Below are 57,671 nucleotides of genomic sequence, written 5' to 3'. Positions count from 1 at the left end.
AGTTTTATAGTCGAATAAATTATTAATTCCTGCATTGAGAGTAAATCTATATGGCAAAGGCTGCGCATAAGTTAAACGCCAGACAGAATATCCATCGTAATGAATTTTATACTCATCGGTGGTTATACTCGTCATTCCGGTATTCTCGTCTATTTCAGAAATATCTTCGTTGCCGTATGTATCCATTGAACTAAAATATTTACCACTGAAACTTAATGTAGGATTATATTTTCTGAAGAACCGAGACGTATAATCAACACGGAATGTGGCTGTATGAGGTCTTTCCGTTGATTTCTTACCCAAATCATCATGAACATAAGTATAAGAAGCTTTCAACAAAATATTACTGCGCAACTGGTGAGATATACCTAATTCTACTCCCAATATTTTCGCTTTGCCCAAATTTCGATAATAGATGGTGTCGTTATTCAGCCAAATCGAGCTGATCTTATTGTCCATCAGCGAATATTGACCCATTGCGGTTATTACAGTTTTTCCCAAAGAGACTTCAGTCGAGAGATTAAAGTTATTGCTTTTCTCCGGTTTGAGGTCTTTACTTCCGACGATCTGGAAACCTCCTCCATATGGATGGAACCAGTCGGTATATAGTTCTTTCAGGGTTGGAGAACGAAAGCCTCCGGAATATCCTCCACGCAATGTTACGCGGGACATCGGCTTATACATTGCCGATAAATGGGGGGTCAAACGTCCTTTAAACTTAGAATGATAATCATACCTCAAGCCTGTTACCAATGTCAATTTGTTATTCAAAACCCATTCCTGCTGAGTATAGCCCGAATAAGTATAAGCATCACGTTTGGCATTGCTTCCATCACTTTCAAACATAAATGTCATCAGATCATCCGAAAAGACCTCAAATCCTGCAACAAAGGAATGCCGACGACCTATTTTCTGATCATATATCCCTCCGACGTACCATTGAGTGTTTTCATAATTTTTCTCTTCTTCTTTAAGCAAACGGTAATAGTCGTATTTATTATACTTATCATAATTTCCGGATAGAGATAAATGCCTGTCTTCCGAAAATGTATATTCGGCTTTTAAACCTCCCGAATAATCATAATAACGATCTCTCACTTTTTTACCGTCTAATCCTCCGGGGTTCCGTTCTTTAAAGTAGTATCCGCCTTTAGCTTCTATCTGCAACTTATCAGAGGCATTAATACCAACTTTTCCTGATAAACTATAATCCTTATAGCCAGCAATAATAGTTTCACTCAGGTCTCTTTCTTCTTTTGTTCCATCTTCGAATTCCTGAGTAAGGGGAGAACGGTCTTTCAATGTATAAGGATCTCGTTGTTTCATTGATCCGGTTATGGAGGCATATCCCCATTTTTGTCGGGAACCTACGGTTAATCCGTAATTCTGTTCACCTTCACTGGCAAATCTACTGTTTGCGGTTATTTCGATAGGTTTCTCCGGCTTTCTGCCTATAATATTGATTACGCCACCCACTGCATTCGATCCGTATAGAGACGAAGCCGCACCCTTCATGATCTCTATTCGCTCCACATTATCCATGTCTACACGATTGTAATCTATATTGTCGAAAGTTTCTCCTGCAATCCGTTCTCCATCCATTAAGAACAGGACGTATTTACCTCCGAAACCTAACATATTAATATTTGCATGTCCGCCATTATTTGTAAAATTGATACCGGGAAGCTCGTATTCCAATAATTCTCTAAAATTGGCAACCTGTGCTTTCTCTAAAACCTTCGACGATATAATCTGAACGGCTATAGGTACATTTTTCAACAGCCGTTCGGTACGGGTAGCTGATACTACAACCTGATCTAAATCGACTGATTTTTTACATAACGGGATATTTATATCTTGATCACCTGCTGACAAATCAACTGATATTTTTTGTTCTTCATAACCTAATGCCGACACATGTAATATTACTCTTTCATTTTTCAAACCCGGCAATTTGAATATACCATCGGACTCGGACAAAATGGCTTTGTTGTATCCGGGCAAACTGATTGTCGCTCCATGTAACACCTCATAGGAGCCGCAATCCACAACTTTTCCTCTGATAATACGATTTTGAGTATAAACCGTAAGGGTTGTAAATAATAATACTAAAGATATGAGAAATCTCATGATTTATGATTGATTAAGGACATAGACCACTTCTATCCGAATATATTCGGGCAGAAAGGTTATGCTATTATAATTAGGCAAGGATTAAAAAAACATAGAGTTAAAGGAAAATGCCAGACAGAATTTTTTCTCTGGCATTTTCCTTTAAGGTCTCAGACCTTCTTATCGACTTTGGCCGTATTTAGACAACGGTCAGTCATTGTATATCTAATGTACAATTAGATACTTTCGGTTACTTACAAAGCCTCTAACTTAGATCTTATTCTTAAAATTTGGTAGAGCCATCAGCATTATACTGATATTTAAAACTCACATATCCGGCAGCGTTCTTTTCGTTCTTATTATCATATAATGATAATTTCACATAGTTGCCATCTGCAGCTTTAACGACATAAATCGAACCATTGATGGTATACTTGGGAGGAGGATTACTTGTATCAACAGTCAGCCATCCGGTCAAAGTCTGAGAAAAAGGCTGGTCTTCTGTAGTTATTCCTGTTCCTGTAAATGAAGTTGTGATCGTTCCGATCTCATCGGTTTTATAACCTGAAGACGGAGCCTCTTTTATATCATCCCAATTAGTAGAAGTAGTCTGAACTACTGCACCTTTACCTTTACCCGATTTACCGCCGTTCAGCCTTATATCTCCTCTATGGAAAGCTATATCCCAAGAAAGATCATTTGCAAAGTCAGTAACTGTTACAACCGCATTTTTCGAGAAAGAGAAATATACCCAATCGGTATATGATTTAACATCAAGAAACTCTACTGTTTTAACAGTACCGGGAGTCCCCCCGTTATTTTTTCCGCTATCGTCATCGTCATCGCTGCATGCAGAAAATGCAAAAAACACACATAAAAATAATGCTAAAAACTTAAATTGATTTTTCATTGTTTATGAAGGTTGATTAGTGTACAATTATGTTTACAAAGATATAATCATAAGAAAACCAATACAATCCCTAAAAACCATGAATATTCAGCTGCCCAATACCTAATTATAGTTATAGATAAATCCGGCCTATAATAGACAAGATCTATCAACTGTAAATATTTTACCAAGTACAGGATTTATCCTTTCACCACCATACACAAACTGTCCTCGAGAGCTGTTACTGAATGAATAATATTGACCGGAATATTCACTTCGTCATACTGATTCATCATCACAGTTTTATCTCCTTCTTTATAAATTACTTTTCCTTCGAGGACAACCAAACGCGCAGGAATATCTGTCTTATGATCATCCAAAATCATCTTATCTTTAAAGCCTATTATTATAACTTTAAAGTTATCACCGCTTTTTAAAACTCTTGGAACCGGACGTTTTGCCGACTCCACATCTTTCTTAATATCTTTTATTGTCATAGATTTTACATTAAGGTCTAAGACCTATTTATTAAACACTTATATATGTCTCGATTTTATCTTTATTTTTACAACTCCAACATCTATATCCCTTTCCTCTCAACAGACCAATTATCGGAGCCGGAACAAACGGAGTCAACAACTTTAAAATCTCGCCCTCCGATAACGCATTTGCCTTTGATAAAATATCCTGCATCGGAGTCCCCCCGCCATTGATAACAGGGCAAGCATCAAAAACCACCGTCACAGCCTCATTCTTTGCCCAAATAGGACGTTCCTCTTTCAAAATCTCCGAATCGGAAGAATCTTCGCCTGAGACGGATAAGCCTGCTGCATTCCTCAGAGTGGTTATTAAAACAGACAGATCTAAATTTCCGACTTCGGCTACTTGTTTCAATGAAGCTACTTTCGCTACGGTTTTTCGTAGGATCGGATTTTTCAATTTCGCAAAAGCAGGAGACATGTTCAAGAGTACCTCTTCCAATTCGGGATAGTATTCGAGTATCTCCCCCACTTTTGTTTGTATTGTGATATCGGGCTTTTCCATATCAGCGGGATGTATATGAAAGCAGACGCTGCTCTCCTTCGAGTTTTCTTAAGTTAGTCAGATCCTGAGTACATTCGACTACCCCCAGATATTCGCCGTTTTCGCCCCGCATGGCAATGTATTCGATATAAATAAACTGCCCTTTAAAGTTGATCCAGAATGCTGCATTCGATTCTTTTCCGCTTTTAAAATCATCGAGAATCTGATCTACAACATGTACACTTCCGGGGGGGTGGCAAAGCTGTACTTTGCGTCCGATTATAGCTCTGTTGCGGTCGAATATACGATGTGGCCCGAGAGAAAAGAATTTCACCTTGTCATCCTTGTCAACAAATGTGATATCCATCGGCAGCAGATTAAAGAAAGCAGTCAATTCATCTATCGAAAAGCTTCCTGTTGGCAACTGTACATTACCGTTTTGCGAGTAAGAGACATCACTAACTTCTATATCTTCCGGATGCCATTTATCAGATGGATCATATAAACAGAAACCAAACTCAAGGGTCTGTTGGTATATCTGATACCACTCTATATCGGTCAGAGTATCCATACACATCGGAAGAAGTATCTCTTCTTCTTTCATAATCATGCCTTCAACAGATACCAGTACAGGCTCTAAAGTATAAGCTATGATTGTATAAAGATCTTCAACTGACATATCGTCCTGTACATCCAATACTTCATGAGCGGATTTTAACAACTCCCTTGTTTCGTCATGTTTGCCCCACATTACTTTAGGAGGTCCTGTTATTTCATGCTTTTCCATAAAAGGAAACAACAGGTATTCTTTTCTCCGGTAATGCTTATCCACGTCTGACAAAGCATTATATAATGCTTTCAGTTTTAATAAATAGCCCTTTATATCTGTATCTTTTAGTTGAGATGCTTGATTAAACAAAGCCCTCACCTGCACTATTACTTTTTCGAGTTCCTTGTTTTCTTTTTTGAAAGTATCCACAGGATGTCCTGCGGGAACTTCTTTCGCAAAAGTCTGATCGATATGTCCATCCAATACCGCTGTATGAATATCACAGAAACGGAGAACTTCTTCTTCAGGCAATCCTTCGGAAATCAATTCTTGTTCGACCTCCACAACCTCATTATAAGGTACAGTTTTGAGATACTCTTCCAATCGCTTTCTTATAGCATCGGGAGCCTCACCCGAGTGCAGCTGCAGGATAAGATGCTTAAGCAATTCTTTCCTTTTTGCAGAATTATTAATCAGTTCACTCATAATTTTATCAGATTTATTTTTAGGTAACCCCATCTTATATTTTAAACAAATGTAGTACACTATAATGTTTAAAATCTGTATCATATGTTACACAACACCAAAAAAGCAATGTTATCGCTACTGATCATATCATGTATTTCAGATAAAATCTTATTATCTTTATCATCCGTTACCTAATACCTGAAATAAAGAAAGGGATATACCAGAACTTAGATTTTTAACGCAACAAGCAAATGAAATCAGAAATCAGACACATAGAGACAATCATTATAGGTGGAGGTCCCGGAGGTGCTACATGCGGATACATGCTTGCACAAAAGTCAAAAGAAAGCCTGATAATAGAACGCAGCCAATTCCCCAGAGATAAAGTCTGCGGAGGAGGACTTACTCCGAAATGTTACAGACTCATAGATAAAATATTTGGCGGCATTACCTATGATTATCAATCAGTAAAAAAACTCGAAGTACACCTTGGTCAAAGCCGAAACCGTACATTCGACTTATCTGATGAGATACGGGTGGTATGCCGTAAAGACTTTGATCAGATTTTACTCGAGGCATACAAACAAGCTGGAGGTGAAGTCGTACCCGGAAGAGCTAAAACAATAGAAGAACGGGACGGAAAAGTATTTGTGACTCTGGCAGACAACCGTCAGTTTTCATGCAATAAGTTAATCGGAGCGGACGGAGGAAACAGTATCGTTCGAAAATACCTCGATCCGAATAACAAACGGAAAATGCTTTTATTGGAAAAAACCGTTCTCAATAAAAAATTCGACAATATAAAACTATACTTCGATACTAAACTCGAAAAAGGTTATATGTACATGTTTCCCAACCCCGAAGGATGCGTTATCGGATATGGCGACATGAATACCAGCAAACATGAGTTTCAGAGAAGGATACAAGAAGCGGGACTTCCCGATGCAGATAAACAAAAAGGAGCATATCTGCCCATCTTCGATAATATAGAATACCCGATGAAGAACAATATTATACTTATCGGCGATGCAGGAGGGTATGTAGATTCGATATCAGGTGAAGGCATATTTTATGCTATCCAAACGGGAGGATTTGCGGCAATGTCTATTATCGAAGAATCTTCGTTTAAAGAACTTTGCGGAGGTATTATTACCCGTATGCGAAAAATAAATCAATTGTCGGAATACTTCTATAATAAGCTGGTACATTATCCATTAGTATACTTTTGCACAACTGATTTTATGTATAATCGTATCCGCCGTAAAATAGACGATTATTTAGCTAGATAAAGAATTGTCATCGATTATGAATAAACAAATCAGACACATACAAACCATTATAGTAGGGGCAGGTCCCGCAGGCAGTGTCTGTGGTTACATTCTTGCAAAAAATCAATGTGAATGCCTGATTATTGAAAGAAAAGAATTTCCCCGCGAAAAGCTTTGCGGAGGAGGGCTTACCCCTAAGTCGGTACGTCTGCTCAGCCGTATATACCCCGATCTGCAATACAATTATCTTACAGTACACCAGATGGAAGTGCATTCGCCCAACCAACTATTGGCTAATTTCCGTATGACCGAAGGAATACGCACCGTCGTCCGAAAAGATTTCGATAATGTACTGCTCGATCAATACAAATCTATTGGAGGAGAAGTTCTCCATGCCAAGGTGGCATCTATCGAAGAAAAAGAGGACAAAATATACCTCACTTTGGGAGATAAAACAGTCATATCTTGCAATACTCTGGTCGGAGCCGACGGAGCAAACAGCATTGTCCGCAAATACATAGAACCGAATCGCAAGAAAGGGCTTGTGTGGATGGAGAAAGGCGTATCAGATAAATCGGAAAGAAACATTAAAATATTTTTCGATAAACGTTACAGAATGGGATATGGGTATGTTTTTCCGAACGTAAACGGCTATGTCTCAGGATACGGACACGACAACACTCCTACTCTGGCTGAATTTGACGAAATGCTGTCGAATCACCACCTCTCAAAAGACGGAAAAATAAAAGGAGCATATATCCCTACAATGGACAAGATAGAATATCCTTTCCGAAAGAATATTATACTCATTGGTGATGCCGGGAGCTATACGGATTCTGTTACCAGCGAAGGATTGTTTTATGCAATGAAAACCGGAGAGAATGCCGCCACGGCAATACTTCTGGATAAGGATTTCAGAGTAGTAAACGAAAAAATAATTCTGCGCATCCGAAAAATCCGTAATCTGGCTATACTTTTTTACAGCAGCTTCGGTCAATGGATTTTTTACCGTACCTGCAAACGCAAATCACTTTATAAGAAGATTTGTGAAAAAATAGATTTATATATTGCTAAATGAAAGAATCATCTTATAAATTATTCGCACTCAAGTCTAAAGATAACCTTAGCCTGCTTGAAAGATTAAAAAACAACCCCGAAATAAGAACATGCTATATTTCAGGGGAATATGTACATGTAACCTTTCGAGACAACCGCCCTATAGAAATTCACGGAACAGAAATGAAAGAGATTAAACCCGATCCAGAAAATATTTAATTTCTAACTTACAGACAATTACACACATCACGATCTTGCCTTTAATCAATTTTTCATTAGTTAAAAGCATATAAAATTCGCTCCTACACCTTATCTATAACTAAATAGACTTAATCTATATTATTTAGAATAATTATAAACTAGCTACTCTATAAGCTTTTTTATCCTTTTTCATGCATCCCAAAACATCTATTTTGCTATATTTACATAGCAAAACTATATATTTAATGTGATTTTAAAATTACATTTATAAATATATTCAACACCTTGAATGATCAATATTTGTTTTTATCATGGAAAAGCAAAGCTATATATCAACTATCAAAGACAAAGTCGGTGTTAATGTCAACCGATGCTATCAATGCGGTAAGTGTTCAGCAGGATGTGCTGTTGCCGAAGACATGGACTATCCGCCAAGTATGGTCATGCGTATGCTGCAAACCAATGACAGCATGAACTACACGGCCTTATTGAAATCGGAATCCATCTGGCTGTGTATATCGTGTCAGAACTGCCTTACACGCTGTCCTATGCAGATAGATATTCCTGCATTGATGGATTATATGCGGGAAAAGGCATTAGAAGAAAAAACGATCAACAAAAAATCAAATAATATATTATCATTCCACCGGGCATTTCTCGATTCGGTAAAATTTACGGGACGACTTTACGAGATCGGTCTTGTTGCCGGATACAAAGCCCGGACAATGAACCTCACTCAGGATTTGGACGTAGCCCCTTCGATGTTCATGAAAGGCAAACTGCCCATTATTCCCGAAAGAGTGAAAAACAAGAAACAGATCTCTGCCATCTTTTCCAAAACGAAGGAATAAGGTCTAACAATCAATTAAAAAACTATGGAAATAGGATTTTACCCGGGATGCTCTCTGAAAGGCACTTCTTCGGAGTACGCCCAATCGACACTAGCCATTGCTAAAGTATTCGATATCAATTTGGTTGAGATCGAAGATTGGAACTGCTGCGGTGCTACTGCCGCACACAATATCAACCACGAGTTGGCAACTGCTCTTCCTGCACGTATATTGGCATTGGCCGAAAAGCAAGGTTTGACTGAAATAGTTGTGCCCTGCGCAGCATGCTACAACCGCTTGAGTGTTGCCCAACATGAAATAAACGAAAAGCCCGAACTGAAAGAGCGTGTTTCCGAAATCATAGGCATGCCAATACAAGGCAATGTAAAGATATTAAATGTAATGCAGTTCGTACTGAAATATATTGCCGACAAAATAGAAGAAAAAGTAGTAAAACCATTCGAGCATAAAGTGGTATGCTACTACGGATGCTTGTTGGTTCGTCCTCATGAAATATTACAATTCGACCGCTTGGAAGATCCTCAATCGATGGATAACCTTATGCGCAAAATAGGAGCGGAATCAATGGACTGGGGATATAAAACCGAATGCTGTGGAGCCGGTTTTTCGGTCTCGCGCACCGATATCGTAGCAAAATTATCAGGACGTATAGTTAAAGATGCAGCCGACCGTGGAGCAGAAGCCATCATTGTAGCCTGTCCGATGTGCCAATCGAATCTGGATATGCGCCGCCCTCACATCAATAGCTATCTGCAAACCCAAATAGATACACCTGTTCTGTACATAACACAGGCTATCGGCCTTGCTATCGGATTGGATAGAAATGCCTTGGGTCTGAAAAAACTATTTATCGCACCGACCTTTGCATAGGTCACAAAATACTTAGCTTATGTCAAAAATAGGAGTTTTCATCTGCCATTGCGGCGAAAATATAAGCGCGACCGTCGATTGCGAAAAAGTTGCACAGGAAGCTGCCAATATAGAAGGTGTGGAATTTGCCACCGACTACAAATACATGTGTTCTGACCCAGGACAGACCATGATAAAAGAAGCCATCAAAGAAAAAGGGTTGACCGGAGTTGTTATCGGTGCATGCTCGCCACGTATGCACGAACCCACTTTCCGAAAGGCATGTGCAGAAGCCGGACTTAACCCGTATATGTGCGAAATGTCGAACCTGCGTGAGCATTGTTCATGGGTACACGAAAAAGGCGACACAACCACCGCTAAAGCGATAGATCTGGTACGGATGCTTATCGAAAAAACAAAACTGGATAAACCTCTTAACGAAATAAAAGTACCTATCACTAAAAAAGCACTGGTTATAGGCGGAGGTATCGCAGGTATTCAGGCAAGTCTGGATATTGCTAATGCAGGTCAACAGGTAATTCTGGTTGAGAAAGAAGCATCTATAGGAGGACATATGTCCCAATTATCCGAAACATTCCCTACACTCGACTGCTCGCAATGTATCCTTACCCCTCGGATGGTAGAAGTTGCCCAGCACCCCAACATTACCTTATATAATTATGCGGAGCTGGAAAGTCTCGATGGCTTTATCGGCAATTTCAAGGCAACAATCAGGCTGAAAGCCAAAAGTGTAGACCCTAAAACCTGTACCGGATGCGGAGTCTGCTATAGTAAATGCCCGAAGAAAAAGATACCAAGTGAATTCAATGCGGGATTAGGAATGCGTACAGCCATTTACACTCCATTTCCTCAGGCTGTACCCAATAAACCCGTTATAGATAAAGAGAATTGCAACTATTATACGAATGGTAAGTGCAAAGTATGCCAAAAGGTATGCCCGACAGGTGCTATCGATTTTGACCGCCCGGATGAATTGATCACCGAAAATGTAGGAGCGATAGTACTTGCAACAGGTTTTGATGTACTTAAACCTGATTTCTTCCCCGAATACGGCTATGGAAAATATCCGGATGTAATTACCGGACTTCAATTCGAACGACTGGCTTCGGCTTCGGGTCCTACACTCGGCGAAATACGGCGGCCATCTGATGGGAAAGTACCTCAGAAAGTAGTATTTATTGCCTGCGCAGGATCTCGCGATCCGGCGAAAGGTATCCCTTATTGTTCAAAAATATGCTGTATGTACACTGCCAAACATGCTATGTTGTATCAGCATAAAGTACACGATGGAGAATCGTATGTATTCTATATGGACATACGTGCCGGAGGTAAAAATTACGAAGAATTTGTTCGCCGTGCCATTGAAGACGACGGAGCAAATTATGTAAGAGGACGTGTTGCCCGTGTTTACGAAAAAGACGGAAAACTTATAGTCAAAGGAGTAGACACACTCATGGGTGCTAAACCCGTAGAAATAGAAGCTGACATGGTAGTACTCGCTACCGCAGGTGTTTCCAATTGCGGAGCGGAAGAACTGGCTCAAAAGATGCACGTATCATATGACCCTTATAAATTCTTTGCTGAAGCTCATCCGAAACTGAAACCTGTGGAAACAAATACAGCAGGAATATACCTCTGCGGAGCATGTCAGGCACCCAAAGATATACCAGATACAGTGAGTACTGCATCAGGAGCAGCGGCCAAAGTAATCGGGCTGTTCTCTAAAGATGAATTGACAAGAGAACCTACCGTTGCAGTAGTCAACCGTATTCCGTCACACGATATATCGACTTGTGTAGGATGTTTCCTTTGCGAAACGGCATGTCCATATCAGGCTATTGAGCATGAAGCGATCAAAAACCGCCAAGGGGAAATTATAAAAACGGTTGCCCGTGTAAACCCCGGTCTTTGTCAAGGCTGCGGAACCTGTGTATCATTCTGCCGTTCAAAATCCATTGACATACAAGGATTTTCAAACGAGCAAATGTATGCTGAAGTTATGGCAGTTCTTGCAGACTAAGGTCACAGACCCTTTTGTGTATTTTTATCTATAGGTAAGATCAGTTAACAGAGATCAACTGAAAGAGGAAAAGTAACAATGGAAATTGTACATTGATGTTGTAACCTTTGTTACCTTTTCGAATTAAGCGACTGATTTTTATATGTTTGTAATTCCCAAAAGCGATCTTAAAAAATTTGATGTTTTATTTTAATTATATGGTATGATAAGATGATATCGGATGCGGAAGCAGGTTTTCTTTGATTATTAAGCTCCCAGAGCTATTTTATTTCTATAACGACCGAAACTAGTTTTTCCTGCTTCTGCATACGGTATCTGATTTTCAGTTACAAGAAAGCAATATACTAATATGATATAATGAGACAATAAGGAAATAAAGGAACACTGAAAGATGTCCAATTTTGTAGTAACCTTTGTTACCTTTTTGAATTTGATTACTGATTATTGTTTATTGATAACTGTTAACTCATCCCTGATTTTGTTACCTTTTTTACAACAAACGTTTCAAAAAAACTGAATTCTATGAATACTGAATTTGAACCCAAAATAGTAGCATTTGTCTGCAACTGGTGTACTTATGCCGGAGCCGACCTTACGGGAACAAGCCGTATCAAATACGCATCGAACGTCAAAATCGTTCGCTTCCCCTGTACAGGACGCATCGACTTTATGCTCTTACTCAAAGCATTCGCCAACGGGTCGGACGGCATTATTGTATCGGGTTGCCATCCTAATGATTGTCATTATACTTCCGGCAACTTCCATGCCCGTCGCCGTTGGATTCTTTTTCGCAGCCTTCTCGACTTTATAGGGGTCGATGTCCGCCGAATCCATTTTGCCTGGGTATCGGCAGCCGAAGGAGCCAAATGGGCAGATATAGTAAATTCGACAGTAAACACGATTCGAGAAATGGGTCCCTACACCGAATACCGCAGGGCTGCAGACTTTCTCGAAGAAAACGAACCCGAATTAGCTAAAGAAATGGAGGTAAGCCATGAATGAACTGATTAATAAAGTAAAAGAACTGTTCGACAGCGAATCAATAGATCTGTTTATCGGATATGAGGCCGGATCTAATCGTCCCCGTCCGTTCTTTGTAAAGAATGTATCAGATGCCGATAAGCTTATTTTCGATGATCGTTGTCAAGGCAATCTTGCTGTATATCTTACTCGCAAAGACCTTACAGCCGGAAAGCGAGTAGGTATTTCGGCTTCGTATTATGCACTGAAAAGTATCTTACAGTTATTCAATGAAAACCAACTGAATAAAGACCGCTTACACATTATAAGTGTAGATAACAATAGCTCTCTGACTGTTTTTTCGGATGCCGATCAAATCAGAGAGTATCTTCAAAAAACACCTCCTCCCTCAAAAATGGAGGATGATAAACTCGTAAAAGAACTGGAAGCAATGAATGCTTCGGAACGTTGGGCATTCTGGTCTGACGAATTATCGAAATGTTTTAAATGTTATGCCTGCCGTGCCGCCTGCCCTATGTGCTATTGCACCAAATGTATAGTAGAAGTGAATCGCCCTCAATGGATTCAGCCTTGGGCAAGTACTCTTACTAATATGGAATGGCAGATAAACCGTGTGATGCACATGGCAGGACGCTGCTCCGACTGCGGATCGTGCGGAACAGCTTGTCCTCTCGGAATCCCCATTCATCTGCTCACTCACATGATGACGGAAACGGTTGCAGCTAATTTCGGAAAGAATGATGGACATGGCAATGTGCTATCGACATTCAAACCCGAAGATCAGGAATCTTTTATACGTTAAGCCTTATGGAAAAGAAACATATATCAAAAGATGCGCTAAAAGTCTGGTTGAATAAAATAAACTCCGACGGAAAGCGGATATTTGCTCCGGTATCCAAAGGTGACAGGACAGATTTCCGCGATATCACATCATCCGAAGAAATCAGTCTTGAGCATATACAAACAACCCAATCGGCAAAGGCCGTGGCTTTTCCCCGTACCGAAAAACTATTCTCTTTCGAAAAAAAGAAAGGAGATGTCACTCTTAAAGATTTCGATACAGAAAGTATTCCCGAAACTGTGGTATTCGGGATTCACCCTTGCGATGCGGCAGGGTTTCGCCCTCTTTCGGGAATATTCAACTGGGATACAAAAGATAAACCATTCAATGCACATATAGACCGTACTACACTCGTTTCGATGAGCTGTACCCAGTGCGATGATTTCTGTTTCTGTACATCTGTCAACGGTAGTCCCGGCAATACAGAAGGAAGCGACATATTACTGACTCCTGTTTCTGACGGATATCTGGCAGAGATTATCACTGAAAAAGGAAAGTCTTTAGCAGACAAATACAGCGACCTGTTCAGTGCAGATCCCAATATCAATAAAGAAAAATATCTGGCAAAAGTTCCTGTAAGATTCAATATTGAAGAATTACACGACAAAATATCGCATATGTTCGAAAGCGAAGTCTGGAAAGAACAATCGGAGCGTTGTCTGGGTTGCGGAGCCTGTGCATTCGTATGTCCGACCTGCGCCTGTTTCGACATTCAGGAAAACACAAAGGGTAATAGCGGTGAAAGACTGCGCTGCTGGGATTCCTGTGGATTTTCACTCTTCACACTGCATACATCAGGACACAATCCGCGTGAAGTTCAAAGCCAACGATGGCGTCAGCGATTGTTACATAAATTCGCATATATGCCCGAACGAATTTCGGTGAGAGGCTGCACGGGATGCGGAAGATGCTCAAGGGCTTGTCCGGTGGATATGAATTTATCCGAGCATTTAAGTGAAATTTCTCAATTATAAGTAAACTGATCAATTATGAACGATAATATATACCTGCCTCACCTGATGACAATCGAAAAGATTACACAGGAAGCACCGGGAGTTAAAACCTTCCGTCTGAAATTCAAGGATGAAGAAGAAGCCCGAAATTTCGAATTCAAAGCCGGACAGTTCGGTGAATATTCGGTATTCGGAGAAGGAGAAAGCACATTTTGTATTGCCTCATCTCCTACTCGAAAAGGATATATAGAATGTACTTTCCGTGAAGCAGGAAAGGTAACATCCGCTTTGGCAAAACTCGAAGAAGGTCAGACAATGGGATTCAGAGGACCTTTCGGAAATACATTCCCCATAGATGAATGGAAAGGCAAAAACCTGCTTTTTATAGCGGGAGGTATTGCTTTGCCTCCTATGAGATGTGTGATATGGAACGCTTTGGACACCCGTGAAAATTTTAACAACATAAGTATTCTTTACGGAGCTAAATCTGTAGCCGATCTGGTATATAAACACGAGTTGAAAGAATGGGAAGAACGCCCCGATGTAAATTTGGTAACGACTGTCGATCCGGGAGGTGAAACCCCTGATTGGAAAGGAGACATCGGGTTTGTACCGAGTGTTCTAGAAAAAATGAACCCATCACCCGAGAATACAATAGCCATTGTCTGCGGTCCTCCGGTGATGATTAAGTTTACATTTCCGGTTTTGGATAAACTTGGTTTTCAGGCAGAAAACATATACACCACCCTAGAAAACAGGATGAAATGTGGGGTTGGCAAGTGTGGACGATGCAATGTAGGCAGTCAGTATGTATGTAAAGACGGTCCGGTATTCTCTCGTATTCAACTGGAGGCTCTACCTGCCGAATATTGATACAAAAACAGCCAACTTCACAGTTGGCTGTTTCCTATACGATGTCTTAGTATAACTGAATGGATTCAGATGTCATTATTATTGAACAAGCTGGCAACAAAGCCTCCGAAAATTGCTCCCATGGAACAATTAACCCAACATTCTGCTGATAAGAGGTAAGTACCCCAGTAACATCCGAAATAAAACCAATGCAGATATCCTAAGAAACCGCCTACAATAAAGCCTGTTAGAACTTTCGAATTTATGTGTAAAAATAAAAGTAGTTTTCTCATCTCCTTAGCATCTATAAGTAATAGAATACATTCAATGATGTATATTAAGATTATAACAAACTTTGGCTGCTTTACTAACCAAAGCTACAAATAGGACTGAGACCTTTATGGGCAATTCCAATAAAAATTGGATACAGCAGGAGTTGCTGCGACCTTCTTCGCTCTTGCCTTTTCATGTCTCTTCTTTTCTTTTTCTTCTACTGTTTCGATATAATATTTGCGTATAGCTCTTGCCAGCTGATTGTTGATCTTATGTCCGGGACGATTTGCTATGATACGCCCTTTTATAAAACCTCCGACTAAAGCCAGATCTCCCATCACATCCAGGAGTTTGTGTCGAGCCGGTTCATTTGTGTAAAGCAATGGCTTATTCATTATATAGCCTACTTTTGTCGCATCACGCCTTTCAACCCCCATCAGATCGGCTATCTTATCATATTCATCCTGCGGAATTACCGAGTCGTAAACAACAATAGCATTATCGAGGTCTCCTCCTTTAATCAGATTATGCTGAATCAAAGTTTGGATCTCACGAACGAAGACAAATGTGCGGGCAGAAGCTATCTCTTTCGCAAATTCCTGTAAGCTATCAAGTTTTGCACTTTGCTTTTTCAGCAAAGGTGAATCGAAAGATATATCACATTGGATACCGTAATCCTGAGACGGGATCATTTGCAAAGAAGAGCCTGTCTGCGGATCCATTACCTTGAACTTTTTCCGCGGAAAATCGAAGTACTTACGATCAGCGTTCTGAATGTGGGTTCCGACTTCCTTTATACTTTTCAAATATAAGATGGCACTTCCGTCCAAAATAGGAAACTCCGGAGCATCCACTTCTATCAGGCAATTATCTATTTCGCAGGCATACAACGCTGCCATAGCATGCTCAATTGTTCCTACCTGAATACCGTCTACATTCAAGACTGTTCCTCTCTCGGTACTCATCACATGTTCTGCCAATGCATCGATAATAGGGGTTCCGGGCAAATCGGTTCTCATTATCTTATATCCGTGATTTTCCGGAGCCGGATTGAATTTTATTTTTGCATATACACCTGTATGTAAACCTATTCCCTCTAAAAGAAAGCTATTTCTTAATGTCTGTTGTTTAACCATTTCGACCATATTTTCAATCTTTTTTATTTATTCTTTCATGAATCATCCGCAAGTTTGAAACCGGAACAATTCCTAATACTTTTTCTACGGGTTTTCCATCTTTCAATATCAGAGTGTATGGAACACCCGATACCTGATGAGCTAACGCCTGAGCCTGATCTTTCGATACATTCATACAATAGAAGTGAGAGCCGGACTCTTTTTTTGACAGCTGATCGAGATTATAAGCCATTTCTGTACACTTTTCTGAATCTTCGGAATAGAAAAGCACATAAGAAATACCCGATCCTGTTTTATCTCCAAAAACACGGTCATCAACTTCGAGTAAACTTGTTTCATGAATCGATTTAATACTCGCCTTGGGTGTAAAACTGTCTACCATATACATAGAAAGTATTATAGCAATAAATGCTCCCACGCAATGAATCGGCTTTATCTTAAACATTTTCTTCATAACACAATACCTGAAATCACAATGGCAAAGATCTTTGATTTTTACGAATATATAACAACCTGAAATTCGTCTAAAATGTCCGATTTTTCCTTTTTTTATTTACCTTTACTATTGTAGTCGAACAAAGCCTGTATTTTATTGTAAAAAAAATGGAACCTATTGAAAAAATTTCTGTCGATGATATTCTCAACAAAAGCGCAAATGCCCATGTTGTTGAAAACATTATTTTCTCTGAGTCGACAGAAATTCCAACAGATGTTTTACTCGATTTCCCTCATATTTTTGAGGGTGTTCTTCTTTCTATTTGTTTGGGTGGAACTGCCGAGATAAAGATCAATCTCAGAAAATACACTGTAAGCAAAAACACATTGACAATTATATTTCCAAATCAAATATTCGAGCCTATAAAAAGAGGACAAAACCTACATACAAAAACATTATTTTTTCCTATTGATCTTCTTTCGGATTTGCCTTTCCCCTCGAATTTTGATGTCGCTTTCAAAATCGGAAAACAGTCGTGTATCAAAATACCTAATGAAATAATGCAGGAATTACTTACTTATTTTTCGTTGATTGAGAACCTACACCAAAGAACAGATCAGGCATACAGAAAAGAAATAGCTAAAGGGTTACTCTATACCACCATCATGCAAGCCTGCTCTATTTACGTAGACACTGAATGTAATACCGAAATAAAGTCGGCAAGAAAAGAAGAACTTCTTCACAAATTCTTTCGTTTAATGATAAACCACCGGAAAGAAATTCGAAATGTAGCATTCTATGCAGATAAGCTATTCGTTACCCCTAAATACCTGTCGAGCACATTAAAAAAAGCAACAGGAAAAACAGCGAACGAATGGATTAACGAATCAGTTATAATAGAGGCTAAATCGATGTTGAAGAGATCCAATATGACTGTTCTTCAGATTTCGGAAGAATTAAATTTTCCAAATCCATCTTTCTTCGGTCGATATTTTAAGCAATATGCAGGAATGACTCCGGTCGAATACCGAGAAAGTTAAAATTGTATTTTTTTTTTCATCTTTTCAGTATAGATAAAAATCGTATCACCACAAGCCCTATACTTTATAATTACCTTTACTCTTAAAATGGCAAGAAGCAGAACATACAGTAAAAAAGAAGAACTTGCAAATAGTTTATCACATGCAGCGGGTATAGCCCTCGGGATTGTTTCCGGGTTTATTTTGCTGTCTATGGCTGTTACATCGGGTAATAATTGGGCTATACTCAGTGTATGTATCTATCTGACGGGGATGCTGTCGTGCTATATCGCATCAACAAGCTACCATGCTTTACCTGAAGGACGAAAAAAAGATATACTTCAAAAGTTCGACCATGCATCTATATACCTTCACATAGCCGGAACATATACTCCATTTACATTGATCGTTCTCAGAGAACAAGGAGCATGGGGATGGTCTCTCACTTTGTTTATATGGCTGGCTGCTTTGGCTGGTGTCATAGCCAGTTTCAAACGTTCGGGTAAGCACAGTTATATAGAAACGGCTTGCTATGTAATCATGGGAAGCAGCATATTTATAGCCTTTCCTCCGCTTATTGAAGTACTTGGCAATATCGGAAAAATGGAGGCTTTATATTGGCTTGTAGCAGGTGGTGTATCTTATGTCATCGGAGCATTGTTCTATTCTTTTGCAAAAATCCCTTATATGCACACTGTCTTCCATTTCTTTGTGTTAGGCGGCAGTATCTGTCACATAATAGCTATATATACAATATTGTAAGCCTTATACCGTAAATCCTTTATGCAACTTAGTTCTTGTTTTCAAGAGAAAGAGCAGATATAAAAGACGCGATCATTTGATTCGTGTCATGTCCTATTTCTCCGGTATATATCGGTAGATTAAAACCGCCTAGAAATTAATAATACCTGAATAGATTCTGCTGCAGACTCGTCTCCAGAATAATGACAAGTGTATAAAATCTTATTATTGAACTTGGAATCTGCCAATGTCATAAAAATTTTCATCCACTGAGATCCGCAATCAGCGATTGTTTGTATTCCTTTTGGGGCTTAGACCAAAAGACCAATTTTTCGGGTTATTGGGACATTCAACAAAGCCTAAATTCTGTCTTTTTTGATAAAAAATTTCAAACAGATGATCGAATTTGCTTTTTGTTTGTTATAACCTAAAAATACGATATCAATATGAGTATATACGATTTTTCGGTAAAAGACACAAAAGGCAACCACGTATCCCTTGAGCAATACAAAGGGAAAGTACTACTGATAGTTAATACAGCTACAGCATGCGGATTTACTCCCCAGTATAAGGAGTTGCAGGATTTATATCTGAAATACAAGGATAAAGGATTCGAAATACTGGATTTTCCTTGCAATCAATTCGGGAAACAGGCACCCGGAAGTAATGAAGAAATAGCTTCATTCTGTGAAATCAAATACAAAACGACTTTCCGCACTTTCGCTAAGATTGATGTGAATGGTAAAAACGCCGACCCTTTGTACGTATATCTTAAACAGCAGGAAAAAGGATTCCTTGGTGAAGCTATTAAATGGAACTTTACAAAATTTCTGATTGATAAAGAAGGCAATGTCGTAGACAGATATGCACCTATTACCCGTCCCTCTAAATTTGAAGATCAAATTGCAGAACTTTTAAATAAATAATTCCGATATGAGACTTTGGTCAATCCATCCCAAATATCTTGATCCGGCCGGACTAAATGCCTGCTGGAGAGAGGGACTATTGGCAAAACATGTTTTGGAAGGTAAAACCAAAGGATATACAAATCATCCTCAGCTTCAACGTTTCAAAAATTCTTCCGATCCGATACTCTATATTAATGCTTATCTGACCAGTGTATACAGAGAAGCCAAACGCAGGGGGTATTCTTATAATCCGGAAAAAATCATGCTGATAGATTCCATCCCACCCATTGCTGTAACTTCGGGTCAGATCGTATATGAACAAAAACATCTGATCGATAAACTAAAAATACGTAATCCCGAATTTCTATTGAATATCGGACAAAACCCTGATTGTCAAACTCTGGTTCATCCTCTATTTCACGTTATAGAAGGAGATATTGAAGAATGGGAGGTTATCAGATGAAAATAGCAATAAGCGGAGCATCCGGATTCATAGGAACTAACCTTTCTCACTACTTTGAAAGCCGTGGGCATTCTATACTTCCCATCAATAGAGCCACTCTCTCCGATGAGAATAAGGAAATGTTACACTCCATTTTGTCTCAGGCGGATATTGTTATCAATCTGGCAGGAGCATCTATAAACAAAAGATGGACAAATAAATACAAGAAAGAATTAAGAGACAGCCGGATAATAACTACCCGAAAGATTGTGGAAACAATCAATCTATCCAAACATAAGCCCTTGCTGCTGCTCTCTGCATCTGCCGTAGGATACTATCACTCCGAAGGGCATCACAACGAATCAGTATTTGAGAAAGGTACAGGTTTTTTGTCCGATCTGTGTGAAGAGTGGGAAACAGAAGCTCAGAATCTCTCATCAGATGTAAGGCTCTGCATTACCCGATTTGGGATTGTACTGGCTGACAAAGGCGGAGCTTTCGGAAAAATGGCTTTACCTACAAAGTTCGGGCTGATACCCATACTCGGATCAGGACGGCAGTATTTCCCATGGATTGACCTCGCTGATCTCACCAGAGCTATCGAATACATTATATATAATGAGGAGATAAAACACATCGTTAATCTGGTAGCACCTGAAACAATTTCTCAGAATTCCCTTATACGTTATGTTGCTAAACACTACAGAGGTGTTATCCCTTTAAAAATACCTGCACCCGTTCTGAGCTGCATCATGGGTGAATCGGCATCTTTTCTGACCGAAGGGCAGTATGTGAGCTCTAAGAAACTACAAGAATCGAACTTTATATTCAAGAGCCCCACCATTTCCGACTTTTGTTCTAACCTGCTCGATTAAGCAGACACCGTTACAAACTAGTATTCGATATTGTAGTAATATTCTTATCCATCTCCGGATCAAATGAATATAATATCGGAGGGTTATAAGCATTGCTTTTCTTTCGCTCATCGAGTTGTATGATATTTCCATTCATCAATACCTTTCTTTGAAAATTGCGCCTGTCGAATGTTCTGTCGAGAATTATCTCATAAATCTTCCGCAGTTCTAACATCGTAAACTTTTCGGGAAGCAATTCGTACGCTACCGGAATAACAGGAAGCAGTGCTTTTATAGTATCCAGAGCCGTACGAATAATATTCTCGTGATCGGAATAAAGCGGTGGAATATCCGATATGTCGTACCACCTGAGCGAATCCGTTTCTTTTACCATTTCCAAAACCCGTTCGTATCTAACCAGACTATAATAACCCAAAGAAACAAAACGCTGCAGAAACCAGTTATTCCTTTCGTCATGGGCAGCCTGTTGTTTCTCAAGCATATCTCTGTTTTGTTCGATAATAGTCCGAGCCGGATTACTAAATAAATAGAATTGCTTGATAAAGACATCCTGCAATCCCGTAAACCGATGCAATGCTCTTCGCGCAGCTTCGTCTGCATCTTCATCCTTAAACATAAATCCTCCGGGCAGCGACCAATAATCATAGATTATGTCACGCTTACCCAACAATACCTTTATCCTGCCTTCGTGCAAAGTTAAAATTACACAATCTACAGAAAAACCCGGATGAGTATTTTCTGAAGAATAAGGATACAAAACATTCTTACTCATCTATATCTTTCTAAACAATTCTTTATTGGGGTCTTATACCGCAAAAATACACATTAAAATCAGATTTAACAATTCTAATTTATGCGTTAAAACAACGCATAAATATGTTGTAAAACATAGATGCGTTATTTTAACGCACAATTATAGCGATTGTTACAAATATTAAGATACATTTGCTTTTAGAAACAATCTCAAACAACCTCTTAAAAGCTACTGGTTATGAAAAAGAAACTAGTCATATTACCTCTACTATCGATATCTCTTTGCTGTTTTTCCCAAGACTTTATCAAAGTAGAAAATCAGAATGGTACAGTACTCGGATATTCTCCAAACTCAGGAATAAAAATTATCACCAAAGACGGCCTAAAATTTAAGGATCTCAATAAAAACGGAAAACTCGACCCGTATGAAGACTGGCGGCTACCTGCAGAAGTGAGGGCTAAAGACCTTGCAAAACGCATGTCTGTAGAACAAATAGCCGGATTGATGCTCTACAGCGGACATCAGACAATCCCTGCTAAAGCCTCGGGATTCGGCGCAGGAACCTACAATGGCAAGTCTATTGAAGAAAGCGGTGCAAATCCGTGGAATTTAACGGACGAACAAAAAAAAATACTGAAGGAAGATAATCTTCGTCATATATTAATAGTAACAGTTGAAAGTCCCGAAGTTGCCGCGAAGTGGAATAATTCGATGCAATCGTATGCCGAAAGCATCGGATTGGGCATTCCGGGAAATACCAGCTCCGATCCGCGTCATGCAGGACAAGTTTCGGGTGGAGTAAAGGCAGAATTTAATGCCGGTGGCAGCGGAGAAATTTCGGTATGGCCCGATGGGCTGGCTATGGCAGCAACATTCGATCCGGCTGTAATGAAGCAGTTCGGGGAAGTTGCTGCAAAAGAATACCGAGCCTTAGGTATTACAACGGCTCTATCGCCGCAGATAGATCTGGGAACCGAACCCCGCTGGTTTCGTATCTCCATGACCTACGGAGAAAGCCCCAAACTGGTAACAGATATGGGACGTGCGTATACCGATGGATTCCAGACATCAACAGGCTCTGCCGAGATAAAAGACGGATGGGGATACAACAGTGTTAATGCAATGGTAAAACACTGGCCGAGCGGAGGACCCGAAGAAGGTGGACGCGACGGACACTGGGCATTCGGTAAGTTTGCCGTATATCCCGGAAATAACTTCGAGATGCATCTGAAACCATTTACCGAAGGAGCATTCAAACTAGATGGAAAAACAAAAGAAGCATCAGCTGTAATGCCTTATTATACTATATCTTATAATCAGGCTAAAGACGGAACCAATTATGCAAACGGATTCAGTAAATACATCATCACCGACCTGCTCAGAGAGAAATATGGCTATGACGGGGTAGTTTGTACCGACTGGATGATTACCCACGATGAAGGCAGCACACCCGATCAGTTTAGAGGAAAGCCTTGGGGTGTAGAAAATATGAATGAAAACGAAAGACATTATATGGCTTTGATGGCCGGAATAGACCAATTTGGAGGAAACAATCAGGTCGCACCCGTTATAGCAGCATACCAGATGGGAGTAAAAGAACATGGCAAGACTTTCATGAGACAAAGATTCGAACAATCAGCCGTTCGCCTTCTTAAAAATATCTTCCGTCTGGGGCTGTTCGAAAATCCATATCTAGATCCACAACAAAGTTCGTCAACTGTAGGCTGCCCCGAGTTTATGCAGGCAGGATATAATGCGCAGCTGAAATCAATTGTAATGCTTAAAAACAAAAATAATATACTTCCTGTATCGGATAAAAAAACAGTGTATATACCTAAAATATACAGTCCGGCAACTTCTAACTGGTGGGGCATATGGGGTGAACCGACTTTAGACTATCCTGTAAATATGGACATCGTAAAAAAATACTACAATGTGACCTCCGATCCGACTAAAGCCGATTTTGCAATGGTATTTGTAAGCAGTCCTCATGTCGATGCCGATGGAGGAGGTTACAGCATAGATGACCGCAAAAAAGGAGGCAATGGCTATGTGCCCATCTCTCTACAATACGGAACATATACCGCGACAGAAGGGCGTGGACAAAGTATCGCAGCCGGAGATCCCGTTATCGATCCTACAATTACCAACAGGTCATACAAAAATAAAACAACAACTGTAAATAACACAATGGATCTGAATACAATACTGACTACACGCAAGATGATGGGTGATAAACCGATGATAGTGGTTGTTAATGCCACCCGTCCGATGGTATTCAATGAATTTGAAGACAAAGCAGACGGTATCGTTATTCGTTTCGGAGTATCCGAACAGGCTGTACTCGACATTGTTTCGGGAAAATACGAACCTTCGGGATTACTACCCGTACAAATGCCGGCAAACATGGCAACTGTAGAAAAACAAAACGAAGATGTTCCATTCGATATGGAATGCCACAAAGATACAGAAGGTAACAAATACGATTTTGGATTTGGACTCAACTGGAAAGGAATAATTAAAGACGCAAGAACCCAAAGGTATTCTAAATAACACCTTTGAAATACACTCAGACAAACATTTTGACACTCAAGCAAACAAGAAATCTAGTAAATCGAAAACCATGAAAAAGAAAATTTTAAGCCAAACCGGATTGATTGCTCTTATGTCGGTTGCCGTTACAGCAAGTCTTAGTGCCCAAGACACTAAGGCTAAGACTGACACGATCAAAAGCACAGAAACCAAGGTAGGTAAAACATCTAATGTAATGTTAAATGCATCTGCCGACAATGGCCCCCGTACTGTTAATATCGGATTACCGGCAAGTGTGGGAGGAACTACTATCCTCGAAAATGGATTGCCGGTTACTTACGACTTTATGGGACAATCTCCGACAGCTGTATGGAGAAACGATGCCGGCGTTGCAAAATTCGGAGTATTGAATGTATCCGAAACAGCCATATTTGCCAGCGATGTAGGCGTATCGGTAAGTACATGGTCTAATAGAGGTACAGATAAATTCAAGGGCAGTGCCAGTTTCACTACCAACTCATTTGGATTATTGCGTGGCGATGTAAATGTTAGCGGTCCTATGAAAAACGGTTTCTTCTACTCTCTTACGGGTTTCGTTAATATGGATCCCGGGACATACCGCTCCAACATATCTCAATTCATGGATAAAACGCAGATATTGAAGGGTGTTATCAACAAAAAATATGCACACGGACAAATAGGGCTGCAATACAAATTTGCATACAGCTCATCTATCAATGCAAAACAAAGTCCATACATTTATCGTAAGGACGGAACTGTAGATAAACTTCCGGGATTTAAGATCGGACGCGATGCGTACCTCGAACAATCGGGTATTATCCATGCAATTGACCCTTTGACCGGAAAAGAAAAAACATGGGATGCCATGAGTGATGCAGCAAGCACATCACATGTTATAGACCTGCTGGGAGACCACAACTTCAGCAACGGAATGAAACTTGATTATACCGTACGTTATCATTATGCAAACTCGGGATTATATAATCCTTACCTGACTGCTATCGGACAAGGTCTTGCATCCGGTGCAACTCCCGAAAAAGGGGATAGCAGATATGTATATACCGACAATCCTCAGAATGTATACGAGGGACTTGTTCAGAACGGTATGATGATCTATTCTCCCAGGTCTGAAAAAAACACGGTAATGGCTCGCTTCGAATTGAGTAAAAAGTCTGACAAGCACCACTGGATGGTGGGATTTCACAACTGGTACTACAATGTAGATAAAGCAAACAGTGCCACATACAATTATCAGTTTCAAGTAGCTCCTAATCCTAAAGGGCTTATCAAACAGCAATGGGATGGTACTGCATGGGTAAATCAATCGGACAAATACGGCAACGCCGGCTACAACAAGGCAATGCAGTACTATAACGGCACTGATAATAAGATGGCATTAGTAGGTACTGAAAAATGGACACCTAACAATAGATTATCTCTTGACTTTGGCACTCGTATCGAATGGCAAAGCGTAAACGGAGACTGGTATACTGCAGCCGACAGAAAAGCCGCAGGTACGGACTGGGTTTCAGGCAATACTACTGATGTTAAAAAAGATTGGTGGAACGTATCTGCTACAGCAAGCGGTATGTATAAAATAACAAACACTTTTGGTGTATTAGCCGATGCTTATTATATACAACAAGCCGGTAAATTGAGTTCGTATGCCGGAGCAGATGATCCCAATATCGCAAAATGTGAGATCCCCGGATATTCAGCCGGAGTTTACTTCAATCATCCGATGGTAAGCTTAGTATCTAAATTCACGAAGATCAAACGCACCAATTTCAAGAACAATTCGACCTTTAATGCAACGTGGACAGACAAGGATTATCCCGGAGAAAAATTCTCTGCTACCACCAAGCAAACAAGCAGTTACGATGTAAACACCATGGGATGGACTACCGACGTATTATTTACTCCATTCAAAGGATTCAACCTGCATGTATTGTTGACATTGCAAAATCCCAAATACGAAAACTATGCTATGACCATCGATTACGAAGCAAAAACTTCGGATGGCAAACATACATCAACCTATCAGGAGACAGTAGACAACAGCGGTAATATAGCACGCAGCGTATCAAAAACCCTAATCGAAATCGACCCAAGCTATACATGGGGAGCTGCCGGCAAATTCAGAGTTTGGGCAAGTGCACGTTATTTCAGCAAAGAATATGCGAACTACCCCAATACCCTGATTTTTGCATCTCGTTGGGAAACATTCGCTGGATTCAACTATAAATACGATAAAAATGTAGATTTCAGCATAAGTGCAGTTAACCTGCTGAATCAAAGCGGAGCTCAAGGTTCAATTTCAGGAACGAATACAACTACAGCCGAACAAGCGACTGCTTTGTATGACAAGCCTCTGACCGGAACATATATCCGTCCGTTTACAGTAGAATTTAAAACAAGAATCAGATTTTAAGGTCTGACACACACTGGTCGCAGATGAGTAAACAAACCCATAAACAGACATTTAAATAAGCGAACCTCGTAAAAGCCATAATTCCCCTATTATAGCTCTCTCTCAAAAGAGGTCCGAAGTCTTAGTTTACTCATCTGCTGCTAAAAATTGAGTTAACCTACTATATAAAAGGCATATAAAACCTTTAAACAGCAAGCCTTATGAATACAAAATATATCAAATCGGCATTTATCATACTCTTTTGCAGTATAGCAGCCGTACAATTATACGCACAGAAAAAGACTTTAAAATTAATCAGTTACAATGTATATTGGGGTATGCGGCAGGATTCGACCGAAAATAAGTCAAAATTCGCTGAATGGATCCGCCAGCAAGATCCGGATATCCTCGCCTTGCAGGAAATGAATGGTTTTACCGCTGACACTTATGAGTTTGCACCTAAAGGAGCAAACCCCAACAATCTGAGAAAATTAGCCGAAAGTTACGGACACCCTTATGTGGTAATAGTAAGAGAACCATCTGCTGACGGTTCTGTATCTTTTCCTGTAGCTATAACATCAAAATATCCGATTGTAAATGTCCGCAGAGTTTTAGACAATAATATTCACGGATTTATTGAAGCCGAAATAGAAGGATTCCATTTTATGGTGACACATTTTCATCCGTTCTCTTCCGAAAAGAGAGGATATGAGATCGACCAGATATTAGCCACAATGAAATCAAAACCAGCCGATGCAAAATGGCTCTTTATGGGTGACCTCAACTCGGTATCGCCTCTTGATAAGAGTGCATACGCGAATAACCGGGTTCGTGATTTCATTCGTGAAGACAGAAAGAAGAGACCTCACAACCTCAATCTAGGCAAAGACGATGAGTTGGATTATACAATACAGCAAAGAATTCTGGATGCCGGATACATAGATGCATTCAAGCACTTCCATCCTCAATTCGAGGCCTCGGCTCCGACTAAACTTTTCTATGATCAGGCAAAAGATCCGCTTCGTTATGATTATTTGTACGTAAGTGGTAATATGAAGAAAGACATTATAAAATGCAATCTCATCAAGGACTCTTTTACTGATTATTACTCAGATCATTATCCGGTAGTATTGTATTTTAATAAATAAACAATAAACAATAAACACAAATAACAATGAAAAAGATACAAATATTATTAGTTGCAGCATTGCTGGCATTCGTACCAAGCACTTTTGCTCAAAAGAAAGCAAAAGCGCAGGATAAAGATAATACTGTGGTTTTATATATAGCCCGTCACGGTAAAACGATTCTAAATACAATGGATCGCGTACAGGGATGGGCAGACACCCCTTTGACTCCTCCCGGGGTTGAAGTGGCCGAATTTTTAGGTGTTGGCTTAAAAGACGTGCCGTTCAGGGCTGCTTATTCGAGTGACCTCGGACGTGCACGTCAAACAGCCCGGATTGTACTGGATTCAAAGGGGCAAACCGATATGAAAATAACCGAAGTTCCTCAGATACGTGAAACCAATTTCGGCAGTTACGAAGGAGACCTCAATATGAGAATGTGGACAGATGCTGCACATTATCTTCATTTCAAATCTCAAAAAGACATGATGGATGCAATGAAAGACGATCCGGGTCTTTTGATTAAAGTAATCAATACTTTTAAAGAATTGGAAACATTGGGTATCGGAGAAAACTACAATGATGTAAAAACACGTGGACAAAAAGCTCTCCGTGAGATTGCCGAAGAAGAAGCGGCAAACGGAGGTGGCAATATTCTGATCGTAGGACATGGTATGTCTATCGGCGTATTCTTATCGGATCTCGACAGTTTTGGTAAAAAACCGAGCGCAGGGCATATGGGAAATGCAGCTGTATGTAAAGTCATTTACAAAGACGGAAAGTTCATGCTTGAGTCATTCGGTGATATGAGCTATGTAGAAGCCGGAAAGAAATTATCAGGAAAATAAGGTCACAGACCTTTCTCTTATTCATTTAGCCTATAACAATCAAAAACTCTGAGAGCTTAACAGAATACAAACTTCAGGAAGGTATGTTTAAATAATATTTTGAACATACCTTCTTTCAATTTAAAAGCATATGAAATTTCTAAAGAAGATCAAATTAGCATCGCTACTCACAGTAGCGGCAACAGTATCTGCAAATGCTCAGGGAACACAACCCGTGAATGCAGACCTCAACAAAAACGGGAAGACCGAACCATACGAAAATATCTCGCTACCGATAAGCCAGAGGGTGGAAGACCTGCTCTCGCGTTTATCGACAGAAGATAAAATAAACCTCGTATTGGGTACAGGGATGATCGGGTTCGAGCAGATAACGGGTTTTGAAGCCATAGATCCTCCTATGGAAGACAAGAGTTTTATGTTGCCGGGAGCTGCCGGATCAACATATCCACTGAAGAAATTCGGCCTGCCTGCGGTAATTATGACAGACGGCCCTGCAGGAGTCAGAATCATGCCAACCCGTAAGAATTCGGATAAAACATTCTATGCTACCGGATTTCCTACAGGTATCTCTTTGGCTTCAACATGGGATCAGGAGTTGACACAGCAGGTCGGAAAAGCCCTCGGAGACGAGGCTCTCGAATATGGCTCGGATATACAATTGGCTCCGGCTCTCAATATTATGCGAAACCCGCTTTGCGGACGCAACTACGAATACTTTTCGGAAGATCCTGTTGTTTCGGGTAAAATTGCAGCAGCTATAACCCTTGGCGTCCAGCACAAAGGAGTGGGTGTTTCTCTGAAACATTTCGCCGCAAATAACAGCGAAAGAAACCGTATGGGCTTGAATGTACATGTATCGGCACGGACATTAAGAGAAATTTACCTGAGAGGATTCGAAATAGCAGTGAAGGAATCGAACCCTAAAACAATTATGTCTTCTTATAACCTCATCAACGGTACATATACATCGGCCGACAGAGGATTGCTCACCGATATATTAAGAAATGAATGGGGATTCAAAGGGTTGGTGATGACCGACTGGTTTGGAGGATACAGCAGCGGAATCAATTTAGTGAGTGATGGTGCTATATCTCTGAAAGAAAATTATACAGCTCAGCAAATCCATGCAGGAAACGATCTGATAATGCCGGGGACACGCATGCAAATCGCCAATCTGAAAGCAGATATCAAGAATGGAAAACTTTCCGAAAAAGATCTGGATATTTGTGTAAGACGTGTATTGGAAATGATATTCAACTCACCTAAAATGCAAGGGTATCAATACTCCGACTCTCCGGATCTGAAAGCTCACGCATTACTTACAAGGCAAGTTGCAGCAGAAGGAATGGTACTACTGAAAAATGAGCAAAAAGCTTTGCCTCTAAATTCCGCACAAAAGAATCTCGCTATATTCGGCAGCATATCATATAAAATGATAGCCGGAGGTACGGGCAGCGGCGATGTGAACAAGGCTTATACTGTATCTTTGATCCAGGGTTTGGAAAATGCGGGATATTCTATCAATGGAAAGTTGGATAATATATACCGAAAGTTTGTAGAAAAAGAAGAATCTGACCTTAAAACAAAACTAAATAAAGACCCGTTTATGCTGATACCACTCATGCCTCAGCCTCAACTGAAAGAGTCTCTCATCCGTGAATCAGCCAACACTTGTGATGCAGCCATCATTACCATAGGACGCAGTTCGGGTGAAATGGAAGACCGCCCACTCGAAGGAGACTATTATCTGACTCAGGACGAACACAATCTCATAAACAATGTCTCGGAGGTTTTTCATCAAGCCGGAAAGAAAGTGATAGTAATAGTAAATACGGGAGGAATAATAGAAACAACGAGATGGAGCGATAAAGCAGATGCGGTTCTTTTCTCGTGGCTTCCCGGACAAGAAGGAGGTAATTCTATTGCAGATGTAATATCGGGCAAAGTAAACCCTTCGGGTAAACTGGCAATGACCATCCCTGTGAAATACGAAGACCTCTCTACTGCCCGAAATTTTCAGGGAACCCCTATCGACAAACCCACGGATATCACCTACAGCGAAGGCGTTTATGTTGGTTACAGATACTTCGATACATTTAACATAAAGCCCGCTTATGAATTCGGTTACGGATTGTCATATACTACTTTCAGTTTTTCTAATATCAAAATCAGTTCAGAGAATTTTAAAGAAGAATTATACATCACCGTAAATGTTAAGAATACAGGAAATACAGCAGGAAAAGAAGTAGCCCAGCTATATCTGTCTGCACCTAAAGGAGCCATTGATAAACCCGAAAAAGAGCTAAAAGCTTTTATCAAAACAAAACTGTTGCAGCCGGGAGAAACTCAAACCGTATATTTCAGATTATCGCCTAAAGACCTTGCATCTTTTAATGAACAGCAATGTGCATGGATTGCCGACGGGGGAACATACAAAGTTCTTATTGGCAATTCGTCGAGGGGCATTCAACAAACATCATCATTCACTCTGTCGGACGACAGGATTATCGAGAAGGTAAACAATGTCATTATTCCCGACATTAAGTTTACCCACTTACGACCTTAGCAGGTTGGTTTTTGAGAGATGGACGAGGATATGTGAAAAACACATATCCTTGTTTTTTTCTTATAAAAGAATACCTCCTTCAATTACCGATTCGCCTTATTCATAATATCTATTTCAAATAAATACCATCAATATGGTATTTTACAACAAATACAGACTACATAATTTTGTCGCAGAGCAAATCTTAAAAACAAAACGACATGGCTGCGATACAATCTCTTTTCCATAGTTTACGAAACACAAGCCTTCTGACTCCCGACAAGTCGGTTCTAAACTTTCTTGTAAACAGAGTTGCCGACCAGAACCAATCACTAAACCAAACGGATGGAAAGCAAAGCAGTAATATAAAGATCAGCAATCTGAATGTCAGCATAAAAGACAATCACATACTAAAAGATATAAATCTGGAGATTCCGAACAATAAGATTACCTGTATTATCGGTCCTTCGGGTTGCGGCAAATCTACTCTCCTGAAAACAGTAAACCGTTTGATAGATGATAACCGTGATGTGAAAATCAACGGACAAATAGAAGTTGACGGCGAAAATATATACGGCAAAAAGGTAGAAGTAACCCATATACGGAAGAAACTGGGATTGCTTTCGCAACGTCCTACTCCACTGCCTATGTCAATATATGACAACATCACATTCGGATGTAAAATACACGGAATACGGGGAAAGAAACGGCTGAATGAGGTTGTAAAGAATAACCTTATCGCCGCAGGATTATGGGAAGAAGTAAAAGATCGCTTACACTCTCCGGCATCCAGTTTATCAATAGGTCAGCAACAACGCCTATGTCTGGCTAGAGGGCTGGCTATTGAACCTCAATTTATACTCGGTGATGAATCAACTTCGGCACTCGATCCGATTTCGAGCCGGCATATCGAAGACCTGTTTCTTAAACTGAAAGAAAAATACGGGATCATTCTCGTTACTCATACACTCCGTCAGGCATTACGGATAGCCGATTATGTCGTATTTATATATCTTGGAGAGATTATTGAGACAGGCCCCGCAAAGGAACTCTTTAACAATCCGAAGCACGAACTTACCAAACAATACTTATCCGGAGTTTTCAGTTAATAACCAACTTAAGAATCTTTTATAAAAACAGCCACATGTATAAACTACCTGATACCTTAACAGAAGACATTTCCAATTTCGGGTCTTTAGCTAAGGAATTCGAACAAGGCATAATAGAGCCTCTCAAATTAAAAGTAACACGTGTACCGATGGGTATATACGAACAACGCAAAGATGGTGTATACATGGTGCGTGTACGTACAACAGGAGGTGTTATTCATCCGTTTCAATTTATTAACCTGATAGATATAGCCCGCAGGCACAACTCAAACTTATTACATATAACAACCCGGCAGGAAATACAGATCCAAAATCTGGAACTGAAAGAAGTCGAGAATATTCTGGAAGAGCTGAAAGAAATAGGTCTAAGTTCGAAAGGAGGAGGAGGAAATACGGTACGCAATATTCTGGTATCGGTTAACAGCGGCATTGATCCTGACGAAACATTCGATCTTACACCCCACGCTATGGCTATCACCAGTAAACTGATAGCCGAAAGCGACTCTTTTACTTTACCCCGAAAGCTTAAACTGGCATTTTCTTCGGATGAATCTCAACCTGACTATGCAGGAGTAAATGATCTGGGTTTCATTGCACGCATCAAAGACGGTAAACGAGGATATAAAGTATATCTCGGAGGTTCTGTAGCTTCAAAACCAACGATAGGATGGTTATTGTCGGATTTTATACCCGAAGAAAATCTATATGCTGTAGCTGAAGCAACCAAACAACTATTCTCACAGCATGGAAACAGGAAAAATAAACACAAGGCACGCCTGCGTTATATATTTTATAAAATAGGGGCGGAAGAGGTATTCAGGTTATTCAACCAATACTACGAAAAAGCAATAGCCGAAACCCCTAAATTTATACCTGAAACCACAGAACCTATTGCCGCTGTTCCATATCAATCGGTATCGGATAACACAAGTGAGGATTTTCGTAAGTGGAAAATCAGGTATGTAAATAAGCAGAAACAATTGGGATACAATACAATTACAATCCCGTTTATTCATGGAAATATCAATATAGATAATGAAGACAATACGGAGAATGTATTGAATCTATTGCAATTCGTTTCTCAGTTCGGCAAGGATACCATTCGCTTTTCTACATTGCAGAATGTACACCTGCGGAACATTCCCGATACGGCACTACCCGATCTTTATGATAAAATTAAAATATTGGATGTAAAAACTGACCGTCCTCTCGTTATTAATAATATAGTATCGTGTACCGGAGCGGACACCTGTCGTCTGGGTATCGGCTTATCGAAAGGACTGGCAACGGCAATCCGTAAAGCACTGGAAACAAATACGCTACTATTGGACGAAGTTTCGGATTTGCGTATTCAGATTTCAGGATGCCCGAATTCGTGCGGACAACAGGTATGGGCAGATCTGGGCTTTTCGGGTAAAGTTTTACGCACCGACCGCATTTATCCTGGATATCAAATATATGCAGGAGCCTCACGTAAAGGCAATTTACAACTCGCTGAGCCAATCGGCAGCATGAATGCCCGTGATATACCCCGCTTTGTTTTAAAATTACTGAGCAAATATATTGACCGCAAAAACAGTTATGCCGATTTCAAAAGCTATATAGAATCCGAAGGAAAAGAATACATACTTCAGCTAATCGAAGAATACAAGGATATTCCCTCTTTTGACGATGACAAGAACTATTACTTCGATTGGGGAGCTCAGGAAATATTCAGCGTGGCAAGCAGGGGAGTCGGCGAATGTTCAGCGGGACTGTTCGATATGATAGATCTCGACTTGAAATACATCAATCAGAACAAACAGTCTTTACTTAACGAAACGGATGTAAATAAGACAAACAGCCTGTTGTATGATATTATTTACTCAGCGTCGCGCATGCTGCTTATTACAAAGGGTGCAGAACCGAAGACTACAGACGAAACGTTCGACCTATTTATTTCTAATTTTATCAACAGCGGTTTAGTAGATAAGTCATTCGAAGAAATAGTTCTGACAGCTAAGAATCAGAAAGATTTTGATTTCTCATCAAAGAAAGAACTAATCTATAAGTTATCCGACAGAGTGATTGAACTGTACCAGAATATGGACGACTCGCTGCAATTCAAGGATGCTCCGGCACAAAAAGAACAGCAGCCTGTAAAAGCCGAAGAGAGTACAAGCTCTACAACCTCCAGATTTAAAGATTTAAGAGGAGTAGCCTGTCCGATGAATTTTGTGCAAACCAAAATACTGCTTTCGACCATGAAATCGGGCGAAATATTGGATATACTGCTCGATGACGGACAACCCATAGCTAATGTTCCGGGATCGGTAAAAAGCGAAGGACACGAAGTCCTGTCACAAAATTCGGCAGGCGACCATTGGAAAGTAACTATAAGGAAAAAATAAACAGATAAGCCATAATATAAAACAATGAGCACAATAAAAGTAAATGACGAAGTTCAGGATATAAACCTGCCTCTTACTTTGATCGAACTGATCGCTTTAAATAATGTTGCACAACCCGATATGGTCTCTATTCAGATCAACGGCGAATTTATAGCACGTGACCAGTTCGAATCCACATCCATCAACGAAGGAGATGAAATAGACTTCCTTTATTTTATGGGAGGAGGTCAATAATGGACTTTACTTCCGAACAGATAGAACGGTACAGCCGTCACATCCTTTTGCAAGACATAGGAGTGGAAGGTCAGGAAAAAATCAACCAAGGAAAAGTGCTGGTCATCGGAGCCGGAGGTTTAGGTGCACCCATACTCCTGTATCTGGCGGCTGCCGGTGTCGGCACTCTTGGTATTATAGACGGGGATGTAGTAGATCTCAGTAATCTTCAACGTCAGGTCATTCATTTTACACCCGATGTAGGAAAACCAAAGGTTATATCTGCTCAAGAAAAGATAGAGAAAATAAATCCGGATGTAAAAGTTATCACCTATCATCAGTTCTTTACGGCAGAAAATGCTTTCGATATTATAAAAGATTATGATTTCATAGTAGACGGAACAGACAGTTTTCCGGTTAAGTTTTTGATAAACGATGCTTGTGTTCTTGCCGGAAAACCTTTTTCACATGGGGGGATACTCCGTTTCGACGGACAAACATTAACTCATATTCCGGGACATGCCTGTTACAGATGTGCTTTTCACAGCCCTCCTCCGCCCAATGCAGTACCGACTTGTTCTCAGGCAGGAGTATTGGGTGCGATAGCCGGAATGCTGGGAACCATTCAGGCGGCCGAAGTACTCAAGTTTTTGACTGACACAGGAGACTTGCTTACCGACAGGCTATTATCATTCAATGCAAAGACTATGAACTTCAGGACAATAAAAGTAAAGAAGAATCATAAATGTCCTGTTTGCGGCGATACACCCTCCATAACAGAACTTGTAGAAGCAGAACAGGCAACTTGCGAACTTAAGAAGAGATAAGACAACAAACAGTTACTTAGACAAATGATAGAAATTCCACAACATATAATAGATGCTATAATCAAGCAGGCATACAATGAACTGCCCGATGAAGCCTGCGGACTCTTGACAGGAGAAGGCAATTCGGTCAGAAAGCAATATGCCCTTACAAATACAGATCATAGCCCGGAACACTTTTCATTCGATCCGAAAGAGCAGTTTGCTGTTCTGAAAGAAGCGAGAAAAGACAATCTGCAGATTATAGCAAATTATCACAGCCATCCGGCTACAGCGGCACGCCCTTCGGAGGAAGATATCCGTCTGGCATACGACCCCGATATTACTTACATTATTGTATCTCTGGCAGAGGCTGATCCTGTGATCAAGGCTTTCTCTATCAGAGAATGTATGGTACAACCGGTTGAGATCAAGATTATATAGGAGTATTATTCTTAATATTTTTGAACAGTCCACCCTGTTTTCCTATATGGAAAGCAGGGATTTTTTATATCCCTAATCAAACAACATCTATGAAAAAAGAAACGACACTATTACTTATTTATGCCCTGTCTGTATGGAGTTTCGGAGCATATGCGCAAACAATTAAAGTAGATGCGGAGATAAGATCGAGAGCCGAATACCGTCAGGGATTCAGGGAGCCTTTAGCTGATACATTGCGCTCGTCAACAGTTAACAATCTCCGGACAAAGCTCAACTTTGCCTATTCGGCAGAAAACATCAGAGCTAAAATATCCCTGCTCGATACCCGTACTTATGGAAGTACCTCCACTTCAAATACAGGAAACTCACTAGGTGTACTCGAAGCCTGGGGAGAATACAGATTCAATCCGCAATTCGCTTTTACTCTGGGCAGACAGTCTCTCGAATATGACGACAAGCGGATTTTCTCGGCAAACAACTGGAGCAATACCCCAGGTGCACATGATCTTTTACTTGCAAAATATACTTCGGGTAAACTCGAAGCTCACTTAGGAACAGCCTGGAACAATGCAGGAGACAGTACGCAATATCTATCAGCATACACGAAGACATACAAATCACTTGTATTCTTGTGGTTGACCCATCCCATCGGTAAAGTTACAGCATCAGCCATAGCCGTAAACGAATCCTTTGAGAAAGGGAACGACCCGACAATCCGTACTGTTTATAGAAATACGATAGGCACAAATATAGGTCTGAAAAACTCTCAAATTCCTTTCTCTTTTTTGTTCTCGGCATATTATCAATTCGGTCATGATAACACTCAGAAAGATCTCAATGCCTATTTACTTGCCTTGAAACTCGAACAACAGTTATCACAGATATGGACTGTACATGCCGGAGGAGATTGGTTTTCGGGATCAAATACTAAAACGACATCATCAAAAAGCCACACATTCAACAAACTATATGGAACCAATCATGCCTTCAACGGCTCAATAGAATATTGGGGAAATATACCCTCGCAAGGATTAACCGATTTATATGGTGGCATTTCCGCCCGTTTCTCTCCTAAATTCGACATTGATTTTACCTTTCATAAATTCTCGACAAGTAAAAGCATCAGTGAAAATGTAGGAAAGAACATCGGTTCGGAGATAGACATCACCGCTAATTACAATCTGTCAAAAGAATTCAGCCTGCAGGGAGGATGGTCGGGTTATTTTGTCACAAAGGGAACAAGGATCATCAAAAAGAAAACTGATATTGATACTAAATTTCCACAATGGGCATACATTATGATTGCTTTCAAACCTACTTTCTTTTCAAAATAACAGAATCGACCTTAAAATAGAATATATCTATGCGATATATACCTCATTTATGGTATTTACCTGCATAATATATCCGAATACCTTTGTTTCAATCTAAGTCACAAGCAATTGATAACATTCCTCAGGGGATGAATACATTACTATAAAATAACATTTTTTACAAACGTTCTCATTCTTTTCCTGAAATCGGGAAGAACTTAAAAACATAATACTGAGATCTTAATCACGACAATTATGAAAACAATTCACTTTATAGTATTGGCAGGAGCAGTGTTACTTCTTTCATGCTCCGGTAAAAGCAAGCAGGAACCGGCCTCGGCAGATGGTCTTAGCGGAGAAATACAGCTATCGGGAGCTTTTGCCCTATATCCTATGGCTGTAAAATGGGCGGATGAATTCAAAAAACTGCATCCGAATGTACGCATTGATGTTTCAGGAGGTGGTGCAGGAAAAGGTATGACCGATGCTTTGGCGGGAGTGGTAGATCTGGGAATGGTATCCCGTGAAATTTATCCTGAAGAGAAAGCCAAAGGAGCCTTCGCTATTGCTGTTGTCAAAGATGCTGTAGTACCTACTATAAATGCAAATAACCCCGAATCGGCAAATATCAAAAGAATAGGGCTAAAGAAAGAGGTGGCTCAAAGACTCTGGAACAATGAAATTACGACATGGGGAGGAATACTCGGAACCGACAGCAAAATACCTGTACATGTATTTACCCGCTCCGACGCATGCGGTGCAGCCGAAACTTTTGCGGCATGGCTGGGTAGAAAACAAGAAAACCTCAGAGCGACAGCCGTATTCGGTGATCCCGGTGTAGCATCTGCCGTACAGAAAGACAGAGTTGGCATAGGGTACAACAATATAGCATACGCATACGATCAGAAAACGAAAAAGCCTTTCGAAGGTTTATCAATTATTCCTCTCGACACAAACGGAAACGGACAGATAGATCCCGAAGAAGATTTTTACGGATCTACCGAAAGCCTTATCGCTGCCATCAATGACGGCAGATACCCTTCTCCTCCGGCCCGTGATTTATATCTCGTGGCAAAAAGTAAACCGACAAAACCGGAAGTGATTGAATTTTTAAAGTACATCCTTACCGAAGGACAGAAATATGCAGGAGAAACTGGTTATATCGGTCTATCTCAAGAGAAACTGAAAGCTGAAAACGAAAATTTAAAATAAAACAACTCAGGTCACTTACTTACATCTAAATGTCAACACTTTTACTGAAGAAACGAATATTAAAAAACAAGATAGCAAAGGGGACTATGTTCGGATTAACCATAGTCTCACTTCTTATTCTTATAACCATGGCTGTTGGTTTGTATCTGAAATCTTCCTCCATATTAGAAAACAATAGCATATGGGGATTAATATCGGGATCTGAATGGCAGCCTGTTTCTGGCAAATTCGGCTTTTATTCATTCATTATCAGCTCGCTGTATGTAACAATTCTGGCTGTTGCTATTGCCCTCCCTATATCATTGCTCACCGCTCTGTTTCTGACTGAAAACGCCCATCCCCTTATCAAAAAAATCATTTTTCCGGTACTCGATATTCTGGCGGGAATCCCCTCGGTGGTTTACGGATTGTGGGGGACACTTATTATAGTTCCGTGGATAGCCGATGTTATAGGCCCTCACTTTGTCGACTACACAAGCGGATATACCGTGTTAGCGGGAGGGATAGTGCTCAGTGTAATGATTATCCCGCTACTGGTCAGTTTATTTATAGAAATATTTGCAACCGTGCCCAAAGACTTCAAAGATGCATCGACATCTTTAGGAGCAACCCGCTGGCAGACATCACGCATGGTGGTTGTCCGTAAAGCTATGCCGGGCATTATAGCATCGGTAGTACTAGCCATATCCCGTGCATTTGGCGAGACACTGGCTGTACTGATGGTCTGTGGAAATATGCTGAACACTCCGTCTTCGGTTTTCGACAGCTGCTATCCTTTACCGGCTCTGATAGCCAATAACTATGGAGAGATGCTATCGGTCCCTACATACGAATCGGCTCTGATGTTTGCCGCTTTGATCATGTTTGTCATCATACTGATTTTTAATGCTGTATCACGAATAATACTACAACAGGTAGAGAAAAAATTCAAGCTATGAAATTTAAATTTATAGAAGAAAAGATATTTAATCTGCTGATGTTCATCGCAACGCTCATCGTTTTCGGCTTTTTTGCAAGTATTGTGTGGACTATAGCCAAAAACGGAATTCCGTCTATCACATGGGAAATGATTTCGGAGCTTCCCGGCGGAGGGTTTTATCTTGGTAAAGAAGGAGGTATACTCAATGCCATTACCGGATCAGCTCTGATCGTATCGGGGGCAACACTGCTGGGATTAGGTATCAGTATTCCTGTTGTATTCTATCTGAACATCTATCTACGGAAAGATTCTAAGCTGGCTTACCTCACCAGACTCTCCTTCGATGTATTATTCGGTATACCATCTATTGTTTATGGAGCTTTTGCTTTTACAATTATGATATTCTTCGGGCTGAAAACATCTTTGCTAGGAGGTATTATTGTGATCACATTGCTTATCATACCCATCTTTATACGGTCGATGGACGAAGTCGCCCGTTCCGTTTCGAAAGACCTCATTGACGCCAGTTACTCACTGGGAGCCACAAAACTCGAAACAGGCAAAGTAATATTAAGACAGATCGCTCCGGGGATTGTCACCGCCACGCTACTCTCTATCGGGCGGGCTATCGGTGATGCGGCAGGGGTTATGTTTACAGCCGGTTTTACCGACAATATACCGACATCACTAAACCAGCCGGCGGCAACTCTTCCTTTATCGGTATTTTTTCAACTGAGCAGCCCCATTCCTGAAGTCAGGGAAAGAGCATATGCAGCAGCATTGCTTTTAACCATTATAGTCCTGATATTGAGTATAGCAGGCAGGTTTGCCACCAACCGGTTTTCAAAGAATAAAATACAATGAGAGACAGTAAATACATTAAAGTAGGAGGACGAAAAAGTCCGTTATCCATACTTCAGATCAAAGAAGTACTTTCATACTTTCCGTCTGTCGTATACGAACTCATCACAATGGATTCTTACGGGGATAAAAATAAGCAGATATCACTGATGAACAAGATCGCTCCGGATTTTTTCACCCGTGAACTGGATACACTTTTGTTAAATGACGAAGCGGATATTATAATACATTCAGCCAAAGACCTGCCTTATCCACTGCCTCAAGGAATTAAATTACTGGCATTATTCGAGGCTTTTGACAAAACAGATTCTTTGGTGAGCCGAGGCAATCTGACTCTGGCTCAACTTCCTCCCAGATCGAAAGTCGGAACAAGTTCCCCAACCCGTAAAGCCGAACTTGGAAAAATACGCCCCGATGTAACTGTTATCAGCATCAGAGGCACTATCGAAGAACGAATACAACAGGTAGACGAGGGTAAGATAGATGCGTTAATAGTTGCCTCATGCGCTCTGAAACGACTTGGTTTAACCAACAGGACAGCCGAAGTATTACCATTCAGAACGCATCCGCTGCAAGGAAACTTAGCCGTGACAGCAAAATCAGGAAGAATCGATCTTCAAGAATTATTCGAATCTCATGATATAAGAAAAAAGTACGGACAGGTAACTCTGGTAGGCTTTGGTCCCGGGAATCCCGATTTATTGACAATAGCAGGCGACAAAGCTTTGTCTGATGCCGATGTGATTTTTCATGATGACCTTCTCGACCGTGATTTTCTGAATAAATATCCGGCTATAAAAATTTATGTCGGCAAACGGTTTGGCAATCATAGTTATAATCAGGATGAAATCAACGAATTAATATATGAAGCCGCAATCAGTGGAAAATCGGTAGTAAGACTCAAAGGAGGAGACCCTATGATTTTTGCTCACGGGCGGGAAGAGATAGATTTTCTTCAAAGCCGTTATGTAACCGTGCATGTTATACCGGGAATTTCCGCTGCAATAGCATTATCCGCTTACACACACATTCCTCTTACACATAGGGGCATTGCGTCTTCAGTTGCTTTTATCACAGGACATTCAATTGATAATCTGCAAGTTCCAGATGCCGACACTTTGGTTTATTATATGGGCGGAAATAATTATACGGCTATAACAACTGCCGCAATCAAAAAAGGCTTACCGGAGCACACTCCTGTGGCTTTGGTACACAATATTTCTCTTCCAGACCAGAAAATATTTTATTCGACTTTAGGAAGATTAGCCAAAGAACAGATAAAGTATCCGACACCTGTAGTTATTATGATAGGGAAAGTGGTTGCTTTCGAGAGCAATATACCAACCCCAAAAGTATTGATAACAGGCTCTTCGACAGACGAGTATACGCATCTCGGAGAAATCACACATACTCCGCTTATCAAAATTGAGAAGAATAAAGATAATGCCGCTCTGATCAGCTCTATCGAAAACATCAAAAATACAGACTGGATTATTTTTACCAGCCGATATGGTGTACAATATTTCTTCGAAACATTCAAAGAAATGCATAAGGATATACGCACGCTTAATCATGTCAAGATAGCGTCAGTCGGCAAAGTGACATCGTCGGTATTGGCAGGCTTTAGCATAACTACGGATTTTGAATCCACTACGGAATCAGCCGAAGGCATCATCCGCTTTTTTAAAGACCAATCGATCAGCAACAAAAATATCTTACTGCCCCGTTCCGATAAAGGGTTGAAATACTTATCAGACGAATTAACAGATCTGGGAAATCAGGTCTTTGATATACCCGTATATTATAATACACAAAATGAAAAAACAACCGTTCAGGATTTATCCGTTTATGATAAAATCGTCTTTTCATCACCATCAGGTGTCGATGCTTTTATGGATATATACAAAGAGATACCATCCGATATAGAAATAATAACAAAAGGAAAAACAACTGCATCAGCACTCAGTAAAAGTATAAAATGAAACGATTCAGACAATATAGAACCACCCCCGAAACCAGAGACCGGTATGCAGATGTACATATTCATGCCGAAGACCTTATATATCCGTATTTTATCGTTGAAGGAGATAATATTAAACACGAAATATCCTCAATGAAAGGAGTTTTCCATTTTTCAATTGATCTTCTTCTAACTGACATCGAAGACCTGTTATCTCTCGGTATCAATAAGATACTCTTGTTCGGAGTTATCGACGATAATAAAAAGGACGAAACGGGAAGCCCCGCATACACTCCCGATAATATAATCAGCAGAGCGGTAATAGCAATAAAAAATCATTATCCGCAAGTGGTTATATTCACGGATGTCTGTTTATGCGAATATACATCCCACGGACATTGCGGACTTCTTCACAATCACGATGTCGACAACGATTCTACCCTGCCCTTACTTGCCGAAATGGCTTATCAGCACGCTATAGCCGGAGCCGATTTTGTTGCGCCGTCTTCGATGATGGACGGGCAGGTGGAAGCAATAAAAAGACGATTGAGCGAAGAGAATTTAAACACTAAGATTCTCGCTTATTCTGCAAAATACGCATCGGCTTTTTACGGGCCGTTCAGAGACGCAGCAGGTTCTACTCCATCTTTCGGCGACCGTAAGTCATACCAAATGGATTTTCGCACATCAAATCAAGGATTGGAAGAAACGACTGCCGATATCGAGGAAGGAGCGGACTGGATAATGGTAAAACCTGCTATGGCCTACCTCGATATTGTACAAAGAGCATCTGTGCTGTTTCCCGATTATCCACTGGTTACATATCAGGTATCAGGTGAATATTCGATGCTGAAATCAGGAGCTGCTCAGGGTTTCTTTGATGAGGCACGGATATTCTTCGAAAGTCTTACTGCCATGAAACGGGCAGGAGCGAAATACATCATAACTTATTATGCTAAAGATTTTGTACGTCAACAACAAATCACTTCAATATGAAAAATAAACTTACACATCTGAAAGAACTCGAATCAGAATCAATATATGTACTTCGGGAAGTCGCTGCACAATTCGAAAAGCCTGTGTTGTTATTCTCGGGCGGAAAAGATTCTATCGTAATGGCTCATCTGGCTTACAAGGCTTTTTATCCGTCTGCGATACCTTTTCCGTTCTTACACATCGACACAGGACATAATTTTGAAGAAACAATCACTTTTCGTGATGATCTGGTTAAACGGTTAGGTGTAAAACTCATTGTTGGATCGGTACAAGCATCTATAGACTCGGGAAAAGCGGTGGAAGAACAAGGATACAATGCCAGCCGAAACAAATTGCAAACTGTGACGCTTCTGGATTCTCTCGAAAAATACAAATTCGATGCGGCTCTTGGAGGCGCACGACGAGACGAGGAAAAAGCCCGAGCCAAGGAACGTTTTTTCTCTCACCGTGACGAGTTCGGGCAATGGGATCCAAAAAATCAACGTCCCGAATTATGGAATATATTCAATGGGAAGAAACATTTGGGCGAACATTTCCGTGTTTTTCCCCTGAGTAACTGGACAGAAATGGATATATGGCAATACATTCTACAGGAAAACATCGAATTACCCAACCTATATTATACCCACGAACGGGATGTATTTGAACGGGACGGCGTATGGCTGGCTCATTATCCGTTTATGAAACTGAAGCCAGAAGAGAAGATAATCAAAAAAAGGATTCGCTGCCGCACAATCGGAGATATTACATGTACGGGCTTAACTGTTTCGGAAGCCAATTCTCTGGAAGATATTATCAATGAAATAGCCTCATCCCGTGTTACCGAAAGGGGAGGAAGAGCAGACGACAAACGTTCGGAAGCAGCTATGGAAGACCGTAAAAAAGCAGGCTATTTTTAAATCTCAGTTCTCACCAAAGCTAAGACCTTATTTTTCATCAAAAAAAGAAACAACTATCATGAGTGGATATTTAGATATGGAATTATTGCGTTTCACGACAGCAGGAAGCGTAGATGACGGAAAAAGCACTTTAATCGGGCGTTTATTATACGACAGCAAATCTATTTTCGAAGATCAGCTCGAAGCCGTGAAAAGTGCAAGCGAACGTCTAGGAAACGAAGAGGTAAACCTCGCATTGCTGACCGACGGATTAAGAGCCGAACGCGAACAGGGCATAACCATAGATGTGGCATACCGCTATTTTGCAACACCTAAACGCAAATTCATTATTGCCGATACGCCCGGGCATATAGAATATACCCGTAACATGGTCACCGGAGCATCTACAGCAGATGCTGCCATCATCCTGGTTGATGCTCGAAACGGAATTATCGAACAAACCAAACGCCACTCATACGTGGCGTCACTCCTGCAAATACCGAATGTAATACTTGCAGTAAACAAAATGGATCTGGTCGATTTTTCGGAGGAAGTATTCAATAAAATACAAGCGGAATACAAAATTATAGCCGAAAAGCTCCAACTCAGGAACATACACTTTATACCCATCTCGGCACGGGACGGCGATAATGTAGTAGACCGTTCTCAGCATACTCCGTGGTACAAAGGCAGTACATTGCTCCAATTGCTCGAAACTCTGCCTGTGCGTGCAGACGAAAGCGAGTTACCGGCTCGTCTGCCGGTACAGTATGTTATACGTCCGCAAAGCGATAATTTTCACGATTACAGGGCATACGCCGGACGTATTGCCTCCGGAAGTTTCAAAACAGGAGATAAGGTAACTATTCTTCCTTCATTTACACAATCGACTATTACGGCAATAGATGAGGCTGAAAAATCTCTAGGGGAAGCCTTTTCTCCACAATCGGTAGCGATACGCCTGGCCGACAATGTAGATATCAGCCGGGGTGACATGATTGTAAAATCGGACGAACAACCCAATCTCAATGCAAATGTATCGCTGATGGTCTGCTGGCTCAATCACCGCCCGTTATATACCGGAGGACGCTACATTATCAGACATACAACAGACGAAGTTCTTGGTATTGTAAAAGATATCAGCTATAAGGTAAATATAAACACATTGGAAAATATAACTGAGGTTGATCAACTCGCAATGAACGATATAGGCTATATATCAATCAAGACATCCAAACCTTTGAAGTACGACTTATACGCTAATAACCGAGTTACGGGCAGCCTTGTGATAATAGATCAGAATACCTTCGAAACAGTCGGAGCAGGTATGATTGTAGCTCCTATCGAAGAAGAGATATTTACTATCTAACAGGAAGTTGATATGAATACAGAATATATAGATCAGCTGAATATCCGTTTCAAAGACTCATCGCCGGAAGAACTGCTCTCCTTCTTCTTACATGAGTATAAAGGACGGATAGCTTTGGCTTCGAGTCTCGGATTGGAAGATCAGGTACTGACCGACATCATTGTAAAGATAGATCGTGATGCACGTATCTTCACCATAGATACAGGACGCTTGTTTCCTGAGACATATTCGCTTATCGACAAGACCAACATCAAATACAATATCAAATTGGATGTATACTTTCCGAACGCCGAAAATGTAGAACTATTTTACAAAAAGAACGGGGTAAACAGTTTCTACGAAAGTGTGGATAAACGAAAGGAATGTTGTAAGGTAAAAAAGATAGAACCATTGCTCAGGGCATTGTCAGGGCTGGATGTGTGGATATGCGGATTGCGGCACGAACAGTCTGTCACCCGAACAGGTATTCAGCCTGTGGAATGGGACGAAGCGAATCAACTGATAAAGATAAACCCGCTGGCAGACTGGAGCGAGACTGATGTATGGTCGTATATCAAAACACATCAGATTCCCTACAATAAGCTCCACGATAAAGGTTTTCCGAGTATCGGATGCCAATCGTGTACCCGTGCGATAACAGAGGGCGAAGATATCAGAGCCGGACGCTGGTGGTGGGAGAATCCCGAACACAAGGAATGCGGATTGCACCGCAGATAAGATCAAAAAAAAAGAAAAATATGAACAGAGAAGATCTCTTATTTCTTCCTATATCCATCAATATAACAGGAAAAAAAATATTACTGATAGGAGGTGGTAATGTAGGCTATCATAAAGCATCTATATTATACCGATTTACAGATAAAGCGACTATTATCGCTCCCGAATTTCACAAAGGATTCAATAATCTGCCTTTTACTCTTGTTCAGAAAAGATATTCTACAGAGGATCTGGAAGGTGCTTTTTTGGTGTATATATGTACCGAAAATAAGGAGCTGAACCATACTATAAAAAAAGAATGTGAAGAACGGAGCATTCTGGCTAGTGTATGTGATGACCCGATTGAATGCGATTTCACCTCTCCTGCCATATATAAAAACGGAAATGTTACAATTGCCATAGCATCCAATGCTCAAAATGTACACCAGTCTATCGGAATCCGAAACAGGGTACAGGAGCTGGTTGAAGACGGAAGCATCAAAATCAGGTAAGAAAATGATCCGGGCTTATTTTTGAACGGATCTTTTTAATGCAATTATGAATTGAAATAAATGATAAATTTTCAAACTATAAATCACCACGATTATACGGTATCCGAAAGAGAAAACCTCAGCAGACTGATGCATATAGATGCAAAAATCCCGCATGTATACCTGCATACCTGCAACCGCACAGAAGTATATTGGGGTGATAAGGAAATATCGGAAAACACTGCCCGACATTTATTCAGGGTAGCATCGGGTCTCGAATCGGGACTCATCGGCGAAAGGGCAATACAAGGACAGTTAAAGAACGCATACCAGACAGCCTGCGGCGAATACAAACTGTCGTCTCACCTGCATAAGCTCTTCCAGACAGCCATACATACAGGGAAACGGGTCAGAACCGAAACGCATATTTCGGAAGGAGCCATGTCTCATAGTCTTGCAACAATACAAATACTGAAAGACCGCCATATCGATTTAAACAAGAAAACAGTAAGTATTATCGGAGTTAATAAACTGACGGAAGATATATTCAAATACCTGAAATCGCAAGGTGCAAAGCATCTGTTTTTGTCGAACCGCAATTACAACAAAGCAATTGATATAGCTCAAAAATATGGCTCGGAAGTTATCCCTTTCGGTGAAAAGAAATCATTGCTCCAACAAACCGATGTACTGATCTGCGCGACATCAGCCCCTCATCTTATAATCAATACGGAAGACATAGAGGAGTCTAAATCATTGATCATATTTGATCTGGCATTTCCGAGGGATGTAGACCCTTCGCTGAAAGGCAGAGCCGGAATAGAACTCCTTAACCTCGATGATATAGAGCAAACCGTTCAATCGAATATCCGCTTACGCGAAAAGGAAGTGAAACAAGCGGAAATAATCATAAACCAAGAAATCGAAAATCTGAAAGAATGGCAGCGGCAAGCCGTTCTTCACCAAACTACGGTAATATGAACAGACAAGAATCAATAAAGGCTTACGAACAAGCTATTAAATATATCCCGGGAGGAGTAAACAGTCCTGTCAGGGCATTGAAGAGTATCGGAGAGTCACCTCTTTTCATTAAAAAAGCCGAAGGGGTAACACTTACCGATATAGATAACAATACATTTACCGACTATTGCCTGTCGTGGGGAGTATTTATACAAGGACATACCCATCCGAAAGTACAAGATGCGGTTTACAAATCCATTGCCAACGGAACAAGCTATGGTATACCAAGCATTCAGGAAACAGTTTTAGCCCGGTTGGTCAATAAGCATGTCCCTTCCATGGAGAAAGTCAGGTTTGTAAACTCGGGAACTGAAGCTGTAATGAGTGCAATACGGCTTGCACGGGGATTTACAAAGCGTAATATTATTATCAAATTCGACGGGTGTTATCACGGTCATGCCGATCATTTGCTGGTGTCGGCAGGCTCGGGAGTCGCCAGTCTGGGAGGATCTTCTTCAGCAGGAGTACCCGATAGCTTTACACGATACACAATCAGTCTTCCTTTTAATGATACAGAAAGCTTACGAAAGCTATTCTCCGAGAAAGGGTATGACATTGCCGCCATTATTGTAGAGCCTGTTCCTGCTAATATGGGTGTAGTGATACCTAAAGACAATTTTCTGAAATTTCTGAGAGAAATCACATTACAATATCGGTCTTTACTTATTTTTGATGAAGTGATCACCGGATTCAGGCTGTCGATCGGAGGAGCACAAAAACGCTTTGGGATCACTCCCGATCTGACTACTTTAGGAAAAATTGTAGGTGGAGGTTTTCCGGCGGCGGCATTTGGCGGCAGAGAGGAAATTATGAACATGCTTGCTCCGTGCGGACCGGTTTATCAGGCGGGAACACTATCGGGAAATCCGATTGCTATGACTGCCGGTATAAATGCAATAGAGATTCTCGAAGACAGCGGTTTTTATAAGGATCTGGAAGAAAAATCAGAAGCTTTCCTGTCTGCATTACAAGCTGAAACCCTGTCAAAAGACATACAGATAAACTTCATAGGATCTATGTTTACGCTGTTTTTCTCTGACAGCGAAGTACAATCATTCACTGATGTGAAAAAGTGTAACACGGAGCGTTTTGCCCGTTTTTTCAGGTATATGCTTGCGGCAAATATTTATATATCTCCATCTCAGTTCGAATCTAACTTTATATCATCAGCTCACAGCGATCTCCATTTAGAAAGATTCATTGATCTTACCCGTAAATTTTCGGGGTAAGTACAATTATACGAGTGTAGTCAGATGCCTAAGGAATAATTCTTCACCCCTATCCACCCATTCGCGAAATTCGGTATTATCCGCACCTTTACGACGGTCGATATAAGAAAGCAGTTCGGTTACATTAAAACTTGTTCCGGTGATACCTCTTCCTGTAGATTGGGCATCGGCAGCGTTGACCTCCTGTTCGACATGTACGGGTATCATCATCACCGGTTTATTCAAATACATAGCTTCGCATACAGACTCGAATCCGGCTGTAGTAATATACCCTTTACACCCGGCCATATATTGGAGAAATTTTTCATCATCAAGCTGATGCATTACCAGACCTTTTCTGATGACGGTTTCAGGGTCGGCATCTTTTTTATCCCAAAAGAAATTCAACTCCGTATCGGGATGGTCTTTGTGCCACTCTTTAACCTCATTTTCATATCCCTGATTCAAGATATAACCCAAAATATAATCTCCGTCGGACGGAGTCAGAGACAAGACTTCTTTTCTCAACAAAGGAGGAACTACAGCTATTCTGTCCGGCACATAGTCTTTCAGCGGATAGAAAGAAAGAGCCAGAGTTTTAGTTGCCCCTATACCCGAAAGCAGTGTGTGCAGACGGAAAAGCATGAGCCCCTGCCCATCGCCTTTGGCATGTGGATAATCGGGGTGTTTTATCAAATACTGATGTCCTATATTAATAAACGGCACATCAATACTAAATCGGAGGTGAGACAATCCGGCTAATATTTCGTAAAAATTAACCACTACATCGGGCATTGTCTTTTTAATTCTGAGATTAATTTTTTCGATACTCTTTTTATATCTTCTCAACCTTTTGGGATGGATATTATACACCAGCGTTTTCAGAGGATGTATTTCTTTCTGGTTTTTTCTGAAGATAAAAGACGGAGTATCGTATACCCGACAGTGAGCCCCTATCCGTTTATAAAAAAAGTCAGGGATAGAGCGTGTTTTACTCTTTCCAACAAGGACTTCCACTACTTCGTGCCCATTGCGTCTCAACATTTCGGATAAGGCTATAGCCTGAGTCATATGTCCTCGACCATCGCCTTGTACTATAAAAAGATATTTCATACGCTCAAAGGAATTAATTGAGGATTCAGGCTCTCGGTACGGTTCTTTACAGTTTCTTCCTGCTCATAATAAACCAAATCCCAGTTTCCGTTATAATCTTCGGTCAGTGCAGACATAGACTCTACCCAGTCTCCCGAATTCATATACAGGATTTCGTCGTAATAACGCATCTCCGGGTGATGAATATGACCGCATATAACCCCGTCGCATTTTCTGGCACGTGCTATTTCTACTATATGCTGTTCATAATCACTGATGTAGGAAACCGATGTTTTCACTTTATTTTTTATCTCTTTTGATAAAGAATAATACGGCAGCCCCTTCTTCGCCCTGCGGTCGTTATATCTCCTGTTGAGCCAAAGCAGCAGGGTATATCCGACATCTCCTATCTTAGACAGCCAGCTGAAACGGCTCGTAACCGTATCGAAAACATCTCCGTGAAGGATATAAAAACGCTTGCCTCCGCTTTCGTAGACAAGGTCTTTTACGATTTTTATATTCTGAAAAGCCATAGGCACTACAGCATCCAGAAAATCATCGTGATTTCCTCTCAAGTAAGTGATTTTTGTTTTGTGCTGAATCGTAAGCAGTAGTTTTATAAATTTGGTATGCTTTCTTTTCCACTTTTTGCTCTTTCCGCGAGCCAAGTTCCATCCATCAATAATATCTCCGCAGAGAATGAGGTTGTCACAAGTATTTTCTTTTAAAAATCTAGTAACTTCTTTTGCTTTCGACCATCTGGATCCCAGATGAATATCTGAAAGAACAATAGTTTTGTGGTGTTTTACGTTTGTCACAATGTATAAATTTTGGTGTTATCAAAATAATAAAAACATTGCGACAAAATGATGTATAAACGATGAAGAACTTATTAAGACTGAGCAACTATTTTCTCTTTTCCGAATTGCCGGATATATAGATCTTTAATAATACCATCTGACACCCCTATTATAGGTGTTTCGACAGACAAAGCCCGAGCCATTTTCATTATTTTCAGATAGATATGAATTGCGGGAAGTATAACGTTTGCCCGGTTGGTATTCATATTGTATTTAACGATACGTTCTTCGATAGACATTCCTCTGAGAACCCGTGCAAAAGAGACCAGCTCTTCCCGTTTGATACGTCCGCAGCGCCTGAGGAGGGAATCTATTTTATTTATATTTCCACCCGACCCCACTAGTGACACTTTCGGAAATTCGCGGCAATGCTGAAGTATCCAGTTTTTCATTTCCAGCCATTCGCCTTGCTCTTTACCGTCTATAAACTCGGGAGTACGTAATGTACCTATGCGAAACGATGCTGCTGCAATTTCTTTTTTCTGATAAAACAGGATCAAGTCGGTAGAGCCGCCTCCCACATCTGTAAACAGATAGGCTCTATCGTCATCCATATTCTGTTCGATGCTGTTTATCAGTATAAATCGGGCTTCCTCAACTGTATTAATTACTTCAATAGCGATCCCTGTTTTCAAATAAACGAGATCTACCACTTCTTTCATATTATTGGCTTCACGTATCGCCGAAGTAGCGCATACTCTCCAGCAATCGACATCATTTATTTCAATGATTCCTCTGAACGACATGAGTAAAGTCGCCAGTTTCTCGGCTTTCAGTTCACTGATATAACCGTTGGTAAATGTATCTTCACCCAACTTAAGGGGGATACGTATAAAAATATCCTTCTTAAAAAAAGGACTTCCCTTGTAATCAATCACATCTGTAATTAACAATCGTACCGAATTAGAACCTATATCTATCGCAGCCAGTCTTTTATTTTTCATACTTATTATGTTTGTATTATATATGGCTTCAAATTTCACCGATTTATGTTTCAAAGCAATTACGATATGATTACATTTAAAGAATCAGGTACAAAACAATAAGCAGGGTCATAAATTCTCATATAGGAAATCGATGACCCTGCTATTCTTTTCCAACGTTTATCAACGGGATCTCTTTACTTCATGTATAATTTCACCCTTGTTGTTGACCATATATAAAACAATCTCCTTATCTGTTGCAGAGAAAACCGAAAATCCTGTTTCGCCGCTGCAGAATACCGTGCCCTCTATCGCTTTGGGGCTGCGGCTGAGCGATCCTGACGAATTTACGACATAATCGATTTTGCTGTCTTTCATTTTCAGGTGCTGAAATGTATGCAAGTGACCGCAGATATACATATCTACATTGTATTTTTTCAAAATAGGACCCACTCTCTTTTGCATATCAGCCCGTTCGCTGTCATCTTTAGGAGTTTCGGCATAAATAGGATGATGCCCTACCACTACTTTCCATTTTTCGGTTGATGCCTTTAATGTTGCATCAAGCCAAGCCAGCTGCTTATCCATATCCTGCTTTACGGCATCGGGGTATTTGTCGCTTTCATTACGATATTTGTCGATTAACGGAGGAGTGTCGATATAAACTATCCGCAATGACTCTCCATTCTTCAACTGATAAACCTGAGTGTAATATCTGTCGGGCATACACCAGCGACGGCTTATTTTACTGTAATCTATTACCGCCTGAGTATTTCCTCTGTACTCATGATTACCCAACAGAGGATACCACTCCAGCTGTAACTCGGGATGAGAGTATATCAATTCGAAATTGGTCATCCAAAGGGGATCGGATAAACTTTCAACGCCAATGTAATGGTGTGTATCTCCCGATGATATGATGAACTCGGCATCAACGGCTTTAGCAGTTTCACCCATCAGTTCGGCAATCGGTTTTTGATCGTATCTACCATTACGCCCCAAGTCGGTAGCAATAATGAAGTTAAAACTATCTTCAAGCTCTTTCTTTTCCGAGATTTTGTTCTGCGCATTTAATCCGAATGTCAGAAAACACAGAAATACAAGACCTATAACTTTGCTTATTTTCATATATCTGAATATTTATTAGAAATCATATTTAAGTCCCATATTAAACACGGGCTTGTAGTACTCTAACTGCATTACACGGTTCTTTTCGCCCTGATAATATCTAAGAGGTTGGTTAGTCAGATTATTCGCTTCTGCAAATATTCTGAATTGAGGTGTTATCTTATACGAGGCATTCACATCCAGAAACAGTTGCTTATCATAATAACTATCCTCGAATGCCGATCCGCCGAGAGCATCAATATAGTCAGATGTAAAATTCAATGAAGCCCGTGCCGAAAATTTCTTATTCTCCCACGACAACGAAGCGTTGAACATATGAGGAGCAGTTCCCGGAAGGCTGATATCCTTACGTTCGTTACCTTCACTATCCCAGATCCCCTTGGTTTGCGACCATGTATATGTATAGTTAAGATACACTGCAAAATTTTTCAGAAATGCGCCGGGCAGGAAGTCGAGCTTGCGTTGCACAGCCAGTTCCAAACCGAATACATCTACACCTTTACCATTCCGGTATTCGCTGTATACCCAATCTTTGTCTGCAGGTATAGGACTAGGGATATCCGGAAAATCAGCAGCAAAATTATCGGCTGTATAACTGATGTTCGTGTATTTATAAATGAAATTTTTCAGGTTCTTATAGAATACTCCCGCCGAGATAAGCCCAACCGATTTGAAATAATACTCGCCACTCAAATCGAAGTTATGAGCATAAGTAGCCTTTAAATCCGGATTACCGATGGATATTTCTTCATTACTCTGCGAGATATTAGTATATGGCACAAGACTGTAATAATTGGGACGGGCGATAGATGTTGTATATGCCCCCCTCAACACCAGATTTTCTGCGGCATTGTATTTGACTGTCAAACTCGGGAATAAATTAAAGTACGAATTGGTACGGCTTACTTTTTCGGCTGTAATCTCATCATCAGCCTCCAGCATCTTATTACCGGTATAATCAATATGGGTATTCTCTGCCCTTACCCCTACTATAACCAGAAAATCATTTGTAATGTTTTGATCCCAACGCAGGTAACCTCCTACGATTTGCTCTTTTGCATGATAATTTATTGCCAGATACTCTAAAGGGACAGGTGATTCTTCGAACTGCGAAGCATCTTTCAAATTAAGCCCTCCTAAATAAGAAGCAGAAGCAAATGTTCCGGGAACATATTTCGAACCGGGATTAAACCCATCTCCTTTCCAATATTTTGTCGGAACCGAAGATAAAACGCCAATCGCTGTAACAGGCTCGTATTCATAAAATATATTATCTCTGTCTTTATTTTTGAAACGTCCTCTCAGACCGAAACGAAGGCGGCCTTTCTGATCCTCTACAACCGAAAACGGCATACGTGCATTCACCTTTACCGAATATTCTTCTTCATCGGTATAATTATGATTTTCAGTCAATTCTTTAAATTTCATTTTATCCGTGCTCTCTCCTTTTGTCAGAATAGACGGATGTCTCTGATCTGTTAAATCCTGAGAGGTCTCAACCGATTTTTGTTCAAACATAATATAACGCTCATTCGGGCGATCTTCGCTGGCTTTCGAATAGCTCAGATTCCAGTCCAGATCAAATTTATTCGAAAGAAGATGCTGTCCTCTCAATGAATAATTCTGCACCCGCTGATCTTCAAGCCTGCGGTTTTTATTCTTATCATTATCTATTCCACCCTTGGTTTCTCTTCTTACATCACTTGTGTACCCCGATTCGTTATCAGCTTCTTTGATCTTATATCTGGTTCTGTATCTGTTTTCACGATCCGCTCTCCAGTTATATATAATATCCGCCGCCAAACTGTTATTGCTGTTTATTTTATAATCCAATGCCGAAGATATACTCCTGCGTACTCTCTGCACATCGTATTTGCGGATATCAAATTGAGAAACATATACATTGTCTTTCTTTCCTTCTTTCCATACAGCTTCTATATTGTCCGAGCCATAATCTTTGTTCTGCAAAGACCCGCTTACAACAACCCCTAATTTATTTTCGAAGAAGCGGTTGCCATATACAAAAGACCCAGAATACATGGCTTTCTCACGAATAGGAACATAACCTCCCGATATCGTAGCCGAAATACGTTGCTTATTAGGTGTAGCACGGGTTACCAGATCAACAGAACCTCCAATGGCATCTGCATCCATATCGGGGGTTAGGGTTTTACTGACTTCGATATTCGATATCATTTCCGACGGGATCAAGTCCATTTGAACATTACGGTTATCACCTTCCGCCGATGGAATACGGTTACCGTTTAGTGTAACTGAATTAAGTTCGGGAGCTAGTCCGCGGATGATAATATTACGGGCTTCACCCTGATCGGTCTGCATGGTTATCCCGGGAACCCGTTTGAGGGCATCTCCGATATTTGCATCAGGAAAACGCCCGACCTGATCGGAAGATATTACATTGGATATATTCGAATTGGTCTTCTGCTGGTTCAGGGCTTTAGCCTGTCCACGGAGCATTTCACCCATTACTACCACTTCTTTACCCTGAACAGCTCCTTCCTGCAGGATTATGTTTTGTACGGTATTATTTCCCGAACCGACATTTACGGTTACTCCGGTTTTCTGAAAACCTATATAAGAGACTTCAACCTGATAAGTTCCTGCCGGAACATTTAAAAACTCAAAGTATCCATTCTGATCGGATATCGTATATCGGTTGTATTTATCGAGAGTTAAAGTCGCACCGGGCAGCGAAACCGAGTTCTGATCCTTAACAATTCCCGATATAATCCCTCCGCTTTGGGCAAAAAGGCTACCCCAACAGATTAATATCGCCAATAATAGAAATGTCTTCTTTTGCATAAGATGTAATAAATTAATTCTAGCGCAAAAGACATCTATTTATATTTTGTTAACCTTTCGTTTCTGTTAAGATCCGATTACATAATTTCAATATTTACAAAGAAGACAATAAAAAAGGGTCTGATTAAATTTGATTTAATCAGACCCTTTGTATTTATACCGTTCCGAAAAGGATATATTCTTTTAAGCTTTCAAAGAAGCCATATCTATTACAAACCGATACTTCACATCACTCTTCAGCATTCTTTCGTATGCAGTATTGATGTCCTGCATATTGATCATTTCGATCTCCGAAACAATGTTGTGTTTACCACAGAAATCCAACAATTCCTGAGTTTCGGCAATGCCTCCGATCACCGAGCCTGCAACTGTTTTACGCCCCATAATCATAGGCACAGTATTCAACATCGGGTCTAGCGGTCCCAGATAACCTACCAGCACGAGTGTTCCGTTAATATTCAATGTTGCAACATATGGGTTCACGTCATGCACATAAGGCACAGTATCCACAATGAGGTCAAAACTGCCATGTACAGACTCCATTTGCCCAGCATCGGTAGATATAACCACATGGTCTGCTCCCAAATCCAAGGCATCCTGAGTTTTGGAAGGAGTTCTTGAGAACAAGGTTACTTCTGCTCCCAGACCTTTAGCAAGTTTTATCGCCATATGCCCAAGCCCGCCTAAACCAACTACAGCCACTTTACTACCTTTTCCTACATTCCAGTGTCTGAGGGGAGACCATGTTGTAATTCCGGCGCAAAGTAACGGAGCTACTGCCGGCAAATTCAGATTTGCAGGTACTTTCAGAACAAAGTGTTCATCAACAACTACCCTCTCCGAATAACCACCATATGTCACTCCTCCCAAATGTTTATCGGGTGAATTGTATGTTCCGGTAAAGCCATTCAGGCAATATTGCTCCAGATCATGCTTACAACTGTCGCATTCACAACACGAATCGACCAGACATCCGACTGCTGCCAGATCCCCTACTTTCAATTTAGTGACGTCTTTTCCGATATTAGTAACGCGTCCGACAATCTCGTGTCCGGGAACCGCAGGATATACTGTTCCGCCCCAGTCGTTACGGGCTGTATGAAGGTCTGAGTGGCAAACTCCGCAATAAAGGATCTCTATCTCAATATCTTTTGGAGTTACTGTACGCCTTTGTATATTCATCTCCTTCAATGGAGCTTCGGATGCTTCCGTTCCGAATGCTTTTGTGTTTTTTGTTTCCATAAATGCTATGTTGAGTTATATATAAGGTCGAAGACCTATTTTTCGCTTTAGTTAAGTGTCATAACTTAAAAATATATCATTAAATACTTTCTGCCACTTATATAAACAAGAGAACTCTTATATCAGTCATTATTTTATAGTAATTTAAGAATCATGCCTTTATATCCTCTTTCAGATTCTCGTGAAGTATTCTTGCTCATAATACAAACTTATAAAGAATCAGATGCTTATACTATATACAAATTACAGAATTATCTACCATTATTACTGATTTTTATAAACACTACTGACTAATGTCAATCAGTAGTTAGATTGATAAAACCGTTCTTTTACATTATGCTATTTAACTACGCGCAATCATAGATTGCTTGTGTTCCTTTTGGCTAAAGCCCCAAAAGGAACCAAAAGGTCTTTGGCGCTGCGAGGCTCTGCCTATCTGACAACGTTCACGGGCGAAACTAAATAAAACTCGCCTTTCAGGCTCAAACAGCATTTAGTTT

At 40.5% G+C, this 57,671-nt stretch carries 52 protein-coding genes (1 of these 52 running past the window's edge); 37 read left to right on the top strand and 15 right to left on the bottom strand.

Features of this window, described 5'->3' with window-relative positions; translation table 11 throughout:
* From K322_RS0107785 to K322_RS0107765, 5 genes are all read right to left on the bottom strand, one after another.
* A protein-coding gene (locus K322_RS0107785; protein WP_035331683.1) for a TonB-dependent receptor crosses the window boundary here: on the bottom strand, positions 1 to 2,130 show its 5' portion. The gene continues 75 nt to the left of window position 1, outside the view; only the first 2,130 of its 2,205 coding nucleotides appear in the window; its start codon is at positions 2,128 to 2,130; its stop codon lies beyond the left edge, outside the window.
* A gap of 265 nt (positions 2,131 to 2,395) precedes the next feature.
* Positions 2,396 to 3,022 carry an HmuY family protein gene (locus K322_RS18910; protein WP_051290700.1) on the bottom strand — a complete coding sequence of 209 codons (627 nt, stop codon included), beginning with the start codon at positions 3,020 to 3,022 and terminating at the stop codon, positions 2,396 to 2,398.
* 179 nt (positions 3,023 to 3,201) lie between these two features.
* Positions 3,202 to 3,498 carry a cupin domain-containing protein gene (locus tag K322_RS0107775; protein ID WP_026626381.1) on the bottom strand — a complete coding sequence of 99 codons (297 nt, stop codon included), beginning with the start codon at positions 3,496 to 3,498 and terminating at the stop codon, positions 3,202 to 3,204.
* A 31-nt stretch (positions 3,499 to 3,529) separates the two neighbouring features.
* Positions 3,530 to 4,045, bottom strand: a complete 516-nt coding sequence (locus K322_RS0107770; protein WP_035331681.1) for a DUF1858 domain-containing protein — start codon at positions 4,043 to 4,045, stop codon at positions 3,530 to 3,532.
* A gap of 1 nt (position 4,046) precedes the next feature.
* Positions 4,047 to 5,279 (bottom strand): DUF438 domain-containing protein, encoded by a 1,233-nt coding sequence (locus K322_RS0107765; RefSeq protein ID WP_026626379.1) that lies wholly within the window; start codon positions 5,277 to 5,279, stop codon positions 4,047 to 4,049.
* A gap of 233 nt (positions 5,280 to 5,512) precedes the next feature.
* Here K322_RS0107765 and K322_RS0107760 point away from each other — a divergent pair, with 233 nt between their 5' ends.
* The 10 genes from K322_RS0107760 (at position 5,513) to K322_RS0107715 (ending at position 15,175) form a co-directional block, all read left to right on the top strand.
* On the top strand, positions 5,513 to 6,550 hold the full coding sequence (locus tag K322_RS0107760; RefSeq protein WP_026626378.1) for an NAD(P)/FAD-dependent oxidoreductase: 1,038 nt from the start codon (positions 5,513 to 5,515) through the stop codon (positions 6,548 to 6,550).
* A gap of 16 nt (positions 6,551 to 6,566) precedes the next feature.
* Positions 6,567 to 7,607, top strand: a complete 1,041-nt coding sequence (locus K322_RS0107755) for an NAD(P)/FAD-dependent oxidoreductase (RefSeq protein WP_026626377.1) — start codon at positions 6,567 to 6,569, stop codon at positions 7,605 to 7,607.
* Complete coding sequence (locus K322_RS0107750; protein ID WP_026626376.1) at positions 7,604 to 7,804, top strand: hypothetical protein; 201 nt, start codon at positions 7,604 to 7,606, stop codon at positions 7,802 to 7,804. Before K322_RS0107755 ends, K322_RS0107750 begins: the two co-directional genes overlap by 4 nt.
* A 293-nt stretch (positions 7,805 to 8,097) precedes the next feature.
* Positions 8,098 to 8,637, top strand: coding sequence for a 4Fe-4S dicluster domain-containing protein (locus tag K322_RS0107745; RefSeq protein WP_026626375.1), 540 nt, complete (start codon positions 8,098 to 8,100; stop codon positions 8,635 to 8,637).
* A gap of 24 nt (positions 8,638 to 8,661) precedes the next feature.
* Positions 8,662 to 9,507, top strand: a complete 846-nt coding sequence (locus K322_RS0107740; protein ID WP_026626374.1) for a CoB--CoM heterodisulfide reductase iron-sulfur subunit B family protein — start codon at positions 8,662 to 8,664, stop codon at positions 9,505 to 9,507.
* 19 nt (positions 9,508 to 9,526) lie between these two features.
* The gene (locus K322_RS0107735) at positions 9,527 to 11,527 is read left to right on the top strand and encodes a CoB--CoM heterodisulfide reductase iron-sulfur subunit A family protein (protein WP_026626373.1); all 2,001 of its coding nucleotides are present in this window, start codon (positions 9,527 to 9,529) and stop codon (positions 11,525 to 11,527) included.
* 522 nt (positions 11,528 to 12,049) lie between these two features.
* Positions 12,050 to 12,529: a hydrogenase iron-sulfur subunit gene (locus K322_RS0107730; protein ID WP_185095086.1), complete on the top strand. Its 480-nt coding sequence runs from the start codon at positions 12,050 to 12,052 to the stop codon at positions 12,527 to 12,529.
* Positions 12,522 to 13,310 (top strand): 4Fe-4S dicluster domain-containing protein, encoded by a 789-nt coding sequence (locus K322_RS0107725; RefSeq protein WP_026626371.1) that lies wholly within the window; start codon positions 12,522 to 12,524, stop codon positions 13,308 to 13,310. Before K322_RS0107730 ends, K322_RS0107725 begins: the two co-directional genes overlap by 8 nt.
* Before the next feature lie 5 nt (positions 13,311 to 13,315).
* Positions 13,316 to 14,323, top strand: a complete 1,008-nt coding sequence (locus tag K322_RS0107720; RefSeq protein WP_026626370.1) for a 4Fe-4S dicluster domain-containing protein — start codon at positions 13,316 to 13,318, stop codon at positions 14,321 to 14,323.
* A gap of 15 nt (positions 14,324 to 14,338) precedes the next feature.
* Positions 14,339 to 15,175 (top strand): FAD/NAD(P)-binding protein, encoded by an 837-nt coding sequence (locus K322_RS0107715; RefSeq protein ID WP_026626369.1) that lies wholly within the window; start codon positions 14,339 to 14,341, stop codon positions 15,173 to 15,175.
* A gap of 65 nt (positions 15,176 to 15,240) precedes the next feature.
* Here the strand turns inward: K322_RS0107715 and K322_RS20590 are convergent, their stop codons facing one another.
* The 3 genes from K322_RS20590 to K322_RS0107700 form a co-directional block, all read right to left on the bottom strand.
* Positions 15,241 to 15,447, bottom strand: coding sequence for a hypothetical protein (locus K322_RS20590; RefSeq protein ID WP_026626368.1), 207 nt, complete (start codon positions 15,445 to 15,447; stop codon positions 15,241 to 15,243).
* A gap of 105 nt (positions 15,448 to 15,552) precedes the next feature.
* Positions 15,553 to 16,572: a UDP-3-O-acyl-N-acetylglucosamine deacetylase gene (locus K322_RS18905; protein ID WP_260203572.1), complete on the bottom strand. Its 1,020-nt coding sequence runs from the start codon at positions 16,570 to 16,572 to the stop codon at positions 15,553 to 15,555.
* 4 nt (positions 16,573 to 16,576) lie between these two features.
* Positions 16,577 to 17,017 (bottom strand): thioredoxin family protein, encoded by a 441-nt coding sequence (locus tag K322_RS0107700; RefSeq protein WP_026626367.1) that lies wholly within the window; start codon positions 17,015 to 17,017, stop codon positions 16,577 to 16,579.
* A gap of 149 nt (positions 17,018 to 17,166) precedes the next feature.
* Here K322_RS0107700 and K322_RS0107695 point away from each other — a divergent pair, with 149 nt between their 5' ends.
* The 5 genes from K322_RS0107695 (at position 17,167) to K322_RS18900 (ending at position 20,984) form a co-directional block, all read left to right on the top strand.
* Complete coding sequence (locus K322_RS0107695) at positions 17,167 to 18,039, top strand: helix-turn-helix domain-containing protein (protein ID WP_035331675.1); 873 nt, start codon at positions 17,167 to 17,169, stop codon at positions 18,037 to 18,039.
* Positions 18,040 to 18,126: 87 nt separating this feature from the next.
* Complete coding sequence (trhA, locus tag K322_RS0107690; RefSeq protein WP_026626365.1) at positions 18,127 to 18,780, top strand: PAQR family membrane homeostasis protein TrhA; 654 nt, start codon at positions 18,127 to 18,129, stop codon at positions 18,778 to 18,780.
* Between the two features lie 425 nt (positions 18,781 to 19,205).
* The gene (locus tag K322_RS0107685) at positions 19,206 to 19,685 is read left to right on the top strand and encodes a glutathione peroxidase (protein WP_026626364.1); all 480 of its coding nucleotides are present in this window, start codon (positions 19,206 to 19,208) and stop codon (positions 19,683 to 19,685) included.
* Positions 19,686 to 19,692: 7 nt separating this feature from the next.
* Positions 19,693 to 20,130: a pyrimidine dimer DNA glycosylase/endonuclease V gene (locus tag K322_RS0107680; RefSeq protein WP_026626363.1), complete on the top strand. Its 438-nt coding sequence runs from the start codon at positions 19,693 to 19,695 to the stop codon at positions 20,128 to 20,130.
* Positions 20,127 to 20,984 (top strand): TIGR01777 family oxidoreductase, encoded by an 858-nt coding sequence (locus K322_RS18900; protein WP_157279398.1) that lies wholly within the window; start codon positions 20,127 to 20,129, stop codon positions 20,982 to 20,984. Before K322_RS0107680 ends, K322_RS18900 begins: the two co-directional genes overlap by 4 nt.
* A gap of 10 nt (positions 20,985 to 20,994) precedes the next feature.
* Here K322_RS18900 and K322_RS0107670 read toward each other — a convergent pair whose 3' ends face one another.
* Positions 20,995 to 21,756 (bottom strand): NUDIX hydrolase, encoded by a 762-nt coding sequence (locus K322_RS0107670; protein ID WP_026626362.1) that lies wholly within the window; start codon positions 21,754 to 21,756, stop codon positions 20,995 to 20,997.
* A gap of 219 nt (positions 21,757 to 21,975) precedes the next feature.
* Here K322_RS0107670 and K322_RS0107665 point away from each other — a divergent pair, with 219 nt between their 5' ends.
* From K322_RS0107665 to hemL, 22 genes are all read left to right on the top strand, one after another.
* The gene (locus K322_RS0107665) at positions 21,976 to 24,291 is read left to right on the top strand and encodes a glycoside hydrolase family 3 protein (RefSeq protein ID WP_026626361.1); all 2,316 of its coding nucleotides are present in this window, start codon (positions 21,976 to 21,978) and stop codon (positions 24,289 to 24,291) included.
* 70 nt (positions 24,292 to 24,361) lie between these two features.
* Positions 24,362 to 26,722, top strand: a complete 2,361-nt coding sequence (locus tag K322_RS0107660; protein WP_026626360.1) for a TonB-dependent receptor — start codon at positions 24,362 to 24,364, stop codon at positions 26,720 to 26,722.
* Positions 26,723 to 26,922: 200 nt separating this feature from the next.
* A complete protein-coding gene (locus K322_RS0107655; protein WP_035331673.1) occupies positions 26,923 to 27,849 on the top strand; it encodes an endonuclease/exonuclease/phosphatase family protein in 927 nt (308 codons plus the stop codon).
* A gap of 26 nt (positions 27,850 to 27,875) precedes the next feature.
* The gene (locus K322_RS0107650) at positions 27,876 to 28,676 is read left to right on the top strand and encodes a histidine phosphatase family protein (protein WP_026626358.1); all 801 of its coding nucleotides are present in this window, start codon (positions 27,876 to 27,878) and stop codon (positions 28,674 to 28,676) included.
* Between the two features lie 130 nt (positions 28,677 to 28,806).
* Positions 28,807 to 31,242: a beta-glucosidase gene (locus K322_RS0107645; protein ID WP_026626357.1), complete on the top strand. Its 2,436-nt coding sequence runs from the start codon at positions 28,807 to 28,809 to the stop codon at positions 31,240 to 31,242.
* Positions 31,243 to 31,442: 200 nt separating this feature from the next.
* Positions 31,443 to 32,330, top strand: coding sequence for a phosphate ABC transporter ATP-binding protein (locus K322_RS0107640; RefSeq protein ID WP_084158535.1), 888 nt, complete (start codon positions 31,443 to 31,445; stop codon positions 32,328 to 32,330).
* A 35-nt stretch (positions 32,331 to 32,365) separates the two neighbouring features.
* The gene (locus tag K322_RS0107635; protein ID WP_035331671.1) at positions 32,366 to 34,720 is read left to right on the top strand and encodes a sulfurtransferase TusA family protein; all 2,355 of its coding nucleotides are present in this window, start codon (positions 32,366 to 32,368) and stop codon (positions 34,718 to 34,720) included.
* Positions 34,721 to 34,744: 24 nt separating this feature from the next.
* Positions 34,745 to 34,954, top strand: a complete 210-nt coding sequence (gene thiS, locus K322_RS0107630; RefSeq protein WP_026626354.1) for a sulfur carrier protein ThiS — start codon at positions 34,745 to 34,747, stop codon at positions 34,952 to 34,954.
* Positions 34,954 to 35,760: a HesA/MoeB/ThiF family protein gene (locus K322_RS0107625; protein WP_026626353.1), complete on the top strand. Its 807-nt coding sequence runs from the start codon at positions 34,954 to 34,956 to the stop codon at positions 35,758 to 35,760. The genes thiS and K322_RS0107625 overlap by 1 nt, the downstream gene beginning before the upstream one ends.
* A gap of 24 nt (positions 35,761 to 35,784) precedes the next feature.
* On the top strand, positions 35,785 to 36,180 hold the full coding sequence (locus tag K322_RS0107620) for a M67 family metallopeptidase (protein ID WP_026626352.1): 396 nt from the start codon (positions 35,785 to 35,787) through the stop codon (positions 36,178 to 36,180).
* 89 nt (positions 36,181 to 36,269) lie between these two features.
* Positions 36,270 to 37,514, top strand: coding sequence for an alginate export family protein (locus K322_RS0107615; RefSeq protein ID WP_026626351.1), 1,245 nt, complete (start codon positions 36,270 to 36,272; stop codon positions 37,512 to 37,514).
* A gap of 234 nt (positions 37,515 to 37,748) precedes the next feature.
* A complete protein-coding gene (locus K322_RS0107610; RefSeq protein WP_035331668.1) occupies positions 37,749 to 38,705 on the top strand; it encodes a PstS family phosphate ABC transporter substrate-binding protein in 957 nt (318 codons plus the stop codon).
* A 29-nt stretch (positions 38,706 to 38,734) separates the two neighbouring features.
* Positions 38,735 to 39,643, top strand: a complete 909-nt coding sequence (gene pstC, locus K322_RS0107605) for a phosphate ABC transporter permease subunit PstC (protein WP_026626349.1) — start codon at positions 38,735 to 38,737, stop codon at positions 39,641 to 39,643.
* Positions 39,640 to 40,488 carry a PstA family ABC transporter permease gene (locus K322_RS0107600; protein WP_026626348.1) on the top strand — a complete coding sequence of 283 codons (849 nt, stop codon included), beginning with the start codon at positions 39,640 to 39,642 and terminating at the stop codon, positions 40,486 to 40,488. Before pstC ends, K322_RS0107600 begins: the two co-directional genes overlap by 4 nt.
* Positions 40,485 to 42,467, top strand: coding sequence for a uroporphyrinogen-III C-methyltransferase (gene cobA, locus K322_RS20585; protein WP_084158534.1), 1,983 nt, complete (start codon positions 40,485 to 40,487; stop codon positions 42,465 to 42,467). Before K322_RS0107600 ends, cobA begins: the two co-directional genes overlap by 4 nt.
* Positions 42,464 to 43,441 carry a porphobilinogen synthase gene (gene hemB / locus K322_RS0107590; protein WP_026626347.1) on the top strand — a complete coding sequence of 326 codons (978 nt, stop codon included), beginning with the start codon at positions 42,464 to 42,466 and terminating at the stop codon, positions 43,439 to 43,441. The genes cobA and hemB overlap by 4 nt, the downstream gene beginning before the upstream one ends.
* A complete protein-coding gene (gene cysD / locus K322_RS0107585; RefSeq protein WP_026626346.1) occupies positions 43,438 to 44,340 on the top strand; it encodes a sulfate adenylyltransferase subunit CysD in 903 nt (300 codons plus the stop codon). Before hemB ends, cysD begins: the two co-directional genes overlap by 4 nt.
* A gap of 58 nt (positions 44,341 to 44,398) precedes the next feature.
* Complete coding sequence (locus tag K322_RS18890; protein WP_035331666.1) at positions 44,399 to 45,688, top strand: sulfate adenylyltransferase subunit 1; 1,290 nt, start codon at positions 44,399 to 44,401, stop codon at positions 45,686 to 45,688.
* A gap of 12 nt (positions 45,689 to 45,700) precedes the next feature.
* Positions 45,701 to 46,405 carry a phosphoadenylyl-sulfate reductase gene (locus K322_RS0107575; protein WP_026626345.1) on the top strand — a complete coding sequence of 235 codons (705 nt, stop codon included), beginning with the start codon at positions 45,701 to 45,703 and terminating at the stop codon, positions 46,403 to 46,405.
* Between the two features lie 20 nt (positions 46,406 to 46,425).
* Positions 46,426 to 46,896 (top strand): precorrin-2 dehydrogenase/sirohydrochlorin ferrochelatase family protein, encoded by a 471-nt coding sequence (locus tag K322_RS0107570; protein WP_026626344.1) that lies wholly within the window; start codon positions 46,426 to 46,428, stop codon positions 46,894 to 46,896.
* 60 nt (positions 46,897 to 46,956) lie between these two features.
* Entirely contained in the window at positions 46,957 to 47,856 is a 900-nt protein-coding gene (gene hemA, locus K322_RS18885; protein WP_051290698.1) for a glutamyl-tRNA reductase, read from the top strand.
* On the top strand, positions 47,853 to 49,124 hold the full coding sequence (hemL, locus tag K322_RS0107560) for a glutamate-1-semialdehyde 2,1-aminomutase (protein ID WP_026626343.1): 1,272 nt from the start codon (positions 47,853 to 47,855) through the stop codon (positions 49,122 to 49,124). The genes hemA and hemL overlap by 4 nt, the downstream gene beginning before the upstream one ends.
* A 6-nt stretch (positions 49,125 to 49,130) precedes the next feature.
* Here the strand turns inward: hemL and K322_RS0107555 are convergent, their stop codons facing one another.
* From K322_RS0107555 to K322_RS0107530, 6 genes are all read right to left on the bottom strand, one after another.
* Positions 49,131 to 50,216, bottom strand: a complete 1,086-nt coding sequence (locus tag K322_RS0107555; RefSeq protein WP_026626342.1) for a glycosyltransferase family protein — start codon at positions 50,214 to 50,216, stop codon at positions 49,131 to 49,133.
* Positions 50,213 to 51,013, bottom strand: a complete 801-nt coding sequence (locus K322_RS0107550) for a UDP-2,3-diacylglucosamine diphosphatase (protein ID WP_026626341.1) — start codon at positions 51,011 to 51,013, stop codon at positions 50,213 to 50,215. The genes K322_RS0107555 and K322_RS0107550 overlap by 4 nt, the downstream gene beginning before the upstream one ends.
* Positions 51,014 to 51,087: 74 nt before the next feature.
* Entirely contained in the window at positions 51,088 to 51,999 is a 912-nt protein-coding gene (locus K322_RS0107545) for a Ppx/GppA phosphatase family protein (RefSeq protein WP_026626340.1), read from the bottom strand.
* Between the two features lie 162 nt (positions 52,000 to 52,161).
* Positions 52,162 to 53,100: a metallophosphoesterase gene (locus K322_RS0107540; protein WP_026626339.1), complete on the bottom strand. Its 939-nt coding sequence runs from the start codon at positions 53,098 to 53,100 to the stop codon at positions 52,162 to 52,164.
* Between the two features lie 21 nt (positions 53,101 to 53,121).
* Positions 53,122 to 55,929: a TonB-dependent receptor gene (locus tag K322_RS0107535; RefSeq protein WP_026626338.1), complete on the bottom strand. Its 2,808-nt coding sequence runs from the start codon at positions 55,927 to 55,929 to the stop codon at positions 53,122 to 53,124.
* 183 nt (positions 55,930 to 56,112) lie between these two features.
* Complete coding sequence (locus tag K322_RS0107530) at positions 56,113 to 57,171, bottom strand: NAD(P)-dependent alcohol dehydrogenase (protein ID WP_026626337.1); 1,059 nt, start codon at positions 57,169 to 57,171, stop codon at positions 56,113 to 56,115.
* Positions 57,172 to 57,671: the final 500 nt, after the last annotated feature.

Origin of the sequence: Indolivaga capnocytophagoides DSM 22835 (genome assembly GCF_000426485.1) — a bacterium.
GTDB classification, from domain to species: Bacteria; Bacteroidota; Bacteroidia; order Bacteroidales; family Dysgonomonadaceae; genus Dysgonomonas_A; species Dysgonomonas_A capnocytophagoides.
The sequence above is the reverse complement of the archived record's forward strand: the minus strand, read 5'-3'. Positions and strand labels throughout refer to the sequence as shown.

Coding starts and splice junctions, on each gene's coding strand:
- K322_RS0107650 (WP_026626358.1), top strand. CDS start 27,876: ATGAAAAAGATACAAATATTATTAGTTGCAGCATTGCTGGCATTCGTA.
- K322_RS0107750 (WP_026626376.1), top strand. CDS start 7,604: ATGAAAGAATCATCTTATAAATTATTCGCACTCAAGTCTAAAGATAAC.
- K322_RS0107740 (WP_026626374.1), top strand. CDS start 8,662: ATGGAAATAGGATTTTACCCGGGATGCTCTCTGAAAGGCACTTCTTCG.
- pstC (WP_026626349.1), top strand. CDS start 38,735: ATGTCAACACTTTTACTGAAGAAACGAATATTAAAAAACAAGATAGCA.
- K322_RS0107700 (WP_026626367.1), bottom strand. CDS start 17,017: ATGAAGAAAATGTTTAAGATAAAGCCGATTCATTGCGTGGGAGCATTT.
- K322_RS0107760 (WP_026626378.1), top strand. CDS start 5,513: ATGAAATCAGAAATCAGACACATAGAGACAATCATTATAGGTGGAGGT.
- K322_RS0107625 (WP_026626353.1), top strand. CDS start 34,954: ATGGACTTTACTTCCGAACAGATAGAACGGTACAGCCGTCACATCCTT.
- K322_RS18905 (WP_260203572.1), bottom strand. CDS start 16,572: ATGGTCGAAATGGTTAAACAACAGACATTAAGAAATAGCTTTCTTTTA.
- K322_RS0107695 (WP_035331675.1), top strand. CDS start 17,167: ATGGAACCTATTGAAAAAATTTCTGTCGATGATATTCTCAACAAAAGC.
- K322_RS18900 (WP_157279398.1), top strand. CDS start 20,127: ATGAAAATAGCAATAAGCGGAGCATCCGGATTCATAGGAACTAACCTT.
- K322_RS0107670 (WP_026626362.1), bottom strand. CDS start 21,756: ATGAGTAAGAATGTTTTGTATCCTTATTCTTCAGAAAATACTCATCCG.
- K322_RS0107610 (WP_035331668.1), top strand. CDS start 37,749: ATGAAAACAATTCACTTTATAGTATTGGCAGGAGCAGTGTTACTTCTT.
- thiS (WP_026626354.1), top strand. CDS start 34,745: ATGAGCACAATAAAAGTAAATGACGAAGTTCAGGATATAAACCTGCCT.
- trhA (WP_026626365.1), top strand. CDS start 18,127: ATGGCAAGAAGCAGAACATACAGTAAAAAAGAAGAACTTGCAAATAGT.
- K322_RS0107665 (WP_026626361.1), top strand. CDS start 21,976: ATGAAAAAGAAACTAGTCATATTACCTCTACTATCGATATCTCTTTGC.
- K322_RS0107570 (WP_026626344.1), top strand. CDS start 46,426: ATGAACAGAGAAGATCTCTTATTTCTTCCTATATCCATCAATATAACA.
- K322_RS0107715 (WP_026626369.1), top strand. CDS start 14,339: ATGAACGATAATATATACCTGCCTCACCTGATGACAATCGAAAAGATT.
- K322_RS0107735 (WP_026626373.1), top strand. CDS start 9,527: ATGTCAAAAATAGGAGTTTTCATCTGCCATTGCGGCGAAAATATAAGC.
- K322_RS0107765 (WP_026626379.1), bottom strand. CDS start 5,279: ATGAGTGAACTGATTAATAATTCTGCAAAAAGGAAAGAATTGCTTAAG.
- cobA (WP_084158534.1), top strand. CDS start 40,485: ATGAGAGACAGTAAATACATTAAAGTAGGAGGACGAAAAAGTCCGTTA.
- K322_RS0107775 (WP_026626381.1), bottom strand. CDS start 3,498: ATGACAATAAAAGATATTAAGAAAGATGTGGAGTCGGCAAAACGTCCG.
- K322_RS0107720 (WP_026626370.1), top strand. CDS start 13,316: ATGGAAAAGAAACATATATCAAAAGATGCGCTAAAAGTCTGGTTGAAT.
- hemL (WP_026626343.1), top strand. CDS start 47,853: ATGAACAGACAAGAATCAATAAAGGCTTACGAACAAGCTATTAAATAT.
- K322_RS20590 (WP_026626368.1), bottom strand. CDS start 15,447: ATGAGAAAACTACTTTTATTTTTACACATAAATTCGAAAGTTCTAACA.
- K322_RS0107655 (WP_035331673.1), top strand. CDS start 26,923: ATGAATACAAAATATATCAAATCGGCATTTATCATACTCTTTTGCAGT.
- K322_RS0107770 (WP_035331681.1), bottom strand. CDS start 4,045: ATGGAAAAGCCCGATATCACAATACAAACAAAAGTGGGGGAGATACTC.
- K322_RS0107745 (WP_026626375.1), top strand. CDS start 8,098: ATGGAAAAGCAAAGCTATATATCAACTATCAAAGACAAAGTCGGTGTT.
- K322_RS0107755 (WP_026626377.1), top strand. CDS start 6,567: ATGAATAAACAAATCAGACACATACAAACCATTATAGTAGGGGCAGGT.
- K322_RS0107680 (WP_026626363.1), top strand. CDS start 19,693: ATGAGACTTTGGTCAATCCATCCCAAATATCTTGATCCGGCCGGACTA.
- K322_RS0107530 (WP_026626337.1), bottom strand. CDS start 57,171: ATGGAAACAAAAAACACAAAAGCATTCGGAACGGAAGCATCCGAAGCT.
- hemA (WP_051290698.1), top strand. CDS start 46,957: ATGATAAATTTTCAAACTATAAATCACCACGATTATACGGTATCCGAA.
- K322_RS0107545 (WP_026626340.1), bottom strand. CDS start 51,999: ATGAAAAATAAAAGACTGGCTGCGATAGATATAGGTTCTAATTCGGTA.
- K322_RS18910 (WP_051290700.1), bottom strand. CDS start 3,022: ATGAAAAATCAATTTAAGTTTTTAGCATTATTTTTATGTGTGTTTTTT.
- K322_RS18890 (WP_035331666.1), top strand. CDS start 44,399: ATGAGTGGATATTTAGATATGGAATTATTGCGTTTCACGACAGCAGGA.
- cysD (WP_026626346.1), top strand. CDS start 43,438: ATGAAAAATAAACTTACACATCTGAAAGAACTCGAATCAGAATCAATA.
- K322_RS0107725 (WP_026626371.1), top strand. CDS start 12,522: ATGAATGAACTGATTAATAAAGTAAAAGAACTGTTCGACAGCGAATCA.
- K322_RS0107685 (WP_026626364.1), top strand. CDS start 19,206: ATGAGTATATACGATTTTTCGGTAAAAGACACAAAAGGCAACCACGTA.
- K322_RS0107600 (WP_026626348.1), top strand. CDS start 39,640: ATGAAATTTAAATTTATAGAAGAAAAGATATTTAATCTGCTGATGTTC.
- K322_RS0107575 (WP_026626345.1), top strand. CDS start 45,701: ATGAATACAGAATATATAGATCAGCTGAATATCCGTTTCAAAGACTCA.
- K322_RS0107635 (WP_035331671.1), top strand. CDS start 32,366: ATGTATAAACTACCTGATACCTTAACAGAAGACATTTCCAATTTCGGG.
- K322_RS0107555 (WP_026626342.1), bottom strand. CDS start 50,216: ATGAAATATCTTTTTATAGTACAAGGCGATGGTCGAGGACATATGACT.
- K322_RS0107730 (WP_185095086.1), top strand. CDS start 12,050: ATGAATACTGAATTTGAACCCAAAATAGTAGCATTTGTCTGCAACTGG.
- K322_RS0107535 (WP_026626338.1), bottom strand. CDS start 55,929: ATGCAAAAGAAGACATTTCTATTATTGGCGATATTAATCTGTTGGGGT.
- K322_RS0107620 (WP_026626352.1), top strand. CDS start 35,785: ATGATAGAAATTCCACAACATATAATAGATGCTATAATCAAGCAGGCA.
- hemB (WP_026626347.1), top strand. CDS start 42,464: ATGAAACGATTCAGACAATATAGAACCACCCCCGAAACCAGAGACCGG.
- K322_RS0107660 (WP_026626360.1), top strand. CDS start 24,362: ATGAAAAAGAAAATTTTAAGCCAAACCGGATTGATTGCTCTTATGTCG.
- K322_RS0107645 (WP_026626357.1), top strand. CDS start 28,807: ATGAAATTTCTAAAGAAGATCAAATTAGCATCGCTACTCACAGTAGCG.
- K322_RS0107640 (WP_084158535.1), top strand. CDS start 31,443: ATGGCTGCGATACAATCTCTTTTCCATAGTTTACGAAACACAAGCCTT.
- K322_RS0107615 (WP_026626351.1), top strand. CDS start 36,270: ATGAAAAAAGAAACGACACTATTACTTATTTATGCCCTGTCTGTATGG.